This window comes from Oceanobacillus sp. J11TS1 (assembly GCF_018333215.1).
GTDB lineage: Bacteria > Bacillota > Bacilli > Bacillales > Amphibacillaceae > Oceanobacillus.
On sequence record NZ_BORO01000023.1, the window covers coordinates 1 to 57,671 of the forward strand.

General features: G+C 39.8%; 55 protein-coding genes (1 of these 55 running past the window's edge). 17 read left to right on the plus strand and 38 right to left on the minus strand.

Going from position 1 to position 57,671, the window contains the following annotated elements:
- Positions 1-204 precede the first annotated feature (204 nt).
- Positions 205-1,884 (minus strand): dihydroxy-acid dehydratase, encoded by a 1,680-nt coding sequence (gene ilvD, locus KI343_RS15140; RefSeq protein ID WP_212927262.1) that lies wholly within the window; start codon positions 1,882-1,884, stop codon positions 205-207.
- 349 nt (positions 1,885-2,233) lie between these two features.
- Here ilvD and KI343_RS15145 point away from each other — a divergent pair, with 349 nt between their 5' ends.
- Together KI343_RS15145 and serA are read left to right on the plus strand one after the other, a co-directional pair.
- Complete coding sequence (locus KI343_RS15145) at positions 2,234-3,391, plus strand: pyridoxal-phosphate-dependent aminotransferase family protein (protein WP_212927263.1); 1,158 nt, start codon at positions 2,234-2,236, stop codon at positions 3,389-3,391.
- Between the two features lie 3 nt (positions 3,392-3,394).
- Positions 3,395-4,981 (plus strand): phosphoglycerate dehydrogenase, encoded by a 1,587-nt coding sequence (gene serA, locus KI343_RS15150; RefSeq protein WP_212927264.1) that lies wholly within the window; start codon positions 3,395-3,397, stop codon positions 4,979-4,981.
- Between the two features lie 106 nt (positions 4,982-5,087).
- Here the strand turns inward: serA and KI343_RS15155 are convergent, their stop codons facing one another.
- Positions 5,088-5,870, minus strand: coding sequence for an HAD family hydrolase (locus KI343_RS15155; RefSeq protein ID WP_212927265.1), 783 nt, complete (start codon positions 5,868-5,870; stop codon positions 5,088-5,090).
- A 139-nt stretch (positions 5,871-6,009) separates the two neighbouring features.
- Here KI343_RS15155 and KI343_RS15160 point away from each other — a divergent pair, with 139 nt between their 5' ends.
- Complete coding sequence (locus tag KI343_RS15160) at positions 6,010-7,104, plus strand: branched-chain amino acid aminotransferase (protein WP_212927266.1); 1,095 nt, start codon at positions 6,010-6,012, stop codon at positions 7,102-7,104.
- A 126-nt stretch (positions 7,105-7,230) separates the two neighbouring features.
- On the opposite strand, the gene KI343_RS15165 is transcribed toward KI343_RS15160, so the two are convergent.
- Positions 7,231-8,148: an aldo/keto reductase gene (locus KI343_RS15165; protein WP_212927267.1), complete on the minus strand. Its 918-nt coding sequence runs from the start codon at positions 8,146-8,148 to the stop codon at positions 7,231-7,233.
- Positions 8,149-8,334: 186 nt separating this feature from the next.
- Between KI343_RS15165 and KI343_RS15170 the strand changes: the two genes are divergently transcribed.
- On the plus strand, positions 8,335-8,925 hold the full coding sequence (locus KI343_RS15170) for a Uma2 family endonuclease (protein WP_212927268.1): 591 nt from the start codon (positions 8,335-8,337) through the stop codon (positions 8,923-8,925).
- Between the two features lie 115 nt (positions 8,926-9,040).
- Here the strand turns inward: KI343_RS15170 and KI343_RS15175 are convergent, their stop codons facing one another.
- The gene (locus KI343_RS15175) at positions 9,041-9,241 is read right to left on the minus strand and encodes an alpha/beta-type small acid-soluble spore protein (RefSeq protein WP_212927269.1); all 201 of its coding nucleotides are present in this window, start codon (positions 9,239-9,241) and stop codon (positions 9,041-9,043) included.
- 57 nt (positions 9,242-9,298) lie between these two features.
- On the opposite strand from KI343_RS15175, the gene KI343_RS15180 reads away from it, so the two are divergent.
- From KI343_RS15180 to KI343_RS15195, 4 genes are all read left to right on the plus strand, one after another.
- On the plus strand, positions 9,299-9,565 hold the full coding sequence (locus tag KI343_RS15180) for a hypothetical protein (protein ID WP_212927270.1): 267 nt from the start codon (positions 9,299-9,301) through the stop codon (positions 9,563-9,565).
- A gap of 193 nt (positions 9,566-9,758) precedes the next feature.
- The gene (locus KI343_RS15185) at positions 9,759-10,220 is read left to right on the plus strand and encodes an SRPBCC family protein (RefSeq protein ID WP_212927271.1); all 462 of its coding nucleotides are present in this window, start codon (positions 9,759-9,761) and stop codon (positions 10,218-10,220) included.
- An 80-nt stretch (positions 10,221-10,300) separates the two neighbouring features.
- Positions 10,301-11,167 (plus strand): YitT family protein, encoded by an 867-nt coding sequence (locus tag KI343_RS15190; RefSeq protein WP_212927272.1) that lies wholly within the window; start codon positions 10,301-10,303, stop codon positions 11,165-11,167.
- Positions 11,168-11,201: 34 nt separating this feature from the next.
- A complete protein-coding gene (locus KI343_RS15195) occupies positions 11,202-11,591 on the plus strand; it encodes a membrane dipeptidase (protein ID WP_244856997.1) in 390 nt (129 codons plus the stop codon).
- Here KI343_RS15195 and KI343_RS15200 read toward each other — a convergent pair.
- Together KI343_RS15200 and mbcS are read right to left on the minus strand one after the other, a co-directional pair.
- A complete protein-coding gene (locus KI343_RS15200; protein ID WP_212927274.1) occupies positions 11,543-12,199 on the minus strand; it encodes a dipeptidase in 657 nt (218 codons plus the stop codon). The two genes, KI343_RS15195 and KI343_RS15200, sit on opposite strands and share 49 nt — an antisense overlap.
- Before the next feature lie 12 nt (positions 12,200-12,211).
- On the minus strand, positions 12,212-13,786 hold the full coding sequence (mbcS, locus tag KI343_RS15205; RefSeq protein WP_212927275.1) for an acyl-CoA synthetase MbcS: 1,575 nt from the start codon (positions 13,784-13,786) through the stop codon (positions 12,212-12,214).
- 188 nt (positions 13,787-13,974) lie between these two features.
- Between mbcS and KI343_RS15210 the strand changes: the two genes are divergently transcribed.
- Positions 13,975-14,988 (plus strand): YcjF family protein, encoded by a 1,014-nt coding sequence (locus KI343_RS15210; RefSeq protein ID WP_212927276.1) that lies wholly within the window; start codon positions 13,975-13,977, stop codon positions 14,986-14,988.
- Between the two features lie 73 nt (positions 14,989-15,061).
- Here the strand turns inward: KI343_RS15210 and KI343_RS15215 are convergent, their stop codons facing one another.
- From KI343_RS15215 to KI343_RS15235, 5 genes are all read right to left on the minus strand, one after another.
- Positions 15,062-15,619, minus strand: a complete 558-nt coding sequence (locus KI343_RS15215) for a GNAT family N-acetyltransferase (RefSeq protein ID WP_212927277.1) — start codon at positions 15,617-15,619, stop codon at positions 15,062-15,064.
- A gap of 405 nt (positions 15,620-16,024) precedes the next feature.
- Positions 16,025-17,437: a SpoVR family protein gene (locus KI343_RS15220; RefSeq protein WP_374705447.1), complete on the minus strand. Its 1,413-nt coding sequence runs from the start codon at positions 17,435-17,437 to the stop codon at positions 16,025-16,027.
- 330 nt (positions 17,438-17,767) lie between these two features.
- Positions 17,768-18,937: a sporulation protein YhbH gene (gene yhbH / locus KI343_RS15225; protein ID WP_212927278.1), complete on the minus strand. Its 1,170-nt coding sequence runs from the start codon at positions 18,935-18,937 to the stop codon at positions 17,768-17,770.
- 371 nt (positions 18,938-19,308) lie between these two features.
- Positions 19,309-21,204, minus strand: coding sequence for a PrkA family serine protein kinase (locus tag KI343_RS15230; protein ID WP_212927279.1), 1,896 nt, complete (start codon positions 21,202-21,204; stop codon positions 19,309-19,311).
- Positions 21,205-21,487: 283 nt separating this feature from the next.
- Positions 21,488-21,928 carry a hypothetical protein gene (locus KI343_RS15235; protein ID WP_212927280.1) on the minus strand — a complete coding sequence of 147 codons (441 nt, stop codon included), beginning with the start codon at positions 21,926-21,928 and terminating at the stop codon, positions 21,488-21,490.
- A 189-nt stretch (positions 21,929-22,117) separates the two neighbouring features.
- Between KI343_RS15235 and KI343_RS15240 the strand changes: the two genes are divergently transcribed.
- The gene (locus tag KI343_RS15240; RefSeq protein ID WP_212927281.1) at positions 22,118-22,915 is read left to right on the plus strand and encodes a Cof-type HAD-IIB family hydrolase; all 798 of its coding nucleotides are present in this window, start codon (positions 22,118-22,120) and stop codon (positions 22,913-22,915) included.
- A gap of 198 nt (positions 22,916-23,113) precedes the next feature.
- Here KI343_RS15240 and KI343_RS15245 read toward each other — a convergent pair whose 3' ends face one another.
- The 11 genes from KI343_RS15245 to KI343_RS15295 form a co-directional block, all read right to left on the minus strand.
- Complete coding sequence (locus KI343_RS15245; protein ID WP_212927282.1) at positions 23,114-23,944, minus strand: aldo/keto reductase; 831 nt, start codon at positions 23,942-23,944, stop codon at positions 23,114-23,116.
- 150 nt (positions 23,945-24,094) lie between these two features.
- Positions 24,095-25,036 (minus strand): MBL fold metallo-hydrolase, encoded by a 942-nt coding sequence (locus KI343_RS15250; RefSeq protein ID WP_212927283.1) that lies wholly within the window; start codon positions 25,034-25,036, stop codon positions 24,095-24,097.
- A gap of 28 nt (positions 25,037-25,064) precedes the next feature.
- Entirely contained in the window at positions 25,065-25,841 is a 777-nt protein-coding gene (locus KI343_RS15255; RefSeq protein ID WP_212927284.1) for an enoyl-CoA hydratase/isomerase family protein, read from the minus strand.
- A 51-nt stretch (positions 25,842-25,892) separates the two neighbouring features.
- Positions 25,893-26,849 carry an NAD(P)H-dependent flavin oxidoreductase gene (locus KI343_RS15260; RefSeq protein WP_212927285.1) on the minus strand — a complete coding sequence of 319 codons (957 nt, stop codon included), beginning with the start codon at positions 26,847-26,849 and terminating at the stop codon, positions 25,893-25,895.
- A 308-nt stretch (positions 26,850-27,157) separates the two neighbouring features.
- Complete coding sequence (locus tag KI343_RS15265; protein WP_212927286.1) at positions 27,158-28,777, minus strand: long-chain fatty acid--CoA ligase; 1,620 nt, start codon at positions 28,775-28,777, stop codon at positions 27,158-27,160.
- Positions 28,778-28,779: 2 nt separating this feature from the next.
- Positions 28,780-29,949, minus strand: a complete 1,170-nt coding sequence (locus KI343_RS15270; protein WP_212927287.1) for a thiolase family protein — start codon at positions 29,947-29,949, stop codon at positions 28,780-28,782.
- A gap of 401 nt (positions 29,950-30,350) precedes the next feature.
- Positions 30,351-31,310 carry a 5-oxoprolinase subunit C family protein gene (locus tag KI343_RS15275; protein WP_212927288.1) on the minus strand — a complete coding sequence of 320 codons (960 nt, stop codon included), beginning with the start codon at positions 31,308-31,310 and terminating at the stop codon, positions 30,351-30,353.
- Positions 31,307-32,077 (minus strand): LamB/YcsF family protein, encoded by a 771-nt coding sequence (locus KI343_RS15280; protein WP_212927289.1) that lies wholly within the window; start codon positions 32,075-32,077, stop codon positions 31,307-31,309. Before KI343_RS15280 ends, KI343_RS15275 begins: the two co-directional genes overlap by 4 nt.
- Positions 32,074-32,808, minus strand: coding sequence for a 5-oxoprolinase subunit PxpB (pxpB, locus tag KI343_RS15285; protein ID WP_212927290.1), 735 nt, complete (start codon positions 32,806-32,808; stop codon positions 32,074-32,076). Before pxpB ends, KI343_RS15280 begins: the two co-directional genes overlap by 4 nt.
- A 175-nt stretch (positions 32,809-32,983) precedes the next feature.
- On the minus strand, positions 32,984-34,210 hold the full coding sequence (locus KI343_RS15290) for a CynX/NimT family MFS transporter (RefSeq protein WP_212927291.1): 1,227 nt from the start codon (positions 34,208-34,210) through the stop codon (positions 32,984-32,986).
- Between the two features lie 263 nt (positions 34,211-34,473).
- Positions 34,474-35,292: a purine-nucleoside phosphorylase gene (locus KI343_RS15295; RefSeq protein ID WP_212927292.1), complete on the minus strand. Its 819-nt coding sequence runs from the start codon at positions 35,290-35,292 to the stop codon at positions 34,474-34,476.
- A 224-nt stretch (positions 35,293-35,516) separates the two neighbouring features.
- Here KI343_RS15295 and KI343_RS15300 point away from each other — a divergent pair, with 224 nt between their 5' ends.
- Positions 35,517-35,870 (plus strand): hypothetical protein, encoded by a 354-nt coding sequence (locus KI343_RS15300; protein ID WP_212927293.1) that lies wholly within the window; start codon positions 35,517-35,519, stop codon positions 35,868-35,870.
- Positions 35,871-36,122: 252 nt separating this feature from the next.
- Here KI343_RS15300 and KI343_RS15305 read toward each other — a convergent pair whose 3' ends face one another.
- Positions 36,123-37,286 (minus strand): toxic anion resistance protein, encoded by a 1,164-nt coding sequence (locus tag KI343_RS15305; protein ID WP_212927294.1) that lies wholly within the window; start codon positions 37,284-37,286, stop codon positions 36,123-36,125.
- 13 nt (positions 37,287-37,299) lie between these two features.
- A complete protein-coding gene (locus tag KI343_RS15310; RefSeq protein WP_212927295.1) occupies positions 37,300-37,923 on the minus strand; it encodes a 5-bromo-4-chloroindolyl phosphate hydrolysis family protein in 624 nt (207 codons plus the stop codon).
- Positions 37,924-38,169: 246 nt separating this feature from the next.
- Between KI343_RS15310 and coaW the strand changes: the two genes are divergently transcribed.
- From coaW to KI343_RS15325, 3 genes are read left to right on the plus strand one after another with little or no spacing between them, the layout of a single operon-like run.
- On the plus strand, positions 38,170-38,958 hold the full coding sequence (coaW, locus tag KI343_RS15315; RefSeq protein WP_212927296.1) for a type II pantothenate kinase: 789 nt from the start codon (positions 38,170-38,172) through the stop codon (positions 38,956-38,958).
- A 32-nt stretch (positions 38,959-38,990) separates the two neighbouring features.
- Positions 38,991-40,142: an MBL fold metallo-hydrolase gene (locus tag KI343_RS15320; protein ID WP_212927297.1), complete on the plus strand. Its 1,152-nt coding sequence runs from the start codon at positions 38,991-38,993 to the stop codon at positions 40,140-40,142.
- Positions 40,143-40,157: 15 nt separating this feature from the next.
- A complete protein-coding gene (locus KI343_RS15325; protein WP_212927298.1) occupies positions 40,158-40,424 on the plus strand; it encodes a DUF3006 domain-containing protein in 267 nt (88 codons plus the stop codon).
- Positions 40,425-40,513: 89 nt separating this feature from the next.
- Here KI343_RS15325 and pdxT read toward each other — a convergent pair whose 3' ends face one another.
- On the minus strand, positions 40,514-41,122 hold the full coding sequence (gene pdxT, locus KI343_RS15330; RefSeq protein WP_212927299.1) for a pyridoxal 5'-phosphate synthase glutaminase subunit PdxT: 609 nt from the start codon (positions 41,120-41,122) through the stop codon (positions 40,514-40,516).
- Positions 41,123-41,163: 41 nt separating this feature from the next.
- Positions 41,164-42,054: a pyridoxal 5'-phosphate synthase lyase subunit PdxS gene (gene pdxS, locus KI343_RS15335; RefSeq protein WP_212927300.1), complete on the minus strand. Its 891-nt coding sequence runs from the start codon at positions 42,052-42,054 to the stop codon at positions 41,164-41,166.
- Between the two features lie 117 nt (positions 42,055-42,171).
- Here pdxS and pdxR point away from each other — a divergent pair, with 117 nt between their 5' ends.
- Positions 42,172-43,569, plus strand: coding sequence for a MocR-like pyridoxine biosynthesis transcription factor PdxR (pdxR, locus tag KI343_RS15340; protein WP_212927301.1), 1,398 nt, complete (start codon positions 42,172-42,174; stop codon positions 43,567-43,569).
- Positions 43,570-43,812: 243 nt separating this feature from the next.
- On the plus strand, positions 43,813-45,228 hold the full coding sequence (locus KI343_RS15345; protein WP_212927302.1) for an alanine/glycine:cation symporter family protein: 1,416 nt from the start codon (positions 43,813-43,815) through the stop codon (positions 45,226-45,228).
- A gap of 58 nt (positions 45,229-45,286) precedes the next feature.
- On the opposite strand, the gene purU is transcribed toward KI343_RS15345, so the two are convergent.
- The 3 genes from purU to KI343_RS15360 form a co-directional block, all read right to left on the minus strand.
- Entirely contained in the window at positions 45,287-46,180 is an 894-nt protein-coding gene (gene purU, locus KI343_RS15350; protein WP_212927317.1) for a formyltetrahydrofolate deformylase, read from the minus strand.
- A 95-nt stretch (positions 46,181-46,275) separates the two neighbouring features.
- Positions 46,276-48,123, minus strand: coding sequence for a TcaA NTF2-like domain-containing protein (locus tag KI343_RS15355; protein WP_212927303.1), 1,848 nt, complete (start codon positions 48,121-48,123; stop codon positions 46,276-46,278).
- Positions 48,124-48,249: 126 nt separating this feature from the next.
- Positions 48,250-49,755, minus strand: coding sequence for a zinc ribbon domain-containing protein (locus KI343_RS15360; RefSeq protein WP_212927304.1), 1,506 nt, complete (start codon positions 49,753-49,755; stop codon positions 48,250-48,252).
- A gap of 183 nt (positions 49,756-49,938) precedes the next feature.
- Here KI343_RS15360 and KI343_RS15365 point away from each other — a divergent pair, with 183 nt between their 5' ends.
- A complete protein-coding gene (locus tag KI343_RS15365) occupies positions 49,939-50,409 on the plus strand; it encodes an Hsp20/alpha crystallin family protein (RefSeq protein ID WP_212927305.1) in 471 nt (156 codons plus the stop codon).
- A gap of 99 nt (positions 50,410-50,508) precedes the next feature.
- Here the strand turns inward: KI343_RS15365 and KI343_RS15370 are convergent, their stop codons facing one another.
- The 9 genes from KI343_RS15370 to hxlB all read right to left on the minus strand — a co-directional run.
- A complete protein-coding gene (locus KI343_RS15370) occupies positions 50,509-51,471 on the minus strand; it encodes a Gfo/Idh/MocA family protein (RefSeq protein ID WP_212927306.1) in 963 nt (320 codons plus the stop codon).
- 192 nt (positions 51,472-51,663) lie between these two features.
- Complete coding sequence (hxlA, locus tag KI343_RS15375; RefSeq protein ID WP_306432588.1) at positions 51,664-52,272, minus strand: 3-hexulose-6-phosphate synthase; 609 nt, start codon at positions 52,270-52,272, stop codon at positions 51,664-51,666.
- A gap of 20 nt (positions 52,273-52,292) precedes the next feature.
- A complete protein-coding gene (locus tag KI343_RS15380) occupies positions 52,293-53,243 on the minus strand; it encodes a sugar kinase (RefSeq protein ID WP_212927308.1) in 951 nt (316 codons plus the stop codon).
- Positions 53,244-53,265: 22 nt separating this feature from the next.
- Positions 53,266-53,940: a ribose-5-phosphate isomerase RpiA gene (rpiA, locus tag KI343_RS15385; protein WP_212927309.1), complete on the minus strand. Its 675-nt coding sequence runs from the start codon at positions 53,938-53,940 to the stop codon at positions 53,266-53,268.
- A gap of 30 nt (positions 53,941-53,970) precedes the next feature.
- On the minus strand, positions 53,971-55,260 hold the full coding sequence (locus KI343_RS15390) for a TRAP transporter large permease (protein WP_212927310.1): 1,290 nt from the start codon (positions 55,258-55,260) through the stop codon (positions 53,971-53,973).
- Entirely contained in the window at positions 55,260-55,745 is a 486-nt protein-coding gene (locus KI343_RS15395; protein WP_212927311.1) for a TRAP transporter small permease, read from the minus strand. The genes KI343_RS15390 and KI343_RS15395 overlap by 1 nt, the downstream gene beginning before the upstream one ends.
- A 12-nt stretch (positions 55,746-55,757) precedes the next feature.
- Positions 55,758-56,789, minus strand: a complete 1,032-nt coding sequence (locus tag KI343_RS15400) for a TRAP transporter substrate-binding protein (RefSeq protein ID WP_212927312.1) — start codon at positions 56,787-56,789, stop codon at positions 55,758-55,760.
- A gap of 142 nt (positions 56,790-56,931) precedes the next feature.
- Positions 56,932-57,558, minus strand: a complete 627-nt coding sequence (locus KI343_RS15405) for a bifunctional 4-hydroxy-2-oxoglutarate aldolase/2-dehydro-3-deoxy-phosphogluconate aldolase (protein ID WP_212927313.1) — start codon at positions 57,556-57,558, stop codon at positions 56,932-56,934.
- Positions 57,559-57,569: 11 nt separating this feature from the next.
- Positions 57,570-57,671, minus strand: partial view of a 6-phospho-3-hexuloisomerase gene (hxlB, locus tag KI343_RS15410; protein WP_212927314.1) — the end only. 456 nt of this gene lie beyond the right edge of the window; only the last 102 of its 558 coding nucleotides appear in the window; the start codon falls outside the window, past its right edge; it ends in the stop codon at positions 57,570-57,572.

Here is a 57,671-nt window from a genome sequence, read left to right on the forward strand (position 1 = left end):
TGGTTCATAGGCCAAGCCCCAACTATGAAAAAAAGTGTTGACCTTACCACGAAGGCTACCATGCCCACCACTCCATGTAAAACCGGCGCACTACCTGGGGATTTACACATACTTATTGACAGTACCCTCAACGGAGCGCCTTCGCTCAATTTTAGAGCGGATTCTATTTAAAAACCCTCAGCCGCACTGGCTGAGGGGGGGCTTTTATTTCAAGTAATCTGTAACAGCGCCTTTGGATGAGCATTTTACATTATGTGCATATTTTCCTAGAATGCCTTTTTTATATAATTCTGGGGCTTTCCAAGATTTACGGCGTTTTTCCAGTTCTTCCTCAGAGACATCCATAAATATTTCTTTGGTGGATGAATCAATGGTAACCCTATCTCCTTCTTGCAGAAAGGCTATTGGCCCGCCAGTTTGTGCTTCAGGTGAGATATGGCCTACTACTAAGCCATGCGTACCGCCAGAAAAACGTCCATCTGTTAATAAAGCAACAGACTCGCCCATTCCTTTACCTACGAGAATGCTAGAAATGGACAGCATTTCTGGCATGCCTGGTCCTCCTTTTGGACCTACATAACGGATAACGAGTACATCACCATCTTTGATTTCATTGTTCATCACGGCTTTTGTAGCTTCCGCTTCTGTATCAAATACACGTGCAGGGCCAGTATGCCTTGTTACTTTCACACCAGAAACCTTTGCTACAGCACCAGTTGGTGATAGATTTCCTTTTAGAACAATCAACGGTCCATCTTTCCGCTTAGGCTGATCCAGTGGCATGATTACTTTCTGGCCTTCTTTTAATGATGGTGCCTCTTCCAGATTCTCTTTGAGAGTTTTACCAGTTACAGTTAAACAATCTCCATGTAGATAGCCATTTTTATAGAGCAATTTCATAACAGCTTGGACACCGCCAGCACGATGAAGATCCTGCATAACAAACTGTCCGCTTGGCTTCAAATCAGCTAAATGAGGTACTTTTTCTTGCAGACGATTAAAATCATCAATGGTTAAATCTACCTCAGCTGCATGTGCGATAGCCAGCAGATGAAGAATGGCGTTCGTTGATCCGCCAAGTGCCATCACAACAGTAATGGCATTTTCAAATGCTTCTTTTGTCATAATATCTTTTGGGTAGATTCCTTTTTCTAATAAAATTTTCATTGCTTCCCCAGCAGCTTCTACATCGGCAAGCTTTTCTGGCGATTCAGCTGGATTGGAGGAACTTCCCGGCAGGCTCATTCCCATTGCTTCCACTGCCGAGGCCATCGTATTCGCAGTATACATACCGCCGCAAGCTCCCGCTCCTGGACACGCATGACACTCAATGCGATTTAATTGATTATCATCGATTTTACCTGCATTATGCTGTCCAACACCTTCAAATACAGAAACAATATCAATATCCTTCCCATCTAAATTACCTGGTGCAATCGTTCCTCCATAAACGAAAATAGCAGGAACATCTGAATTCGCGATCGCTATCATGCATCCTGGAATATTTTTATCACAGGAACCAATGGCAACCAGACCGTCTAAATTCTCCGCGCCTACTACAGTTTCAATGGAATCAGCAATAATGTCCCTGCTAGGTAAAGAGTAACGCATGCCTTGTGTACCCATGGAAATCCCATCAGATACCGTAATTGTATTGAAAATCAAAGGGACTCCATCCGCTTTCCGTACTCCTTTTTTTGCACGTAAAGCTAAATCATCGATATGTATATTACACGGCGTCACTTCAGCCCACGTGCTCGCAATCCCTACCATCGGCTTCGTAAAATCCTCATCACTTAATCCTACCGCACGAAGCATTGCTCTGTTTGGCGCGCGCATTGTACCATCAAATGCTTTACTATTTGTTCTTACATCTTTTCCCATAATCTACACCTTCCTTTTCGACTATTATAAGAGTAATATTTTTATAGTTCAATCAATTCTATCATTTTATTTTTTGCAGCATAAGAGAAAGCGGTTACTTTATTAGGTTATCAGTATTTTCTTTTATCTAGTTTTTAATGCCTTACTACCATACAACCGCTCGCATATATTGACAATATACGCGATGTTGCTATATTGAAAGAAATACTTTTTCAAATAAGCTTGTATTTTAGAAATATTACGTGTTAAAACATCCGTATTTTCATTCTACGTAGCTGCATTCGTGTTTCGGTATGTAACACAAATATTTCTTTTTCGATTTAATCTATTTTAAAAGGAGTTTATCATCATGCTAAAAGACCAGCACATTCTTAGAATACCCGGACCAAGCCCAATTCCGCCAAGTGTCGGGCGCGCAATGAATCAATCAATGATAGGGCATCGCGGTAAAGAAACGAAAGAATTATTAGAACGCATTCTCCCAAAATTAAAATCTGTCTTTGGCACGAAACAGGATGTTATTCCTGTTGCTGGAAGTGGCACCGCAGGATTAGAAATGGCTGTCAGCAACGCAGCACATCCAGGCGACGATGTTCTGGTTATCGTTAGCGGAGCATTTGGTGATCGTTTTGCAAAAATCTGTCAAGCGTTTCAATTAAAGATCCATCGAATTGATGTGGAATGGGGAGATTCCATTAACCCCCAGACGATTCAAAATTATTTACAGGAACATCCAGAAATCAAAGTCGTTTTTGCTACATATTGCGAGACATCTACTGGTGTATTAAACCCGATTAAATCTCTTGCTAAAACCGTCCATGACTATTCTGATGCACTTTTTGTTGTTGATGGTGTATCTTGTCTCGGCGGTGTGGAAGCAAACATGGATGAGTGGGGAGTTGATATCTATGTAACTGGATCGCAAAAAGCATTTATGCTTCCTGCTGGTTTAATGTTTATTGCAGCTAGCGAGCGCGCATGGAAGGTGATTGAAACAAATCCACAGCCTCGTTTTTATTTAGATATGCGTGTCTATCGGAAAAACTTAGCAAAAGCATCAACGCCTTATACTCCGGCTCTGTCTCTTTTATTTGGATTAGAGCAGGTGCTTCATCTTTTAGAAGAAGAAGGATTGGACAATGTATATCGCCGTCATATGTTAATGCGTGATATGACGCGCGCTGCTTTTAAAGCATTAAATATTCCTTTATTAACAGCAGATGAAGACGGCTCCCCGACAGTGACCGCTGTCCGCCCAGCTGATTTTGATGCAGAAGCTCTTCGCTCCGTTGTTAAAGAGCAATTCAACCTCACGCTAGCTGGCGGACAGCAGCATATGAAAGGTTCTATATTCCGAATCGGCCATATGGGGTATTGCTCTCCAGCCGATGTATTGCAAACGATTAGTTTAATTGAGATTGGCCTAGTGAAAATTGGAAAAGAAATCAAACTTGGACAAGGTGTTCAGGCTGCCCAAGAAATTTATTTGCAACAGGAGGAAAAGTAACTCATGGCATATCGTGTTTTAATTAGTGATCCGTTAAGTGAAGAAGGAATAAAGCCGTTAATAGAAAAAGAGAATATTGAAATTGTTAGAAATCCAGGCTGGGATGAAACAGCACTTTTAGAGAATATTGATCAATTCGATGCTTTATTAGTTCGCAGCCAGACACAAGTCACACGTCCTTTACTAGAAAAGGCTGCTCGCCTGAAAATTGTTGGTCGTGCAGGTGTTGGCGTAGATAATATTGACTTGGATGCCGCGACAGAAAACGGGATTATTGTGGTGAATGCACCAAACGGGAATACGAATTCTGCCGCTGAGCATACAGTAGCAATGATTATGGCACTATCTAGGAATATCCCTCAAGCTTACCATGCTTTAAAGCAAAAGCAGTGGGATCGCAAACGTTTTGTCGGTGTAGAATTAAAACAGAAAACCTTAGGCGTAGTTGGTCTAGGCCGGATTGGTGCGGAAGTAGCAAAACGCGCAAAAGGACAGCGAATGAGCGTGATTGCCTATGATCCATTCTTAACGGATGAAAAAGCAGATCAGCTGGGAATCAAGCGCGGTACGTTAGAAGAAGTGCTACGATCAGGAGATTTTATTACCGTTCACACACCGCTATTAAAAGAAACAAAGCACTTAATTAATGCACAAGCCTTTGAATTAATGAAAGATGGCGTACAAATCGTCAACTGTGCCCGCGGCGGAATTATTGATGAGGATGCATTGTATGATGCGATTGTTTCTGGAAAAGTCGCTGGGGCCGCACTTGATGTATTTGAACAAGAGCCTTTTACAGAGCATAAATTGCTTACTTTACCAGAGGTTGTTGCAACACCACATTTAGGTGCTAGCACGGTAGAAGCCCAAGAGATTGTCGCTATCGACGTCAGTCATGATGTAATCCGATTCTTAGAAGGAAAAGCTGTCCGTCATCCGGTTAATCTCCCTTCTATTCCAAGCGAATCCATGCATCAAATTGAACCATATTTTTATTTAGCAGAGAAGCTTGGTACATTTATCATTGACTTAGCGAATGAAGTGATTCAGGACATTCGAATTACTTATTCTGGAGAATTAAGTGAAATGGAGACTGGCCCTGTCACCCGCAGTGCAGTAAAAGGGATTCTGAAACGTTATCTCGGCAGCCGTGTAAATGATGTCAACGCACTATTCTTAGCTGATCGGAAAGGACTGACAGTTAGTGAAAGCAGAACATCTGCACAAAAAGGATTTACCAATCTGATTACCATTGAAGTAACCGGGCCTTCTGGAACAAGAAAAGTTGCCGGGACGCTGTTAAATGGCTTGGGAGCCCGCCTCGTTCGTGTAGATGAATATCGAGTTGACACTACACCTGAAGGACATATGGTTGTTATTCAGCATATTGACCAGCCTGGGGTTATCGGACGTATGGGAAGTGCCTTTGCCCAACATGATATTAATATTGCAACCATGCAAGTAGATCGTTCTGGTGTAGGCGGCAATGCAATTATGCTATTGACAATTGATCGTCATTTAGAAGACGAAGCACTTGCTGAAATTGCATTATTGGATGAGATTAAATCTGTCACGGCAATTGACTTGTAAAATGGATGATAAAAAACCGTTTGAAGGCAGAAAAATTCTGCACTCAAACGGTTTTTTAATAAATTATTAAAGCTCTTCCTTGTAGACCTTTTTATGGCATAAGAAATTACGATTGCAAGATATCCTTTAGTTCTCTTAGTGTTTTTATTTCATAACTCGGCTCGATACTGCTTTTATTTTCTGCATCAAATCGATTCAGCCACACCGAGTCCATCCCTACTTGATTTGCCCCGACAATATCTGTATTCAGGTTATCTCCTACCATTGCCGCATCTTCTGCTTTGATATGGAGCGTGCGTAATACATAATTAAATATTTCTGAATCTGGTTTTCCAATCCCCACCTCACCAGAGATAAATATATTCTCAAAATACGGTGCTAATTCAGGTGAAAGCTCTAATTTTGTATGTTGCAGGCTCGGTGATCCATTTGTGACTAGAGCAAGACGATAATCATTTTGCAACTGTGTCAGGACATGGAGAGCATCTTCAAATAAGCATGCTGTTTGCATCCGAAAATCTCGAAAAGCACGCGCCAGCTTTTTAGCCAAGATGGGATTATTGATTCCAGTATCTTTTAACCCCTGCAGCCAGGCTGTTTCTTGATATACTGGTGCAATTTCGCGAAGCTTGCGGAAATCCTCTCCTGAATCCTCAAATGTCGCCCACAGGCCTTCAAATGGATTGATTCCAATTTTTTGTGTATATGCATAGGATTGGTAAGAAGCATATAGCTCCCTGGCCCTATCGCGAACATTCCTCTCCAGGTCTTCTGGAGAAATTCCCTCTGCCTCTTCCGCCAGCTGACACGTTAAAACAAAAGCATCCTTCACACTTTTTTTATCCCATAACAGCGTGTCGTCCAAATCAAATAATACCATTTTTTTCATTGTTTTTATCCTCACTTTACCGTCAAATCGGGGATTGTAATCATAATTTAATAAATAAATTTAAAATTTAGTCTTGCTAAAATCTTTTATATGTCTTATGATATATAGAAATTTAATCAATGGCAAGGAGACTTTTGATATGGAAGAACAAACTATTCGCGTACATCGATGTGAAACAAAAAAAGAAAAGCCACAGGATGATCAATTAATTTTTGGTAAATCATTCACGGATCATATGTTTGTGATGGATTATTCAGAACCGTTAGGGTGGCATAATGCGAGCATTGTACCATATCAACCACTACAAATTGAACCTTCTGCAATGGTATTCCACTATGGTCAGTCTGTTTTTGAAGGTTTAAAAGCTTTCCGCACAGATAGAGGAAGCATCGAATTATTTCGTCCAGAGAAAAATATGGAACGTTTAAACCACTCCAATGATCGTTTATGTATTCCTCCGATTGATGAAGCGTTCGCTTTACAAGCAATTAAAAAGCTGGTTTCCGTGGATCAGGACTGGGTTCCGCATACGGAAGGTACATCGCTTTATATCCGTCCATTTATTATTTCTACAGAAACATACATTGGAGTATCAGCAGCTGCACATTATAAATTTATTGTAATTTTATCTCCTGTTGGTGCTTATTATAAAGAAGGTATTAATCCTGTTAAGATTGCTGTAGAAGATGAATATGTTCGCGCAGTTAAAGGCGGTACTGGAGAAGCAAAAACAGGCGGTAACTATGCATCCAGCTTAAAAGCACAAGAAATAGTTGCGAAAAGTGGTTACACACAAGTACTATGGTTAGACGGTCTGGAAAAGAAATATATTGAAGAAGTTGGCAGTATGAATGTTTTCTTCAAAATTAATGGAGAAATTGTTACGCCAAAATTAAACGGAAGCATTCTGGCAGGAATCACACGTTATAGCGTGATGGATTTGTTAAATCACTGGGGAATTCCTGTAGTTGAAAAACGCATCTCTATAGAAGAGGTGTATGAAGCTTATCAAAACGGGGAACTGGAAGAAGCATTTGGTTCCGGTACAGCTGCAGTTATCTCTCCAATCGGTGAGTTAAAATGGGGCGATAAACAAATGATCATCAATGAAGGAAAAACAGGGGATATTTCGAAAAAACTTTACGATACCATTACAGGTATCCAATATGGTCATATAGAAGATCCATTTAATTGGATGCAAAACATCGAAACACCAAGCCCTGTGAAGCATTAATAAAAAACCAAGCCAGGTATATTCCCGGCTTGGTTTTTTAATTAAGGTGTGATTATTGTTCAAACCGTCCGCTAGAAAGAACCAAGAGATTCAAAGCGTTATTTTATGGAGCTGTTTAAACAGCTTTTACAATAATTTATTACCTGCAGATTGCCATAATCGGTACCATTCTTTCCTTGTCAGCGTAACATCAGCTGCTTTGACCATTTCTGAAAGACGTTTTGGCGTCATCGTTCCTACAATGGTCTGAATATTAGCAGGATGGCGTAAAATCCATGCTATCGCAATCGTTTCCGGTGATACATCATATTTTTCTGCAAGTGTATCTAATTCTTGATTTAATACCGGGTATGCGTCGCGGTCCATTAAAAATCCGCCAAAGAATCCATAACGGAGCGGTGACCAAGCTTGGATAGTCATATCATTCATTCGGCTATATTCAAGCACCCCGCCATCTAAATCCATCGCTTGATCAAAGGATGTATTCGCATACAAACCTTGATTAATCATGCCGGCATTAGCAATACTTAACTGTAACTGATTAGCAATCAAGTCTTGATCAACATATTTTTTCAGTAATTCGATTTGACGCGGCCGGAAATTACTTACGCCAAAATGCCGGACTTTACCACTTTTTTCTAACTCTGAAAATGCTTCTGCCACCTCTTCCGGTTCAACAAGTGCATCTGGACGATGAATAAGAAATACATCTAAGTAGTCTGTTTTCAAACGCTTTAAGCTGTTTTCAACAGAGGAGATTAAATATTCTTTGGAAGAATCATAAAACCCATCGCGAATCCCTGCCTTTGATTGAATAATCAAATTTTCACGGATAGATGGATTCATATCGATTGCCTCAGCAAATATCGATTCCGACTTTCCTTTCCCATATATATCAGCATGATCAAAAAAATTGACTCCATGCTCTAATGCATTGTGAATCACCTTATTGGCTTGCTCCTTTGTACTTTGGTGCATTACCATACAACCTAAAGAAATGACTGGAACAGATAATTCGCTATTCCCTAACTGTATACGCTTCATTATAACCCCTCCTCCCTTTATTTTAGCATAATCTCTGGCATTTCCGATAATAATCTGAATTTTTCCGCACCATAATTATAGTGCTTGCCTTGTTATCAATGTATCATTTTAGATAAAAGACATCATGTTGCACTTTGCTGTATAATGGGAAATACTAAGATGATTTAAAAAAAGGGGGTGTAAAGAATGTCAACACCGGAAAAAAACCAAAAATTGATGACATTTAAGGAATATGCTACCTGGACAGAAGGAGATAAATGTGAAGTTTTAAATGGCGAAATTATCAGTATGGCACCATCACCTTTACCTGAACATCAATCCGTTTCGATGCAATTATCTATTGAATTTGGAAGTTATCTTCGAGATAAAGAATGCAATGTATTTGCAGCACCGATAGATGTTTTTTTATTTGAAGATTATCAAAAAAATTGGATAGATGAACACGTTCGAAATTGGGTTATTCCTGATTTAATTATCATTTGTGATGAAAACAAAATTAAAAAAAATAAAATCATAGGCTGTCCAGATTTAGTCGTTGAGATTATATCACCGTCAACAGCTAAAATAGATCGGATGGATAAATTGTTAGCTTATAGCAGGGCTGGAGTAAAAGAGTACTGGATTGTTGATCCCTCCAATCAATTAGTTGAAGTGTACCTTTTAGAAAAAGGAAAGTTACAGCTTCATAATGTTTATACACGTGACGATTCAATTTCTGTCCATATTTTCAAGGAATTAAGAATTGATCTAAAGAATATCTTCCGTGTAAGAAATTAGATAGGTAGTAATTCCAGTCTCTTTGGAATAAGAAAAACCTGTAGAGAAAAGATAATTCTCTCTACAGGCTTTTCTGTTCGTACGATAAATCGGGGTATTCTTCTAAAGCTGTGAGTTATTTTTTCTGATTCTTCATGCTGCCCTCAGCCATCTGAATCATTCGTTTTACCATCTCACCACCGACTGCACCGTTTTCACGAGCAGTGGTATCAGCTCCTAGATTCACATGCATTTCACCAGCGATTTCCTCTTTCATCTGATTTAATGCACGTTCTGCTTGCGGTACTAACAACGCGTTTCTTCGTTTGTCAGCCACTTCAAGCCCCTCCCCTTTTATTCGTAAGCAAGTTCAATACTTGCTTGACATTATCTTTTGCAGAAAGCCATAAATTATACAAAAAGATTCGGATTTTTTGATATTAAAATTGAATGGAGCGGGTTCCTATCAATCGAGGCGGCGCACGATTTTCCGTTTGGAGCGGATATCGGAATGAGTGGAGCGCTTTCCTCTTGGTTTGGAGCGGATATCGACGTGGATGGAGCGCTTTCCCCTTGGTTTGGAGCGAATATCGGTATGAGTGGAGCGCTCTCCCTTTGGTTTGGAGCGGATATCGGAGTGGATGGAGCGCTTTCCCCTTAGTTTGGAGCGAATATTGGAATGAGTGGAGCGGTTTTCCCATTTTCCGAGCGGGTTTCAGTAAATTGAGTTTTTGAACATTTACCTAAAACTTAAGATAAATAAAACGTTTTGGCATAAGTACAGCAAGTGGCACATAAGTATATCAAGGTGATTCAAACAAGATAAATGTACTTTTTTAGAGGAGGAACGTTTGATGTTAAAAGCAGTTTACAGCGTAAAAATTGACTTACCCCAATCGGCCGTTTGGAATTATTTAGAAGATTGGTCTAATTGGGCAAGGCAGGTTCCTGGTTATCAAACACATACCGAAGTTTCAACAGTGGAATCCATTTGGGAGCTTCATGGAAGAGTAGGTTCGATGGCAAAGGACGTAAAAATGCATGTCAGCATTATGGAAATCACAGCCCCTTCTATCGTGCAATTTCGGGTGCGTGATTCGGAAAACCGTTGTCTAGGGAGCGGCTGTTTCGATCTTTCCCAGCTCTCTGACCGTTCCTCCGAACTCACCTGTTTCATAGAGCTTGAATTAAAAGGATTAGCAGGTAAAATGAGTGCGCCATTGATTGCTTCTCTGCTTCCAGTTTTGTTAGAAAAATTGGTACAGCGCATGATAAAGCCTCTAACGGAAGCTGATTCTGTTGCTTTACCACTTTAAAGTCATGATGTTTACTCCTGCTCCCAACAGTGATACATTAATAGAGGTCTAATTATCACTGTTAGGAAAGGAACACGCACATGGAAAAAGCTATACCCTCTAATGCATTTAAAGAATATGCTTATATTATCATTGGAGCAACGATTGTTGGATTAACATATAATATCTTCTTCCTTCCGGCACGATTAGCTGCTGGAGGTTTATCTGGAATTAGTACCATTCTTTATGAACTGTATACAATTAATCCTGCCCTCAGTCAATTTGTCATTAATATCCCTATTTTTATCATTGGATGGATTACTTTAGGAAAGGACTTTAGCGTCAAAACATTAGTCGGGACTTTCTGGGTTCCACTCGCTATTTTTCTATCTTCTGATATTCCCATTACAGTTACCAATCCATTCTTGAGCGCTCTTTATGGCGGACTTATCCTTGGTGCAGGTCTAGGAATCGTTTATAAAGGAAATGGATCCACTGGTGGCACAGCAGCTATAGCCCAAATTGTGAAAAAATTCACGGGTATTTCTAGCGGTTATTCACAATTTATAGTAGATGGGCTAGTTGTTATCACTTCTATATTCGTTTTCAGTCTCGAGCTGACACTGTTTGCATTAATGGCTATTTATATTAGTGGTAAAGCCATTGACGTTGTCCAATTACGAACTTCAGCAACGAAACTTGTGATGATTATTACAAATGAAGAAGAAAAAGTCCAACAGCTTATTCAGGATGGAATTGATCGAGGTTTAACAAAAATCCGATCTGTCGGCGGCTATACAAAACTGGATAAAACCATGATACTATGTGTTGCCGAACAACCTGAAGCGGTGAAGCTGAAAAAATTGCTGCAGGAGGAAACGCCTGAAGCATTCACTATTTTCATCAACGCTTCCGAAATTCTGGGGAGAGGCTTCTCACTCGATAAATATTATGGACAGAAATTTTAAGTTACGGATAACAGGAAGAAAGAGCCAGAATACAATGGATATATTTCCAAGGTATTCTGGCTCTTTTGCTGAAGATTTATCAAACGTATTTCATTCTGCCAACGAAGTTTCTGTTTTTTCTTCCATTCGTCTAGCCTGTTTTGCGCTCTATCCTGCTTTTCTAAAAAAAGATGCAAAAACAGCAACCATTGCCGATCTTTGTAAGCACATTGATCATGTTTGTGCACTTGGCGGAGAAAAAAATATTGGCTTCGGGTCTGATTTTGATGGGATTGAATATTTTATAGATAAAGTCACCGACGCATCCTGTTATGGTTATTTAATAAATGAATTACTAAAACACTATACAGAGGAGCAGGTTAGAGGGTTTGCCTATCAAAACTTCATGAATCTGCTCCCGGATTTATCTAAATTTCTCGGATGATCACAGATGGCTCGTACATTAGAATGGGTTGCGATGGGATGGTCAGCTTGTTCGATCACATTCCAAAAAGCTTGGACAGAAAGATGCGATACATCCGTCAAAATATCATGCGTATTGTTTAATTGGACAACTTCTCTTCCCAGTCTAGTCAGTCCTGCTCCGCGGGGCTCTTTAGCGCCATCTGCACATAGATTGGCGTGGTTCCACGTTAAGCCAAAGGATTTCACACCCATTTGGTAAAGTGTCTGAAGCTTTTGCATATCATTCCCGATTGGTTCAGCACCTTCTAAAGTTAATACTGCACCAATTTCATCAGGAGCAAGCGTATCAATATCCTTCCACTGCCGAATAAGTTTTACCTGCTCGTGTTTTCCAATAATTTCTTCGTGAAAAATCGTTGCTTGTTCAACCGCACATTCCCATTGATCCATGCTAGATGTTTCTGGAGGAACAAAAATCGCAAAAAATTGAACACCAACATTCCCAGCCTCTAATCGCTGCAGGTTCGTTGCCAGTTCTGGCGCATCCCGAAAATCAAGTACTTTATGTTCTCGTCGTGCTGATTGCAGTTTAAATAATGCGTCGCAATGGGTATCGATTACCTTCATTTGTCCCATTCCTTATAAATTTTTATGCTCTCTTTGCCTTAACTCAACCCGGCGGATTTTTCCTGAATTTGTTTTTGGCAACTCGGAAATAAACTCTATTTTTCGCGGATACTTATACGGTGCAATCTGCTGTTTCACATAATTTTGGAGCTTCTTAACAACTTCATCGTCCCCGATAATATTGGCTTGCAAGATGATAAATGCTTTAACCACATGCCCTCTTATCGGATCCGGACTAGCAACGACGGCACATTCTTTAACATCTGGATGTTTTACAAGTGTATCCTCGATTTCAAACGGCCCAATCGTATAGCCAGAGCTAATAATAATATCGTCACTTCTTCCTTCAAACCAAAAATAGCCGTCTTCATCCATTTTTGCCTGATCTCCAGTAACGTAGTAATCTCCACGATGTGTTTTCATCGTACGTTCTTCGTCTTTATAATACCCTCTAAACAATGCAGGGGTATCTAACGGAATTGCAATGTCTCCAACCTCACCTGGTTTTAACTGCTGACCATCTTCATCGATAATCACTACTTCATTTCCAGGGGTTGGTTTTCCCATTGCTCCAGGGCGGACTTCCGTACCTTTTAAGAAACCAAGCAATAAGGTACTTTCCGTCTGCCCGTATCCATCTCTTACTGTAATATTAAAATGATGCTTAAATTTATCAATGACTTCACGATTCAAAGGCTCTCCCGCAGAAACAGCACTGTGCAATGCATCCAAATGATAGTCATCTAAATTGGAAAGCTTGGCCATTAAACGATACTCTGTCGGTGTACAGCAGAGCACATTTACTTGATACTTCTCCAACAGCTCTAAATATTTTGCAGCGTCAAATTTCCCTTCATATACAAATGCAGTTGCTCCTGTTCCCATTACAGAAAGGAAAGGACTCCACACCCATTTTTGCCAGCCTGGTGCAGCTGTCGCCCACACTGTATCTCCATCTTGAATACCGAGCCAATAACGAGGTGCGCTAGACATATGAGCGAATCCCCATCCATGTGTATGAATAACAGCTTTTGGATTCCCAGTAGTTCCAGATGTATAAGATAAAAATGCAACATCATCTCTTTTTGTTTTGACAGTCTCTAATTGGTCAGAGGCTTGTTCCTTCTCCTTGTCAATGGACGTCCAATCTGCTAACTCGCTGCCGACAATAAATTTTGTTAACTGTTCATACTCTACAACGCCTTTAAATTCATCGATAACAGCTGGAGTCGCAACAACACCCTTGATTTCACCATGCGTGATACGATATTGTAAGTCTTTTGTCCGCAGCATTTCTGAGCTTGGAATAATAATAATGCCTGTTTTTAATGCTGCGATATATAATTCATATGCTTCAATACATCGTGGTAACATAATCAATAATTTGTCACCATATTTCAAACCCTGTTTTAATAAAATATTACCAACCTTATTCGCATTTTTTATTAAATTCCTGTACGTAATTTCTTTCGTATCTCCATTTTCCTCTTCTAAAATAATCGCTTTTCTTTCTTCATCAGCTGCATATTTTTCAAACTCGGAAGTGATGTTATACCATTCTGGGGCAATTAAATCCGACTTTTTCATAATGTTCCTCCTCCGATTAGTACCTAATCCTATTTGTAAGTAATTATATCAGAAACTAGGATAACTTCAAAAGTATATGAATTTTCAAACGCCACTGCATGTAATTATTACAATTAAAAATTCTATCCTTTAAAATAAAGGTGTATGATTAATTCAAAAGGGAATAGTAACATAAGGGAGTGTTGACGATGCCATCATTTAATGAAAAAGATTTTGATAAAGCATATGATAAAGAAACAACAAAAATTAATAAACAATTAGATAAAGATATTATTTTTGCGATGATTGGGGATATCAATACCGGAAAATCATCGACCATTAATCAGCTCATTGGCGATGACGTTGCAAAAGTTGGCGCCCGTCCTGGAGAAACAGTTGGTATTGATAAATATATTTATCGCGACAAGATTATCTTTGCGGATACGCCTGGGCTTGATGATATTAATCATGTGAATTCAGAAGAAACATTTCGCTTTTACCGAGAAGCAGATGTCATCTTATTTTTCCTGAATGCTGCAGGAACGGTTTTTTCAGAAGGAGAAAGAAAATCCTTTGAAACCATAAAAAAAGAAAATAAACATATTGTTTTTGTTTTAAATAAAATTGACGCAGCGGATGATATTCCCGCACTTGTTCAATATGTGAAGCAGCATACATCCGATCGCTATCCAGTTATTCCAATTTCTTCCCGAACTGGAGAAAATATCGACAAATTACGAAATCAGATTTTAGAAATTCTGAAAAAAAAAGAAAAGGAAATTCAATTCGCTCGGCTTATTAAGGAAAAATCACAGACAGCGAACAAATGGATTTTAGCAGCTTCCGGTTCAGCTACTGCTATTGGAGCAGTGCCTCTTCCGGGATCGGACTTCATTCCACTAACCGGTATCCAGGTTGGATTAATGGTAAGACTAGCAACATTATATGAAAAACCTTTATCTAAGAAAAAAGCAAAAGAACTAACGATTGCAACGATTACCGGCAACATTGGCAAAACGATTTTTCGTCAAGTATCCAAATTTGTTCCCGGTGCAGGATCGGTTATCGGCGGCAGTGTTGCCGGGGCGATGACACTATCGATGGGATACGCTGTAAAATATGCCTACGAAAATAATATTGAATTAAATGCAGAAACATTGAAGTCTCTATATAGCTATTTTCATAAAAAAGGCAAAGAAGACCAGAAAGAAGAAAACCAGTAAACCAGAAAAGTACATGCAGCCAAACGTATTGCATGTACTTTTTATTAATCATTCGGTTATACGAAATCCGATTCTAAACCTCAAACTCATCTTTTAAGATAGAATAGATTTTAAGATCCTCTTGCTTTCCTTTTCGGCACATGGATTTTCTTAACGTTCCTTCATAGGTCATTCCTAGTTTCTCCATCAACTTATATGAAGCAATATTGTCTGGATGGCATCTTGCATAAACGCGTTCCAGTTTCATTTTTTCAAATCCAAAACGAAGAACTGCCCTTCCTGCTTCTGCCCCGATTCCTTTCCGCCAATAATCCCGTGAGATAGCATAGGCAAGTTCTGCAGAATAGTGCTTCTGATTCCACTGTAAATCAATGGTTCCAATAACACGGTTCTTCTTCTTCCAAACGATTGCCCAGGCTCCCTTTGTGCCTTTTTTATATAGATCCAGCAAAAACGCGATAAACTCTTCCGTATCCCCACGTGTTGTATGTGTTTCCCACGTTAAAAACGTTGTCAATTCTGGATCGGAAGCATAGTCATAAACATCCTGCAAATCTTCTTTTTTCATTTCTCTTAAAAGCAGTCGTTCTGTTTCTAATACTGGAAACGGAATAAACGGAAATTCTTGCATTGCTTCACCTCACCTTTACATGAAAATTAGGACTATTATACACAAAATCATCCGCATTTTGAAGTATTTCTCATCACGACAAGAAAAACAAATCCAATAACGAAACGTTTTTTATCCTGCACTATATAAAAACCTTGATAATGTAAGAACAAAAGCGCAGAGCGCCTGTTTAAAAACGTAGAGATTGGAGTGGCACAACTGAGATAAAGGAAACACGGTGAGGTAACGAACCGATGTTGACTTATCGTAGGGCGTGACGGGAAATCTCCTAGTTTTTGGCGCTCGGAGCTGGACACGGCTATTTTCTATAATTAGTTATCCACAAGGAAATAATTCTATAATTTCCTATGCAACAAGAAAGAAGCCGAAAAGACCTTCTGAAGTCTTCCCAGCTTCTTTCTCCGATTAAATCCGCTGTTTATGCATATCTTTCCCATCATACGTATAAAGTGTTTCCCTCTTTTCAACGACTGTTTCTAAATGAACTGCTCTGCCCCATAATTGATAAATATATGGTAAAACATGCTCCAAGTATTTAATATCTAATTCAATATCTTCATAGCCATGACGTAAATAAAGCTCTCCATTGCGGAGATAGTCGCCATTTTCTACCGTAATATATGGGAAGCCGCCGTTGACACGCTGGGAGACAAGCTGGTCCCGAATCTGTATATAATCTTTTTGTGTAATTCGATAATCTCTTCCTTTTTTCTCAAAAAGATACAGATCCTCTCTTTCAACTAATTCTTTGGTTAAATAATTTCGGATAAAAGATATATCTGATTCCATTTCACGTACTTCAAACATTTTTTCTCTGCCTTGATTGGGTTTACAGCCGTTCCGTTTCATTTCTTCTGTTGGATTATTATAGCGTTCTTCAATATCTTCAAAAATCTTTATCCCCAAATAATAAGGATTAATCGAAGTTCGTGAAGGCTGGACAACACCAGCATTTAATTTAGCATATTCTAAGGTTTCCGATGTCGTTAAATCTAATGCACGTAAGATTCGTTGATGCCAATAGGATGCCCATCCCTCATTCATCACTTTGGTTTCTAATTGCGGCCAAAAATACAGCATTTCTTCGCGCATCATCGTCAGCACATCACGTTGCCAATCCTCCAGCTCTCTGCTGTATTCTTCAATAAATAATAATATATCTTTTTCAGGAGAGGGCGGGATTTTCTTTTGTCTTTTTGTTTTTTTCCTCTGTGTCCGTTTTTCACTCTCATCTAAATCCCAGAGATCATCATATTCTCCTCTTTTTTTCTGGGTATCCTCATCCGTGCCGTCATCCTCTGTTTTTGGATGCAGCTTATAGCGGACAATGGAAGGATCTATATGCTCCTGAATCGATAAAATAGCATCCAAAAAGCTCTCTACTTCTTCTTTTCCATGTACCATTTCGTAATGAGCAATCCGCTCTGCCGTTGCTGTCATGCTCTCTACCATATCTCTTCTTGTATTTGAAAAACGAATATTATTTTTAAAGAAATCACAATGGGCAAGGACATGTGCAATAATCAATTTATTTTGGATAAGGCTATTCGTATTCAATAAAAAGGCATAACAAGGATCCGAATTAATCACCAGCTCATAAATTTGACTCAAGCCTAAGTCATATTGCAGCTTCATTTTATGAAATTGTTTCCCAAAGCTCCAATGCGTAAACCGTGTCGGCATTCCATATGCACCAAATGTATAGATAATATCTGCTGGACAAATCTCATAGCGCATCGGATAAAAATCCAGTCCAAATCCTTTCGCTACCTCCGTAATTTCTTCGATAGCTTTTGTTAATTCCTTTGTTTCGTTCAAGTGGATTCCCCCTTTATTCTGCTACTACTAGTCTATGTTGTTCGGATAAAATCTTGCCCCGCCGAATCTTCTTTATCCAGATAGACCAAGAAAGTTCATTAGGTATTGGATGCCTAGGGTCGAACCTAAACAGAGCATCCGCCAAGCTTTTCGGGGCGGATGCCTCAGAATCATTTCAACTTGTTACGTTAAATTATTTACTAAATTGACATGCTTTCCTGCGACTGTGATTATCTGCACTACCCGAAATAATTATAAAAGTTATATTTTCTCAATATAAATAATAAGTTCAATATTCAGTATATAATAGCTTCATTAAGCGATTATTTTTTATACACGCTCTGGCGTCTTCTTAAAAAAGCTTTTCATCGCATGATATACATCTGCCTTCTCTTTTAAAATATAGTGTTTAAATTTAGGGTTATCAATGTTTTTATAAGCGTTCATTAACGTAGAATAACGATTATAGCCATTTACCTCTCCATAGCCAAACATATTCGATTTCTCCATCAACTGATTGACTAACTCAATGCATGTCTTGTTATCTGAACTAATATTTTCTCCATCCGAAAAATGAAATGGATAAATATTATAACGGGTCGGATTATATTTTTCTTCAATAACTTCTAACGCTTTATAATAAGCAGATGAACAAATGGTCCCCCCGCTTTCCCCTTTGGAAAAAAATGCCTCCTCCGTCACAACTTTTGCTTCCGTATGGTGGGCAATAAATTCAAATTCAACGCTTTCATATTTTGTTTTTAAAAAACGATTCATCCAAAAGAAAAAGCTGCGGGCAATATACTTTTCAAAAGCTCCCATAGAAGCACTCGTATCCATCATCGCAAGGACAACCGCTTTGGAATCACGGCGAATTACTTCATTCCATGTCTTAAAACGTAAATCATCATTGTAAATCGGGGTGATCTGTGCTTTTCCATCTCGGGAATTCCGCTTTAAAGCAGTTAATATTGTTCTTTTCTTATCCACATTTCCCATTAATCCTTTTTTGCGCACGTCATTAAATTCTACTTTTTCGGTGATAATCTCGGATTTTTCTTTTTCTTGCAGATTGGGAAGCTCTAACTCTCGAAATAACGCCTCTTCTATCTCTGCAATAGATACTTCTGACTCATAATAATCCTGGCCAGGCTTATCCCCAGCTTTCTTGCCATTACCGGCTCCAGCCTGCCCATCTCCGCCAGCTGGTGCGCGTGCAACAATATCTCCAATTTCCGAATCGCCATTTCCTTGCCCTACATGTTTTGATTTTTCATAGTTATACCTGATTTTATACTCATCTAAAGAACGAATTGGGATTTTTACCACGTCTTTGCCATTAGACATAATAATATTTTCCTCACTGACCAGATCGGGTAGGTTCTTCTTGATCGCATCCTTAATTTTCTCATTATGCCGCTGTTGATCTTGATAGCCTTTTCTGTGGAGAGACCAGTTTTCTTGGGAGACTACGAAATTATGCTCTTGCTCATTAGACATTCGAATCCTCTCCTTATATTTTTAATCATTTTTCACTCATCAGTCCTTTTAATAAACATATTTAGAAACATGCTTTATCTATTCTATGCAAGAGGGAACAGGTTATTGCAACTGGATTAGAAGAATTTGCAGCCTGATTGCTAGAATAAGACAAAGAGACTGAATCAGTTACCTAAAAAACATGAAAGTAACGCTGATAGAGTTCCATATGGTTGGACGAAGCTCCCTTATACAGAGGGGGCATCCATGATGATTAAATAATACACAAGGGTACCCCTACCCGATTACGGTACATTTTTATTTCTCCTTAGGTGTAAAAAGAAGAAGCAGTATCCATCTAATTTGATAGATACTGCCCCTCACATATCCTTTTATCGATTCAACAAACTACCAACATAACGCAAGAGTTCATTGGCAGACACAGAATTATAGCCATGTTCATCAATAAGACGTGCAATGACCTCGTTAATTTTCTTCAACTGTGATTCATTTGGTGTTTTCGAAGACGTTGTAATTTTGACGACATCTTTTAAATCAGCAAACAATTTCTTTTGAATGGCTTCACGCAGGCGTTCATGCGATTGGTAATCAAATCGTTTTCCTTTTCTTGCGTAAGCAGATAAGCGAATTAAAATCTCTTCACGGAAACCTCTTTTCGCATTTTCCGAGATGCCAATTTGTTCCTCAATCGAACGCATCAGCTTCTCATCCGGACTCATTTCCTCTCCAGTGAGCGGATCACGTAATTTATTTTTATTACAATATGCCTCCACATTGTCCAGATAGTTATCCATCAATGTTTTTGCAGATTCCTCATAGGAATAGACAAATGCTTTCTGAACTTCTTTTTTCGCAATTTCATCATATTCTTTTCGAGCAATAGAAATATAATTTAAATAGGTTTCCAAGTCATCCTTCGAGATAGAAGGATGCTGATTCAGCCCTTCTTTTAAAGATCGCAGGACGTCTAATGCGTTAATCGATGGAACCTCTTTTCGTATAATCGTAGAAGAAATACGATTGATAACATACCTCGGGTCAATACCTGACATACCTTCATCCGAATACTCATTTAATAGGTCTTCCACATCGATTTGATTGTAACCCTCTACACTTTCTCCATCATAAAGGCGCATCTTTTTCACAACGTCCACATCTTGTTTCTTGGATTCTTTTAAGCGGGTCAAAATAGAGAATATTGCCGCTACCCTTAATGCATGCGGAGCAACATGTACGTCTGCAATATCACTTTCTTGAATCATTTTTTGATAGATTCGTTCCTCTTCACTTACTTTCAAATTATATGGAATCGGCATGACAATCATTCTAGAGTGAAGTGCTTCATTCTTTTTATTAGAAATAAAGGACCTGTATTCTGATTCGTTTGTATGAGCTATAATAAGTTCGTCAGCGGAAATTAAAGCGAATCTTCCTGCTTTAAAATTCCCCTCCTGTGTCAATGAAAGCAAGTGCCATAAGAATTTCTCATCACTTTTTAAAATCTCCTGAAATTCCATCATTCCCCGATTTGCTTTATTTAACTCCCCATCAAACCGATAAGCGCGCGGATCGGATTCGGATCCAAATTCTGCAATCGTCGAAAAATCAATGCTTCCAGTTAAATCGGCGATATCTTGTGATTTAGGATCAGATGGACTAAATGTACCGATTCCTACTCGTTTGTCCTCTGAGAAAAAGATTCGTTCTACCTTCACATCTTCAATCCTGCCGCCATACTCTTTTTCTAAACGCATCGTATTAAGCGGTGATAAGCTGCCTTCAATCCGAACCCCATATTCTTCAAAGAAGTCCTCACGCAAATGCTGTGGAATGAGGTGTAAGGGATCTTCATGCATCGGGCAATTTTTTATGGCATATACTGCGCCTTCATCTGTACGTGAATACTGTTCTAATCCTCGTTTTAGCAAACTAACAATCGTTGACTTCCCGCCGCTGACTGGGCCCATCAATAGTAGAATTCGTTTCCTTACATCTAATCTTCTTGCTGCTGGATGAAAATACTCTTCTACTAATCTCTCAATAGCTGATTCTAAACCAAAAATGGATGATCCAAAAAACTGATACATTTTGTGATTGTCTTTTTCTTTGACCCCCGCACTCTTGATCATATTATAGACGCGAGAATGAGCAGTCTGTGCGATTGTCGGGTTTTCCTTCACTAAATCTAAGTATTCCGCAAATGTCCCTTCCCATCCTAATTGCTTCTCTGCTTCTCTATCGTGTTTTACTTTGTTTAAAATATCCATCGCAGGCTCCCTCCATCTTGCAACGATTTCTATATCCTATGCAAGAAAATCTTAAAACATGCTCTAAGGAGATATTTTGAAACCAAAAGTATGTAGCACTCTTTTAAAAAGCGTAAAGATTTCATCCCCGTACTTTAGGGAGCTCCGGCTTTAGACGACTTTTCTTTGTTTTTGATGGTGAGGGAAAACGATTTTGCTCAAGTGGGATGCCAGACATTTATTCATAATAAAGAAAAAACATTCTTGGAAAAAAGAGGATGAAACTTTTTTGGCTCAACCACATTTATTGAAGGACTTTTTCATTATATGTATCAAAATCATACCTCTCTCCATGAACAATTGTGTACTGCGCATCTCCGCGTTCTATCATCCAAACCATTACTTCTCTTTCATCTGTTTGTGCTGTCACAGCGAATAAATCTTTTTCATCTGATAATCCAAGCGATTCTATATAGTCATCTTGAAGTTCTCGGTCACGAATTAATGTTATATTCATCATATTTACCCCATACATCCCCCGAACGTCCTCCGCTAACTCTTTGGTTAATTCATCTATAGGATGTGTATCTAAATACGCTTCCGAAAAATACGAAGCTACTTTATCCTCCTCTTCCATGATGGCAGCTTTATACATATCACTCACGATTCGAGCGCTGGACGAACTTAAGCATCCTGACAAAAAAAGCGGAATGCATACAACGATTAATAGTACTAGGCGTTTCATGTGATTAACTCCTTACTTCTATGCTACCTTGATTGTAAGTGATTTGAACATGTTTGTGAAGATGATTTACGGGAGAATCATCTTCATTTGAACCTCCCCTAGAAGGATAACCTTATGATTGCAGTTGAATGTAGCCAAAACTTCCATCATAATAGAAGAGGTATGATGATGGAGAAATGAGGGATCAAGATGAAAACAGATAAAGGAATTATTTTTTTCGATATTGATGGAACATTACTTACGGAAGAAGAAAGAACACTCCCAGAATCCACAAAAAAAGCGATTTTCAAGTTAAAAGAACTGGGTCATGAGGTCGCTATTTCCACTGGACGCGCCAAATTTTTATTTGAAGATTTACGACAAGAATTAGATATTGACACTTACATATGCTACAACGGGCAATATGTTGTGTTTCGCGGAGAGACTATCTATGCAAATACATTAGATACGCAAGTCTTGGATGAATTAACAGCATTTGCTTTAAATAAAAACCATCCTGTTGTTTATATGAGTGAGGAAAAAATGACAACCAATGTACCGAATGATCATCCATATATTAAAGAAAGTATTTCCACACTAAAAGTAGATGCTTATCCAACACAAGAGAAGGATTTCAATAAGCACAACGATATCTATCAAGGTCTTCTCTTCAACACTGTAGGGGAAGAGACGATTTATCAAGAAATATTTAAGGATTTGGATTTTGTTCGTTGGCACCCTAAATCTTTAGATGTGCTTCCCAAAGGCGGGTCAAAAGCAATTGGAATACAAAAACTGTTGGAATATCTTGATTTCCCGGCGGAAAGACAGTATGCATTCGGGGACGGTTTAAATGATATGGAAATGCTTAAAATGGTTCCAAACAGTGTCGCCATGGGAAATGCCTTGCCTGAAGTGAAAGAAATAGCAGCATATGTTACAAAGGATGTTAGTGAAGATGGCATTTTACATGGGTTGCAAATGGTTGGATTGCTGCCGGAAGATTAACCACACAGAAAAAGACATTCCATGCCGATCGATTATATAACATGGAAATAGTTATTTTTTAAGAGAAGACCTCTTTCTTACATGTACTTATACATCTGAAAGAGCGTCTTCTCGTTTTTGGTTGCTAAAAGCACGGCTAAACGTTTTCTAATTTGTATAACCTGCACTTCACTTTCCTTTTGCAAAGAACATATCCTTTTATTTATCATAATCATCCGGATTAGAACCGGAGCGGCTATTTTCATTTAAAGCATCAATTTGCTTCATTTCTTCTTCTGTTAATTCAAAATCAAAAATATCCGCATTTTGGATAATTCTTTCTGGCGTAATGGATTTAGGGATTGTAACTACATTATGCTGAATGTCCCAACGCAAGATAACCTGTGCCACAGATTTCCCGTATTTTTCTCCGATAGAAACAAGAGTAGGATGATCTAAGAGCTGACCTCGTTTTAACGGAGACCAGGCTTCTAGCTGGATTCCTTGTTTTTCACAAAACATACGTAATCCTTCTTGCGTTAGATGCGGATGGAATTCCACTTGATTAATTGCTGGAACAACCTCAGCTTCTGGCAGGAGCCGTTCTAAATGCTGAATATGAAAATTACTGACCCCTATTGCACGGACGCGTCCATCGTGGTAAAGCTTTTCTAGTGCTTTCCATGTATCAATAAATGTTTCTTTGACAGGCCAATGAATGAGATATAAATCCAAATAGTCTGTATCTAATTTTTGGAGGCTTCTTTCAAAAGCTTCTAATGTAGATTCATAGCCTTGTTCATCATTCCAGACTTTTGATGTTAGAAAAATAGATTCTCTCGCTACACCAGACTCCTTTATTCCTTGTCCCACGCTGACTTCATTCTCATAAAAAGAAGCGGTATCAATACTGCGATAGCCATTTTCTAACGCAGCTTTTACGGCTTCCACAGCGGTTTTTCCTTCATCTACCTTATACACACCTAAACCAAATTTGGGCATGTCCACGCCATTATTCAATGTAACTGTTTCCTGCAAATGCTGACTCATTTCTGAACCCCTTCCCTTTCATCCTTTTTTATCATCATATACCAATTGACGCTTAAAATGAAACAGAAAGGAACCTGTAAATAGAAGCTCTGTAGAATGAAAGATGTCATCCTTCCCGTAAAGAGCACCTCTCTATGAATGAATTGCAGATTAATAAGATTGATAGATATAAACACCATCTACTAATTCACGTTTACATTCACCCGCCAAACGTAAATATTCTAAATGAGCAACTGTTTCTCCCACTGCAAATCGAGTATCGTGGACAGCTAACTTTTTCGGGAAGAGTTTTTCCATCGTTTCGTAAACATTCAAGCCCGTTTTCAGCATTTCTTTCAGACTGCTTAATCTCTCGTCATGATGCGCTTCAATCTCAGCGATCCGCTTGGATGCATTCGGAAACGGGTCCCCATGAGATGGAATAACCCACTCCACATCCAGTTTCTTTATCTTCTCCAAGGAATTTAAATAGTTAGCCAGCGGATTCGGATCCCCGTGGAACCAGTACGAAATATTCGGTGTGATTTTCGGCAAAATATGATCTGTCGCCAACAAAACGCTCTTCTCCTGATTATAAAAAGTGACTAAACCATCCGAGTGACCTGGTGTATGTATAATTTCATATGCATACTTTCCAAAAGAAAGGCTGTCACCTTCTTTGAGGAAGTGTTCCACCTTTGGGTATGGCGTTACTAGTGGCGCAAATGCTGCCGTATTCTCTGTCAGAGCTCTGCTTATATCATCTGGAATACCTGCCCGATGATAATTTTCCCACAGATTTTCTAAAAAAGGCTGTTCCCACGCTTGAAGGGCATCCTCTAAATCTATTTCTGACATCCACACTTTCGCATTTGTTTTTTCTTGCAGCTTCCCAGCATAACCAAAATGGTCTGGATGATAATGCGAAACAATAATATCCGTAATCTGTTTCCCCTCTATTTCTTGATCCCAGATTTTCTTTGTTTCCTCATTATGCAAACCAGTATCTAAAATCTTATAACCGTCATCCTCTTCTGCCAAAAAACAATTTACATGATTGAGCCGAAAAGGCAACGCTAACGTAATTCGTTTAATTCCTAACTCTTCTAACATGGACGTCACTTCCTCTTTTAGAAATCCTTTACTTCCCTCTAAAGTTCGGCTTTCTTTTTTCAAAAAATGCCTGAATACCTTCCTTATTATCCTCTGATTGCAGCAATAGCGTTTGAATAGCTGTCTCTTGCAAATCATTTGTGCCGTTACTCCACTCATCAGCGTGATTAACCATATGCTTCACAAATTTATTCGCAAGTGGCGGTCCATTTACAATGAATCTAGCATAATCTGCCGCTGCTTCCAATACATCTCCTTCTGTTACTTTATTTACAATCCCGCGCTGATACGCCTCCTCTGCAGATACAGGCCTTCCAGAAGAAATCCATTCCTTAGCAATCGCACCTGGTAGATTATCGGTTAATTTCTTTAATAAGCCTAAGTCAGGAATAATACCCACATTTGTAAAACTGCACACGAAGCTAGCATCTTCCTTTGCTACCACAAAATCTCCAGCAACGGCAATACTAAAGCCCGCTCCTGCCGCAAAACCATGGACGGCACTAATAACATATTTATCAAGCTCTCGGATTGTTTGAATAATTTCTAACGCTTGTTTCATATATTCCATAATTTTAGCACTGTTGTCTAATGTATGAAGTACTTCTAAATCACCGCCAGCTGAAAATACCTTTCCTTCTCCACTAATAATAACAGCCTTCACAGCAGCATCCCTTTCTGCATCCTTCAACGCTTCCACAAAACCGTTTGCCATCTCAATCGACAAGGCATTTCGTTTCTCAGGACGGTTCATCGATATATAGGCTATCGAATCTTTCTTTTCATATAGAATTGCATCTGTCATTGTTCTTCTCTCTCCCTCATCTATGATCATCCGATGTCAACATAAATTATGCTAGGTAAGCTGATGGATATTTTTTGCACGATTGTATGCCGTTTTTAATTCATTCACAGCGTCCTGTACGGATTGAGACTTCATGGTTCCGCCGACACCTTGACCAGCCCCCCAAATATCCTTCCATGCCTTGGCTGAGGAATCAGATAGCTTTTTAAAATCAAGGCCCGCTTTTTTTGGTAAATTCTCTGGATCAAGGCCCGCTTTAACAATACTCGGAATCAAGTAATTGGCTGGTATACCACTAAAAGCAGGGGTATATATAATATCTGCAGCAGCTGATCGAATAATCGTATCTTGATATGCTTCACTTGCTCCGCTTTCCTTCGTTGCAATAAAATGCGTTCCGATATAGGAAAAATCAGCCCCCAATAATTCTGCAGCCGCTATCTGTTCTCCTTTTGTAATTGTCCCCGCTAAAGCTAACGGACCATCAAAAAAGCTGCGTACTTCATCCACAAATGCAAATGGATTTAACGTACCTGCATGGCCGCCGGCTCCACTTGCTACCAAAATTAATCCATCACTGCCCTTTTCCAATGCTTTCTTAGCAAACTTCACATCGATCACATCCGATAAAACAAGGCCGCCATAAGCATGGACTACTTTTACAACTGGAGAGGGATCTCCCAAAGACGTGATAACAATTGGCGGCTGATGCTTCTCTATTAATTCTAAGTCCTCCAAAAATCGTTTATTTGAGGAATGACTAATAAAATTAACTCCCCAAGGGGCAACTTTGGCATTTGGATCTGACTCTGTTTTTTCTGCTAATCTCTCATTAATTTCTGCCATCCAGCTGTCTAAAATCTCTGTCGTACGTGCATTTAAAGCTGGAAAGGTTCCAATGATCCCTGCTTCACAAGCACTGACAACCATGGTTGGATTTGAAATCAAAAACATCGGAGCCATAATAACTGGCAGCTCCATTCTTTTCTTTATCTCGGTTACTTGCATTTTGAACAGCTCCTTTTGCTTCTGAATAATAATGATCAGTTAAAGAAACGATACTTTCTTGCACTGAGAACTTCTAAGATTAACTACATCTTTTCCAACTTAAAAATTTAAAATTTAAATTATCCAATCAGCGGAAGAAATACATGGACAAATCCCACAAGATTGCAAGTTGCAATGTAAAGTACAGGAGCGCCCATAAGGCCCCTATTTCAAATGAGGGATGATGGACGCTGCCGAACTAAAATAATATACTCAACGATTATTCTATTTCGTGCCACAATATGAAATTACTATTTTTACCTTTCCCCTTACGATGGGTCTGATAAGGAAAGCTGCTCCTTCACTTGATCTCGCAGTGCACGCTTTAAAAATTTTCCGACAGATGTTTTTGGAATTTCGTCCATAATTAAAACTCTATCTGGAATCCAGAATTTTGCGAACTGCGGCTCTAAAAATTGCTTCATATCTTCTTCTGTTAATTTTTCATTTTCTTTTAATACCACACATGCCACGGGACGCTCTTGCCATTTTGGATCAGGTACGGCAATGACCGCCGCTTCAAAAACTGCCTCGTGGGCCATTAAAGCATTTTCTAAGTCCGCAGAAGAAATCCATTCCCCGCCGCTTTTAATCATATCTTTCGTACGGTCAACTATTTTAACAGAGCCTTCTTCATCAATATTAACGACATCCCCTGTATGGAGCCAGCCATCACGGAAGGAATCCTCACTGCGGTCATTTTTATAGTAAGAATCAGCAATCCAAGGTCCTCTAACAAGCAGTTCACCTACAGCCTCCCCATCATGAGGAATTTCACGATTCTCATTTACGCCTTTAATTTCAATCCCAGGTACTACCATACCTTGGCGTGCGCGTAATTCCAGGCGTTCTTCTTCGTCCAGATCCCGCTGATAGCTCTTTAAACGGGCTAATGTCACAATTGGAGAAGTTTCTGTCATACCATATGCATGAACAAAAGGAATCTTATATTTGGATTCAAATGCCCGAATCATCCCTTTCGGAGCAGCTGACCCGCCACAAAGAATACAACGTAAGCTGCTTGTATCATAATTTCCTTTTTCCAATGCTTGCAGTAAACCAAGCCAGATTGTCGGTACTCCAGCTGCTATCGTAACCTGATGTTCCTCAATTAATTCCGCTAAAATTTGCGGTGTTGGCATTGGTCCTGGCAACACTTGCGTCGTCCCAAACCACAGAGCGGCAAAAGGTATTCCCCAAGCATTCACATGAAACATTGGAACCACTGGCATTGCCGTATCTTCCTCCGACAGCTCTGCGGTGTCTTTTAGACCGAGAGCTAGGCTATGTAAATAAATCCCGCGATGTGAGTAGACGACACCTTTGGGTCTGCCTGTCGTTCCAGAGGTATAACATAAACCCGCCATATCATTTTCATTAATATCTTCGCTTAGTGCTGTGTCGGGATCACTTTCTTGAAGCAGTGATTCATAGGATGCCACATTCTTTAGGCTTGTTTCTGGTAAATCATCTTTATCCGTCATCATAATAATTTTTTCCACATTACTGATTTGATCCTTAATTCGTTCAAGTAATGGAAATAAGTCCTCATCCACCAGCAATACTTTATCCTCTGCGTGGTTAATAATATATGCTAGGTCGTCCGGTGAAACGCGAAGATTAATCGTATGCAGTACTGCCCCAATTGATGGGATAGCAAAATAAGCCTCTAAATGCCGGTGATGGTTCCACGCTATCGTACCAACCTTATCCCCTTTTTTCACACCTAAGTTCTTCAGGACACCCGCTAACCGATGAATACGTTCTGTAATCTTCCTGTACGGAATGGTTTGAACGCCGCCTAATGTACGTGAAATAACCGTTTTATTTGGAAAGTACTTCTCTGCATGCCTGACCATTGTTGTTAGAGTTAACTGCGTTTGCATCATTTTTAATTTCCTCCCCACTCATCTGTTAATCGTTCAATGATGGTGCCATTAGCCATACCTAATCCTTCACACATGGTTTGCAGTCCGAAACGAGATTCCAATCGCTCCATGGTATGCATCAACGTTACCATTAGCCTCGCACCGCTTGCGCCTAAAGGATGCCCTAAGGCTATAGCTCCCCCATGCATATTGACTTTTTCTTCATCTACCCCGAATTCTTTCATCCACATCAAAGGAATCGATGCAAATGCCTCATTGACTTCGAAAACATCGATATCTTCTAAGACCAACCCGGCTTTTTTCAAGACCTGTTTTGTCGCTGCAATGGGACCTGTTAACATCGCTGCAGGATCAGAGCCAACCACACTGCGAGCCAGAATCCGAAAGCGCGGAACAAAGCCAAGCTCCTTTGCTTTATCACTAGACATTATGAGAAGTGCTGCTGCCCCGTCACTCATTTGACTAGCATTTCCTGCTGTAATGCCGCTATTCTCTATAAATAAATCAGGCAGCGCAGCTAATTTTTCCACGGAGGTGTCCTTCCTGGGTCCTTCATCCTCATGAAAACAAGCTGTCGTTCCATCAGCTCGTTTAACGACAACAGGCATGATTTGTTTATGAAAAAAACCTTTCTCTTGCGCTTTTATCGCCCGCATATGGCTTTTGAATGAATAATCATTCATTTTTTCGCGCGAAATTCCCCATCTTTGCGCAATGTTAGCTGCTGCAATTCCTTGATGCACCAAATCATATTTTTCCCGTAAAACCGTATTCCACTTCACACCTTGATGGTTTGCTCCCATCGGGACGCGAGACATACTCTCTACGCCTGCAGCAACAACGATTTCCATATCACCGCTAATAATCGCCTGAGCAGCAAAATGAATCGCCTGCTGACTAGAGCCGCATTGACGGTCAATCGTCGTTCCAGGTACACTGGCTGGATAACCTGCAATAAGTGCTGCCTGTCTCGCAATATCAACAGCCTGTTCTCCTATTTGTGTCACACATCCCATAATGACATCATCAATTTGTGCGGCATCTAAACTGGTGCGACGTATTATTTCTTTCAGAGGTGCTGCGGCTAATTCTTCTGCCCTTATTTCGCTAAGAAAACCATTTCTCTTGCCGATCGGTGTTCGCACTGCTTCTATAATGACGGCATCTCGCATTTATTGTCCTCCTTATTTCCGTTTTGAAAGGATATAAAACAGTTATCGCCTTAAACTTGCAAGCTCCCATGGCCTTTATCTTATGCATTATATGGACAATCAAGCAGAAGTTCTTTATTCAGAGGTGGCATGTTATGCGGCCTTTTTAAATACCGGCTTATGGTAAACGCTTTCAAACTTAATTTTATGGTGTAGGTATTGGAATGTCAAGTAAGAATAATGTATTTCAATTCGTATGACGTACGATTTTTCATCCTTTAACAACTAAAAGTCCAACCATATTACACATTTGCACTAATCCTTCTCGTATACCCGCCATAAAAGAAATATCAACTGAGAGAAAGATAATGATGCCATTTAAAAATCGTCCTAATGGCATCTTTAAGGCAGGCAAACTCTTCTTAAATGGACTGTTGCATAGCTGTTCGCAGCATTTGTAAATAACGTTCCTGCTGCAGATAATCTGCCTGCGCTCTTTCTAAAGATACAGATGAAAATTGAACTTTTGAACCTATTCTTTTTTGCACAAGCAGCGGAATATCTGTTGTAATGACAGTAGCAATTCGAGCGTATCCTCCAGTTGTCTGCCGATCAGATAAGAGTACAATTGGCTGCCCATTCGCCGGAACTTGGATGGTCCCCGGGAGAACACCGTCGGAAATAATATCTGCTTGACGCACATGGGGCAGTGCTTTCCCGGCTAAACGGTAGCCCATTCGATTGGATTGTCCCGTAATCAGATAGCTTTCTTGATAAAATTGCTGGTACGTTTTGTTGGCAAAAGCAAACATGTCAGGACCGGGGATAACACGAATCGGACGATGCTGTTCATAATTCGGCATATCTGTCTTTTTTAGATATCTTCCTGCCCGAACATACGCTATATCTGCCTGTTCCGTTAATAAGCAGTCTCCCTTTTGCAAAATCCGTCCATCTAAACCGCCGATATGCGCTGACGTATAAGTGGACTTACTTCCCATTACTTCCTCGGCAAAAAATCCGCCTGCAACTGCTAGATAAGCATATGTCCCATTTACGGCTTTACCAAATGATACGATCTGTCCCTGGTAAATACGATAGCTTTTCCATGGACGTATGGGATTTCCATCGATTGTTGCTGATAAATCGGCACCGCCAATGGCTATAACCGTATCTTGTAATATTTTTAACCGGGGACCCATTAACATAATTTCCAGCGTTGCCTTCTCCTCTTCATTTCCAACGAGCAGGTTAGCAATACGATGAGCAAAGAAGTCCATAGCACCTGATGGGGGCAGACCATATTTTTGAAAGCCGTTTCTCCCTAAATCCTGAAGACTTGTAGCTAACCCCGGTTTGACCACTTCCATAACTTCCCTCATTTGCTTTCACCTGCTGCGCGTATCTGGATATGCTGTCCAGATAATGCCTCTGCCAACTTTTTTACAAAAATAGCCGCTTGGGCACCATCACCGTGCACACAGATCGTATCTGCCTGAATAGCTATATCCGTTCCATCGACTGCCTCTACTTTATTCTCCTTCACCATTCGAATAACACGGCTTACACTTACATCGACATCCTGAATGATTGCATTCGATGCTGATCTGGGTGTTAACGTTCCATCTGGCTGGTAAGTCCGATCGGCAAAGACTTCTTCTGCCACTTGAAGCCCCCGCTTTCTACCTTCCTTTATAAGCTGTGAATTGGCTAACCCAAATAAAATCATACGTTTATCTACGTGATAGATGGCTTCCGCAATAGCAGCAGCTAATTCCCTGTCTACTGCTGCCATGGAATATAGTGCACCATGGGGTTTCACATGTGCAATTCTTGTTCCAAAAAGCGTTGCAAATCCGCTCAGCGCACCAATTTGATAGACGATTAGATTAAAAACCTCTTCTGGAGTAACCTGCATGCGGCGCCGGCCAAAACCTTGTAAATCCTGAAATCCCGGATGTGCCCCGATTGCCACTTGATTTCTTACTGCTTTTTCTACCGTTGCTCGCATAACATTATGGTCGCCCGCATGATATCCACAGGCGATATTCGCTGAGGTAATCCATTCCATGACGCTATCATCCTGGCCAATTTGATATGCACCAAAGCTCTCTCCTAAATCACAATTCAAATCGACATATAAACTCATAAAGGATTATCCCCTTTCTCTCGACAGATTTTTGGCTGATAACTTCCGTTTTGGACTGCTTCTTCTATTTTAAAGTAGGTTTCTAGATTAATTGGTTCAAACTGCAGGATATCCCCCGCCCGTAAAAGGACTGCCTCCTCCTTCCGAACGTCATAGAGACGCACTGGGGTTTTTCCAATAATCCGCCATCCTCCTGGTGATTGTAGAGGGTAAATCCCTGTCTGCTGATCAGCAATACCTACCGCTCCTTGTTCCACAACACTTCTCGGATTCTTTAGCCTCGGCATAACAAGTTTTTCAGATAAACCGCCCAAATAAGGAAAACCAGGCATAAACCCCATCATATAAACATAATAATGCGGTTCTGTATGCAAACGGATTATCTCTTGAAAAGAAAGCTGATGATACGCAGCAACATCCTCTATATCTAAAGCAAATTCTTTTTCATAGCATACTGGGATGGTGATTTTCCTAGATACAGGGGCATCTATTTCGCCCATTATTTTTTGGAGCTGGTTAAGTTCTTTTTCAAGCGCTGTATATGTGATTTCCATTGGATTATAATAGATAGTCAGGCTGGTATACGCAGGAATCCACTCCTCGACTCCCTTCACTGGATATTTTTCTAGCAGACTTGCAAAGCGATGAACGTTTCCGTTTACTTGCCTGTCAATTGTATTACCAAATTGGATACGTACACCGCGGTCTCCATACAGTTGAATGGGATACATCATGCATCACCTTTTCTCTTTAGTTCTGAACTTTCTGTATTTATATTGTACACCTATTTTTTTGCAGAAACGAATGATTTGTGCCAAGATTTTAGAACATTTGCTAAGATGGTTGACAGCATATGTGCAAAAAGCCCCGCTAAGATATAACTCTTAACAGGGCTTCTTACGGATATTAGTTATTATTATCAAGCACATAACGATCTTTTCCAACATGATAACCGAAAAAGATGATGAAAACACCTACCGTCATTAATACGAGAAGAGGCACTGTCCATGTCGACGTCAAATCATAAATAGAGCCGATTGCAAACGGGCCAACAGCCGCTAAAAGATAGCCAACAGATTGAGCCATTCCAGAAAGCTCTGTTGCTTGTTCAGCATCTCTAGAGCGCAAGCCAATAAACGTTAAGGCAAGGGCAAACCCTCCGCCTAAGGTGATTCCAATTAAAAGGAGACTGAACAAAAGAACAAGCCAAGAGTTCCCAAGCAGTAATGAGCCATAGCCGACTAGCGCACAGAGCCCCATAGAGCATGCAATAAGGTATTGTCTCTTCATTCTTCCCGCCAATATAGGCAAGAAGAAACTAGCAGGCAAACCGACAAGTTGTGTTAACGATACTAACCATCCTGCTGTTTCCATACTCAATCCATAATCATGCAAAATCTCTGGCAACCACGAAATAGTTACATAAAACATTGTTGATTGCAATCCCATATAAATAGCAACAATCCATGCTAATGGTGATTTCCACATACGATTACCGGATAGTACCCCGCCTGATTTCATTTGAACCTTTTCTTCACGTTCTTTATATTTATTTAGAATAATAACCCAGACAACAATAGCGAGAACGGCTGGCGTTGTCCAAACCAGCAAAGATAGCTGCCAGCCTAAACCAAGATTTCCTGCTAAAGGATGACTCAATCCAGAGGCAGATGCTGCAAAAATATTCATTGCTGTTGTATAAACACTTGTTAAAAGTGCAACCTTTAAAGGAAAACGATCCTTAATCACACTCGGCAAAAGAACATTACAAATAGCAATTCCTGCCCCAACAATAAAAGTACCTAACAGTAATAAAATAAATATTGCAATAGAACGTACAAGAATACCAATAATAATCAAAATGAGTCCAATGATTAATGCTTTCTCTTTTGTAAATGTACGAGCAAGGTTGGGAACTAAAGGAGAGATAACCGCAAAGGCAATCAGCGGCAAGCTCGTAAGTAATCCTGCTGTACCATTCGAAATAGCAATGTCATCTCTTATTAAACCAATAATGGGTCCAACTGAGGTAATTGCTGGACGTAAGTTAAAAGCTACAACAATGATCCCGACAAGAAGGAGAACAACTTGTAGCTGATTTGAATCTTTCTTCCCTTTTTCCATACCTTCCATGATAAGCCTTCTTTCTAATCAGTCAAAACTATTAAGCTTTATATCTCTTAAATTAGAAGTTACAAATCGATGCTTTACGGATACATTGGAATAATAGTTCTGTTTCATATTTCACTAACGTGTCCCTAAAACCCGCTCATCTCTCCATCATAGAGATTACCCTCGTCAATAGTTTGTTCGTATATAACGAAGGGTAATCTATGCTTAGCTGGTTCCTTTTAGATGCGTGTTTCTGCTATTCACGTTATGCCTGACACTGCCATTTACATTTGGTGAATAACCTCTTTTACAAGTTGTACAAATTTGCTGCGTGACTGTGCAGCAACTTCAATTACTTCATCATGGTTTAGCGGTTGATCTAAAATTCCACTTGCCATATTGGTTAAACAAGAAATGCCGAGTACTTTTAACCCGCCATGCACAGCAACAAGCGCTTCCGGCACGGTAGACATGCCAACTGCATCGCCGCCAAGCACTCGAATCATACGGATTTCTGCTGGTGTTTCATAAACAGGGCCGCTCCACCAGCCATATACGCCTTCTTGTAAGGTAATATTATTTTCTTCAGCAATCCTTTTTGCCAAATCGCGAAGTTCACGATTATATATTTCAGAGGAATCTGGAAAACGAGTGCCTAAATCATTGTTATTTGGACCAATTAATGGATTGGTTCCAACTAAATTAATATGGTCGGTAATCAACATTAAATCACCAGGGTTAAATTCCGTATTTACCGCGCCACAAGCATTGGTAATAATCAATTTCTCCGCACCGAGCGCTTGAATAACACGTACAGGGAAAGTAACTTCATCTAGCGTGTAACCTTCATAATAATGGTAACGGCCTTTCATTGCTACAATGCGTTTTCCTTGTAAGGTTCCGATAACAAGCTGGTTTGCATGTCCAATAGCTGCTGATTTAGAAAAATAAGGAATTTCTTCATATGGAATGACTACAGCATCTTCCAATTCATCTGCTAGTCCTCCCAATCCAGACCCTAAAATAATTCCGATTTCAGGTGTTACATCTGTTTTCCCTTGAATAAACTCTTTTGCTTCTTTGATTTGATTTGTCTGATGCATAAATATTGCCTCCTTCAATGTATTTTTAACAAAACAACGCTTAAATTACGATGCCTGTTAAATGGGAATATGTAAAATAATTTCCCTTATCGTGCGTAATGTATACGTATCTTTACTTGAGCAAGATACAGCAAATACATCTTGAATCATCACCATAATAGTATGCAATCATTGCTGTATTGTCAATGTCATTCTTGCTTAGGGAGGGAGTTAAGAATAAGGTTTTGGAGTGTGATTGGCTTGGGTTGGAGCGGTTTTCGGATTGGATGGAGCGCTTTCCTCTGATCCTGGAGCGAATTCTGGCTTGGGTGGAGCGCTTTTTCCCTGTTTTGGAGCGGTTTCCAGATTGGATGGAGCGCTTTCCTCTGATCTTGGAGCGGATCCTGGCTTGGTTGGAGCGCTTTCCTCTGATCTTGGAGCGAATCCTGGCTTGGGTGGAGCGCTTCCCCCCTGATTCGGAGCAGATTTCAGATTGGGTGGAGCGCTTTCCTCTGATCTTGGAGCGGATCCTGGCTTGGGTGGAGCGCTTCCCCCCTGATTCGGAGCGGTTTCCAGATTGGATGGAGCGCTTCCCCTAGTTTGGAGCGGTTTCCAGCTTGATTGGAGCGCTTCCCCCTAGGGTTGGAGCGGATTTCAGATTGGATGGAGCGCTCTCCTCTGATTCGGAGCGGATTCAGCTTGGGTTGGAGCGCATTTCTCTTTTTTGGAGCGCTTTCTGCTTTTTCGGAGCGCATCCAGCCTATTTCCGAGCGAGCTCCAGTTTTTTCTAATGTAATGAAAAAAGGATTTCTGTATCTTATTCTGATACAAAAATCCTTATTCAGTAGAAATTATTCTTTAAACTCCAACATTTTCTGCTTCAGTTCTTCTTCCATGGTAATTAATTCTTTTTCTGCTTCATTACGTTTCTTGCGTCCGTCCGATTGAATTTGGAGTGTTTCTTCAATGGTAGACATTAATTTTTCTTGTGTTTGTTTTAATGTGTCAATATCAACCAGACCGCGTTCATTTTCCTTTGCTGTTTCAACCGTGTTTTCTTTTAACATGTCAGCATTTTTTAATAATAAATCATTCGTAGTCTTAGAAACTTGCTTTTGTGCTTCCATAGCATGGCGTTGTCGAAGCAAAGTCAGTGCAATGGCGACTTGGTTTTTCCAAAGAGGAATAGCTGTTAAAACAGATGATTGGATCTTTTCGACAAGTGCTTGATTCGTATTTTGAATAAGACGAATTTGCGGGGCACTTTGCATGGTAATTTGTCTGCTTAGCTTAAGATCATGCGTCCGTTTTTCCAGGCGATCCACAAATTGCAGCATATCATTAACCTCTTGAACATCCATCTGACTTTGGCTGATTTCTGCTTTTTTACGGAGTTCTGGAATGATTTTATTGTTAATTTCTTCTACCTTTAACTCCCCAGCTGCAATGTAAATATTTAACGCATCATAGTAATCACGATTAGTAGCAAATAATTTATCCAGCATCTCATTATCAGACAAGAGTAAGTCCTTATTTCGATCCAAACGGACACTGATGCGGTCAATTTGCGCGCTTGTTTTTTGATAACGGGATAGAACTTCATTTACAGACTTGGATAATTTCCCAAATAAACGTGAAAAGAATCCAGTCTTCTCTTGCTGTAGTTCAGAAGGGTCAATACCCTCCAGCTTTTTCATCAGTTCGTTCAGAATAGAACCAATTTGGCTGACATCCTGTTTTTGTACGTGCTCTAACATTTCATGAGAGAATTGATGCAGTTTTGCCTGTGCTTCTACACCATATTTCACTAGCGACTGTTGATTGGTTGTATCGATTTGCTGCGCTAATTGTTCTGCTTTCTTACGGTGGTCGCTCGAGAGCTTATCAACAAGTCGTGGTGCATCTGCATTTTCTATACGCTGCTCTGATTTTTCTGCAGGCACTTCGGTTCTCTCACCGAATGGATTATTTATTAAATCATCAATGGAATCATTGGACTGTTCGTTTGTCGGCATATAAATATCCCCCTTATTTTTTGGAACGGCGTAATGTTTGTTTGGCAACATCCAGTTCAAAATCTAATGTTTCTAAATCATCTCTGAGCATCACTTGTAAATCTTTCTTTATTGTTATACTGAATGCGCTAAGTGTTTGCCTCGTTTCCTTTAACGACTTTTGCATCTCGATGGACGGTGAAGGTTGACTGGAAAGATAAGCATAGCGCTCCGACAATTCAACAAGTGAATCTAAATGGTTGTAGAAGAAATTCTCCGCTTGATAGAAACGTAATGGTTCTTTTCTTGCATTGTTATATATTTTTTGTGCAGTTCTTACGATGGCCAAATTCTCCTTGGCATGCTGTAGCGATCTGACTCTAAATAACGCTTTTTGCATTCGTGTTATCTTACCTCTTGCTTCTTTTAAATTTGTATCGATAAATTTATACTCTTTTTTGGTTAATCCCTGACTTTTAACAAATCGATAATCTAATATTTGTTTTGTTGCGGCATATGTCAAAACGCCGCCAATCGCAGCAAAGAGACTTGTTAATAGTACGGTTTGTCCATATATAAAAAAGCTTACCAGCCATATAACTGTCAGGCTGACAGTACCAACAAAGCTTTGCATTAAAAATTGCAATATCGCCCTCATAACCTCACTCCTACGTGATTAATCATTTTAGCCTAAGTGTATTTTTTCTTATACCTTTCTTCTTATTATACTATTACGAATGAGTGTTTTAAAAGTTTCATTTCTTTTAATTTAGACCTTCCTTTATCTAAACGTTTGAAAACTATGATAACATAGGAACGAGCGTTCTTTCTTGTGGATGGTACAATAATTTAAATATTCTATTGATCCAAAACAACAACTTCAATTTCAAGGAGGGTGTTTTTCGTGAAAAGAATTGGTATTGATGCAGGTGGCTCATTAATAAAAATAGCTTATGAAGAAAACGGTAAGCTTCGGTTGAAAACATTTCCTGCCAAGCAAATCAATGAGGTCATTTCATGGTTGAGGATGATTGCCCCTGAAGCAGTTCTTCACGTGACCGGCGGCAGAGCCGAAAGCATAAAAGGTAACAAACCGGTTTCTATTTTCAAGGAATTTAAATGTGTGATTGAAGGAACAAAGTACTTGCTTATGGAGGAAAAAAAGCTGCTCAAAACAGATTACCTATTAGTGAATATTGGGACAGGCACCTCTTTTTTTTATAAGAATAAACGTTTATCCGGAACAGGGGTTGGAGGCGGACTGTTTACAGGCCTTGGAGCAATTATCGCAAATACGTCCGATTATCATACGCTGGTAGATATGGCTGCAAAAGGAGATCGAACCAACAGCGATTTGATGGTTTCGGATATTTATCAATTTAGTCATTCTCCTATCGAAGCTTCTTTAACGGCTGCGAATTTTGGAAAAGATCAGCTGGATCCATCTGTGTCCCCAGAAGACCAACTGGCAGCATTAACACAGCTCATTGGAGAAAGCCTTGTCTTGCTTTCCAGTTTAACCGCAAAATCAATGGAAACAAAAGAAATTGTCATGATTGGTGGAGCTTTAACCGGTAATCCGCTCCTAAAACAGGTCATTGCTTCTTTTGAAAGCATGTTTGATTATAATTTGACCTTTTTAGAAAAAGGAAGCCACGCAGGTGCTATTGGCGCCTTGTACTACGCTGAATAGCGCCAAGAATGAAAGGATAAGGAGAATAAAGTTTGAAAAGGATTGTTTATTTTAGTTTTATCATTATTTTTGTATTGGCAGGCTGTCATGCAGGGTCAGATACTGCACAATCAGCTATCGTCGACGGAGCTTTTAAAGCGCATTTTATTGATGTAGGTCAAGGAGATTCCACTTTATTCACATTGGAGGATGAAGAGGAAGAGGCGGTCATCCTTTTTGACACAGGAGACTGGCAAGGAAATGAGGTCGTTCCCTATTTAGAAAGCCAAGGCGTTACATCCATTGATTTAGTTATTATCAGTCACCCGGATGCCGACCATATCGGCCAGCTTTCTAACGTAATGGAGCATTTCCGTGTGAATGAAGTATGGATGTCCGGAAATGAAAGTACATCGAATACGTACCAAAAGGCGATGGAGGATATCTTATCTCAGGATATCGCTTATCATGAACCGCGTACAGGGGAAGAATATGAATTAGGGCCAATTGAATTGGAAGTGTTATACCCTGGGGACATTTCTGGTAAAGTGAATGAAGAATCCATTGGCATTCGCCTAGCTTATAACCAAATTTCTTTTATTCTGACTGGAGACGCGGGTGTAAAAGAAGAAAAAGAAATAATAGAAACTTCCTCTCTGGGCAGCACTTTCTTACATTTAGGGCACCATGGTTCTAAGACATCAACGGACCCTGCCTTTTTAGATGCTGTTCATCCAGAAATTGCCGTGTATAGTGCAGGAGAGGATAATTCCTATGGGCATCCCAGTCCAGAGGTCATTGAGTTATTAGATGAAAAAAATATTGACTGGTTTGGAACTGACATAGACGGGACCATTGTTGTTACCACAGATGGGGAGAAATACGCCATTGAAACAGAGATGAGTGAGGAGCTTACTGCTTCTGATAAAAAATCCTCCGACGAAGTGAAACAGCGTTCAGCAGAAGCGAAAGATCAAGAGCGTTCTGCTGCTACAAATGAAGAAAAGAAAGACGCTCACTGCATTGATATTAACAACGCTTCGAAAGAACAATTAACAAAGATTATCCATATCGGCGATGACCGAGCAAATCAAATAATAGATAAACGCCCATTTGACAGTTTGGATGAACTGGGAGTAATAGACGGTTTAGGTCCAAGCCGGATTGCAGATATAAAGTCCGAAGATCTGATTTGTGATTTTTAAAGGAGTTGGCAAGCGATGAAAGGAATTATCGATCGTTTTGAAGGAGATTTAGCTGTTATTTTAATCGAATCTGAAAATCGGGAAATTCATGTTCCAATCCGTGAACTTCCAGATGAATGTAAGGTGAAATCTGCCGTAAATATTGATGAATCAACAGAAAACGTAAATCCAGTGATCACACATGATGCCAAGACAAGTGTGAAGAAAACACAAAGATCCACTAATCTTCGAGAAACATTATTGAATCAGAAAAAGAATAGTAGGTTGAAAAGACGAAAATAGTTATGACAGATGACTTTCAATTTTAATGTATTAAAATAAAAGAAAAGGCAGCGTGCCCAACGAAGTGTATGGGCTCCCTGCCTTTTTTATCAAATCGGTAATGCAGTTTTCTCTTCCACCATCGAAAGAAATAAATCTAAAAATCGATTATCGTCCGTTAATTCTGGATGAAAAGCCGCTACGAGTAGATTATCCTCTCTTGCAGCCACAATTTTATCATCATATGTAGCTAAAATTTCTACATTTTCCCCTACGGATTCAATATAAGGAGCACGAATAAAAACCGCTGGATAAGGTTCTTCCATACCTTTTACATCTAAATCTGCTTCAAAGCTATCCTTTTGTCTGCCAAATCCGTTTCTCTGCACCTGTATATTCATCAGCTGTAATTTTGTCGTATCCTTCGTTTCTGCTTCTGCCTGGTCTTTCCCAAGGAGAACAAGACCTGCACACGTTCCAAAAATCGGCTTTTTTCGTTGTGCAAATTGCTGAATCGCTTCAATAAGGTCATTTTTCTTCATCAAACGCCAAATTGCAGTACTTTCCCCGCCCGGAATAATCAATGCATCTACATTGTCCAATGTTTCTTTATTTTTAATAAGAATTGGCTCATGTCCTACATCATGCAGATGACGAGCATGTTCTTCCGTTGCACCTTGCATGCTAAGAATTCCGACTCTATAGTTGTTCTCACTCATGCTTTTCCCTCTCTCCTTCATCTTTCAACAAGACTTAAAACTTAAAAACTGCGCTCTTGCATTCTTTCTTCGGCTCTTAATGTTTTTATATCGATCCCTTTCATCGCTTCCCCTAAGCCCTTAGAAAGCTCACCAATTTTTTGGTAGTCTTGATAATAGGTTGTTGCTTCCACAATGGAACGAGCAAATTTAGCAGGGTTATTCGATTTAAAAATACCAGATCCGACAAAAACACCATCTGCACCAAGCTCCATCATAAGGGCTGCATCTGCTGGCGTTGCAACTCCACCTGCCGCAAAGTTTACAACTGGTAATCTGCCTTCTTCTTTAATTTGTAATAAAATTTCAAAAGGAGCACCAAGATTTTTAGCTTCTGTCATTAACTCATCTTCGTTCATATGCACGATTCTTCTTACCTGCGACTGTACTTCACGTAAATGACGAACCGCTTCGACAATATTTCCTGTACCCGGTTCTCCTTTTGTACGCAGCATCGATGCACCCTCTCCAATTCGGCGGGCCGCCTCTCCTAAATCACGGCAACCACATACAAACGGCACAGTGAATGGTTTTTTGTCCAAATGATATAAGTCATCAGCTGGTGTAAGAACTTCACTTTCGTCGATATAGTCTACCCCTAATGATTCCAGTACACGCGCTTCAACAATATGGCCAATACGAACTTTTGCCATTACGGGTATCGATACAGCTTCCATCACTTCTTCCACAATGCTTACATCTGCCATTCTTGCAACACCGCCAGCTGCACGAATATCAGATGGAACTTTTTCTAATGCCATTACTGCAACCGCACCGGCTTCTTCTGCAATTTTTGCTTGTTCCTTATTCACAACGTCCATAATGACGCCGCCTTTTTGCATTTGCGCCATTCCTCTTTTTACACGGTCTGTACCTGTTAATCGATCTGTCATGTTATTTTCCCCCTAGATTATTCTTTCTTTTTTTATTATTATAAAAATGATATGACATGAATAAAAGTGCCAATTTTATATATTTTAATGAGGTCAGTTATTAAATGGAGGAAAACAATGGATTTATTATCAGTTCACTTAGATAAGACAATAGATACACCTTTGTATGAACAGCTTTATGAATTTATTAAACAGGAAATTGTGCAGGAGCGGCTTCCTTATGGGCAAAAATTGCCTTCAAAACGAAAGCTCGCTAACCACTTAGAAGTAAGTCAAAATACAGTAGAAACAGCTTTTGAACAGCTTGTTGCAGAAGGCTACATTGCATCTCAGCCAAGAAAAGGATTTTATGTACTGGCACATGGTGATTTAGAATTTGTTGAGCATCCTAGAAAAAAGGAAATTTCTAGACCTGAGGAAGCTTCGTCCGTTTTATTTGATTTTTCTCCAAGTAAAATTGATACCGAGGCATTTCCTTTTCCGCTGTGGAGGCGGTTAAACAGACAAGTCATTGATGAATCAAATCACGATTTACTGCTTCTTGGCGATGCGCAAGGAGATAGAGAACTGCGGCAGGCTATCGCGCACTATGTGTATCATGCACGGGGAATTGACTGTGACCCAGATACGATTGTCGTAGGGGCAGGGATTGAAGTCTTAATGCAGCAGCTTCTATCCTTACTTCCCAGCTCTACCATATTTGGAATTGAAGATCCTGGTTATCAATTAATGGTTAAATTAATTCGGCATTTCGGTTTTTCAGGCCACCCATTAGATATGAATGAAGAAGGAATTTCCATTGAAGCAGTCCGACACTTAAGCCCTGATTATATTTACGTAACGCCGTCCAATCATTTCCCTTACGGAACGGTGACTTCCATCAACCGGCGTAATCAGCTTTTACAATGGGCAAATGAAACAGAGAATCGCTATATTATTGAGGATGACTATGATAGTGAATTTCGCTATGTGGGAAAAACCATCCCTCCGTTGAAAAAAATGGATTTCAATGATCGGGTTATCTATCTGGGCTCCTTTTCCAAATCATTAATTCCTTCTTTACGAATCAGCTATATGATTTTACCGAAGAAATTACTAGCACAGTACAGGGAGAGACTTACTTTTCATCATTCCACGGTGTCACGGATTGATCAGCATGTGCTGGCACGCTTTATTCAGGAAGGACACTTTGAAAAGCATTTAAATCGAATGCGAAAAATATACAGAAAGAAATTTGAGTTTGTATATCAGCTATTTGAAGCTTATAAACCCTCCATTCAACTTTTAGGAGAACAATCTGGATTGCATGTTGTTTGCGAGGTGCGAAACGGGGGTACAGAAGAAGAAATACTCCAACGAGCCAAGCAGCAAAGAATCAAGCTTTATCCAATTTCCTATTATGCCTCTAAAAATGCGGTTGTCACGCATCCTCAATTTGTTATTGGCTTTGCGGGAATTGAAGAAAAAAAGCTGGAAGAAGCAGTCCAATATATCATTCATATCTGTCAGAAGTGATTTTATGCTATAATAAATTATTCTCTATAAAAATAGAGTACTATTTTAGGTTCATATTCTTTCCTGCTTGCTCTAATGGTATTTAGTCTGTTTCTATCAGAATCAGTATATTTATTATATTATCTAACACGTATGGTAATGACATACATTAGCGGAGACGGTCGCTAATAGCATAACGACCTCCGCTTCAACTGCCATAGATTTTGGTGAAGAGCCTTTATTTTAATGAAAAGGATGGATTTTATGGGTATTTTTGAATCAATTTTAGGCCATGTGAATGATTTTCTCTGGTCGTATATTTTAATTATTGTTCTAATTGGTTTAGGACTTTATTTTACAATTAGAACTGGGTTTGTGCAGTTTCGTCTGCTTCCAGAAATGTTCCGTGCTGTAACGGATAAACAATCCTACGATGCATCTGGCAAAAAAGGGACCAGTTCCTTCCAGGCATTTGCCATTAGCGCTGCTTCCCGTGTCGGTACCGGGAACATGGCAGGCGTTGCATCAGCGGTTGCACTTGGCGGACCAGGCGCATTATTCTGGATGTGGCTAATCGCTTTACTCGGAGCTGCTTCTGGATTTGTAGAAAGTACATTAGCACAGCTTTACAAAGAAAAAGATAAAAACCAATATCGCGGCGGACCCGCTTATTACATTGAAAAAGGAATGAAAAAGCGCTGGCTTGGAATTGTGTTTGCAGTTATGATTACTTTTACGTACGGACTGGTATTTAACTCGGTCCAATCAAATACTGTCAGCATTGCATTTAGTTCGCAGTTTAATATAAATCCTATTTGGATAGCTGTGGCGCTGACGGTTCTGGTAGCTATTGTTATCTTCGGGGGATTGAAAAGCATCGCAAATGTTTCTCAGATTATTGTCCCTTTTATGGCGATTATTTATATCGGCTTAGCGCTTATCGTCTTAGCTCTCAACATTACTGCCATACCAGATATGCTTGTGCTTATTTTTGAGAATGCTTTTGGAATTCGTGAAGTAGCTGGCGGAGGATTTGGTGCAGCAATCATGCTGGGAATTAAACGTGGATTGTTCTCCAATGAAGCCGGAATGGGGGCTGCACCAAATGCAGCTGCAACAGCAGAAGTCAGTCATCCAGTCAAACAGGGACTAGTTCAGGCTTTAGGCGTATTTTTTGATACTATTTTAGTCTGCTCAGCAACCGGCTTTATTATTTTATCAGCAGGCGGATTTGCCGGAAGTGAAGAAGATGGAATCGCCTTGACACAATCAGCATTCACACAGATGCTCGGGGAGTGGGCAGGTGTTTTCATAGCAATTGCTATTTTCCTATTCGCATTCAGTTCGATTCTTGGAAACTATTACTATGGAGAAAGTAACCTTGCTTATATTAAAGAATCGAAGACTATTCTATTTATTTATCGTATTGCTGCACTTGCGATGGTTGTATTCGGGACATTAGCTTCCTTTGGCTTAGTCTGGTCTTTAGCTGATGTGACAATGGCATTGTTAGCATTGATTAACCTCTATGCTATTTCTATCTTATTTAAAAAAGCAAATATCTTATTAAAAGACTACATGAGGCAACGAAAAGAAGGCAAAGACCCTGTCTTCTATAAGGATACGCTTGAGGATCAAACCGGTATTGAATGCTGGGAACGGGAAACTGAAAAAGAATAAAACAATTCCTGACAAAACAAAGAGGTGGAACGCATACGTCCCGCCTCTTTGTTTTTGTTTATTCAAATACAATTGTTTTATTGCCGTATACAATAATACGATCTTCTAAGTGCCACTTGACAGCTTGTGCTAATACACGGCGTTCAATGGATTGACCGATTTTTTTCAAATCATCGACATTATGCTCATGGCTGACAGGCTCTGTTCCTTGTTCAATAATTGGGCCTTCGTCTAAATCATTTGTAACATAGTGTGAGGTGGCCCCAATCATCTTCACACCTCTGTCATAGGCACGCTCATACGGTCTTGCACCGATAAATGCCGGCAAGAAAGAGTGATGGATATTAATAATTCGGTTCTTAAACACTTCCACAAACGTTGGTGAAAGGATTTGCATGTATCTTGCAAGAACAATTAAATCAATATCATAGTCCTCTAAAATTTCTTTTTGTTTTGCTTCGACCTCTTGTTTTGTTTCCTTTGTAATTGGCAAATGGTAAAAATCAATTCCTAGTGCCTCCACCATTTTTCGTGAATTTTCATGGTTGCTGATCACTACAGGGATATTTGCCATTAAATCACCGCTTTGCCACTCCCATAACAGCTCTAATAAGCAATGCGGCTCCTTAGAAACAAAGATAGCAATATTTTTTAATTCATGAACGAGGTTTAAACGCCATTCCATTTGAAAACGATCTGCAACCTCTTGAAACTCTACCTTCACCTTTTCCATATCTGCTTCCGGTTGATACTCAAAGTCGAGGCGCATAAAGAATTCGCCGCCTTTGGGATCTACAGTATATTGATTAGACGAGACAATGTTTGCGTCATGATTCCATAAAAAGGTAGAAATTGCAGAAACAATTCCAGGCTGATCAGGACATTTAATAATTAATCTTGCTCTATTTTCATAACGATCTTTAAAAAAGTCTGCGCTTTTATCTGTATGCATATTCACTGTCTTATTTCCTCACTTCTTTTTATTCGTAGAGTATAGGTTAGCGGATAAATGGATACTAGGTCAAGTATTTTATATTATTTCAAAAGTTATTCTAAATTCGTTATTTTATAGCCATCCTCTGTTAATTCGATGGTATAAACCCATTGATAATCTTCTGTTTCCGTTTCGCCGCTGGAATAGTTTAATACAATCGTTTCATTTGTCGTGACTTCCCATTCCCCAGAATCTATTTCTGTCATATCCACCACTGCCGCAGACAATACTTCTTGGGTCAACCCAGCATCATATAAGCGTGCAACTAAATCCTTCTGCATCGTATCAAAATCGCTGCCAGGAGCGATATTTCCTTCTACCAAGCTGTAGTCGCCAGCATTAATGGCATCGACTAAATCATATACATAGTTCTCTACAAGCACTTCGATTTCAGCAAGCTCCTCCTCTTCTGAATCAGCTTCTTCATCCGAGTCATCAGCGGTTACACCTTGATGTTCCTCTCCAGATACTTCATAAAATTCGAGATTAGATCCAGTTGTATAATAACTTTCATTAAAATAAAACACATTCCATTCTCCATTGTTTTTATTATATTGAAGCTGAAAGACAGCATCTTTTTTGATTTCTTCCGGATCCCCATCTTTATCGTAAGTTCCTGTCATCTTTATTTGAACAGGGATTTCATAGACATTATCTTCCACTTCTATCATATCTGTAAAGCTAATCCCTACTTCATCCAGGCTTCCGCTAAATCCATTACCATCTGTATAGCTGAACAAATCATAGTCTAACGTTTCCTGAAGCGCACCGGAAATATTTTCAATAGCGGATGCATCTTGCTGAGCCAAAGCTTCCACATAGTCTTCACTAAAAGAAAGAATAAGTTGAGACATAGCTTCTTTCAGTTGGTCATTGAGTAGATCCATTTCCACATCCTGATAAGACTCTGTAAGAGCTATGGGACCGATATTCACCTCTCCCCAGCCGGTTTTAGCAACACCGGTTAATTCCATGGAACCATCGAGCGGAAGAGGACCAACTGTAACATCATCATCTTCCATATCTATGTCTACCTTTTCCTCATTAATCATAAATTGAATTGAATCATAGGGCAGTTCATAGAGTTTTGATACACTTAGCGTTACCTCACTCACCTCTACCTCAGACTCATATTCATTTTCCGAGCTTAATAATACAACGGTCTTACGATTATCTACCTTTCCAAAGTCCGTTTGATAGGCACTTTTTGCTTCATAAACACCGGGAGCCAATGGACCATATTCCGTGTAGGATCTCGCTTCTTCTAACATCGGAAATTCTTTTTCATTAAAAGTTGTCTCGACACCTTGAACATCAGAATAGATAGAAACATATTGAGGCTCAGCTTCAATCTCATATTGGTCAAAGAACAGAAGCGCCTTTTTATTAGATGCTGCCACTTTAAAAACAGGCAATTCTTCAAATAGCTTTTCAGGATTCTTATCCTTTATAAATTCAAAATCATAGTCATCGTCCTCTGTTAAAAGATGCGTGATTGCTTCTGCTTCTTCTTTGGAAATCGTATTCCCTTGCACGGTGACCATTTTTTGGAGCGTGCCTGCCTCCCCTTCAACGAATGCATCTCGAAATCGTTTAACCGTATTTGCCTCGGAATAATAATAGTTTCCCCAAATTACAAAACCAAGTCCTCCTAATAAAAGCAGTCCAAAGAGTCCGGTCATTATTTTTTGTTTTTTCGACAGTACTTTCTTTCCCTTATTCGTTTTTCTCGTCTGAATCTGGTTTTGTGTGTTATTTTTATTATTCTCTGCATGCGTTTCTGTTTTCTGCAACGGAGCTTCATTCTTTGGTACATTTCTAGTTATCTCTGTTCCACAATGTTTGCAAAACCGCATCGTTTCAGAAACGGCTTTCCCGCATTCTTTACAAAAATTACGCAATGGTGCCTCTCCTTTACAATTAACTTTCTCTTTATCTTGATAAGTTGCCTATTTCTACTTTGCCAAAGTGCAAAAAAGCTAGAGAATATTGTCTAGATATTCTCTAGCTCTATTACCTTTTCATACCTATTCACCATTTGTACTGACAGCTTCATGTACTTCCCCGGATCCCTCGTATATTTCAAACTCCGTCGTTGTAACATAGCTGGAATCATATAAATATTCGGCAATCCATTTTTCATCTTGATATCTGATTTCGAGTAAGAAAGGTAAAGTACCTTCCTCAGGGTCCTCCCCTTCTTCTAATGCCGCCGTCACGTACAGTTCAACTGGCACTTCAAAAATTGCACCCTCATCCGTGTATAGATATTCTTCTATATCAGCAAAACCGATACCAATTTCATCTAGACTCCCTTCAAAATAAAGTTCATCTGATAAGTATTCAAAATCAATTTCCATATCCTCTTTTATATTATCGGAAGCATGCTCCATGTTTGAAGTATCTTTGTTCGCAATAGCTGCCACATACTCTTCAGCAAACTGGACAATGGAATCGGCCATATCTTCTTTTACAGTCTCATTAAAGAAATCAATATTCACATCAACAAAGCGGTCATCAATGGTAACAGGTTCCATCTCCATCGTTCCCCATGGCGTTTCAGCGGTAGCCTCCAACGTTAATGATCCATCTGTCATGATCGGTCCAATATCAACGGAAAATTCTTCAACATCAATTTCCACTGGCTTCCCATCTAGGGTAAAGCTTATTTCTTCATATGGGAGATTCGTTTCTAAATTGGGGTAAATGGTAACCTCTGAGACATCAAATTCAAATTGAGCTATATTATAAGAATCAGCCAAAACCAGCGTTTGTTCCTTTTCTAAATCCCCAAAATCTGTCGTTATTTTACTAACTGCTTCATATGCTCCAGGTGCCATCGGACCATACTCCTTAGTAAACTCCGATTGCTCACTAATATCAAATTTCTTCCCATTAAAAGTTGTTTGAAGCTCCTCTACGTTCGAAAGATCTGAATTAATGGCTACATATTGCGGCTCTACTTCTATAATATACGTAGGAAAAAGTAGCATCTCTTTTTCTTCTGCTTCTTCGATAGAAAAAAGAGTACTGTTAGATACGAATCGTTCAGGACGCTTTTCATTAATATTGACGTTTCTATGATTTTGTTCTACGAGTTTTGCTAGCGCTTTTGTCTCTTCTTTGGAGATTTCATTTCCGTTCATACGCACCAGACGATGAATCTCATCCTCGTCTTGGTTCATTAACGCTTCTGCAAATCTTTCCGCAACTTTATCTTCGGAATAATAAGCGTTGCCCCAAACATAAAATCCGATTCCAGCTACGACGAATAAACCGACAATACTAAAAATCAATTTTTGTTTCTTTGTTAAGGGTTTTCTTTCTTTTGGTGGCTCTTTCTGTTTTTGATCTGAATTTTCCGACTCATCCGCTGATGTTAATGCTTGCGGTTCTGTAGGATTATTTTTCGTCTCCTGTTCTTTTGGTGGCTCGCCTTCAGAGAGAGGATTATTTACCTTCGCTCCACAATTTTTACAAAACACCGCCCCCTCAGAAACCGGGTTCCCACATTCCTTACAAAAATCGCTCAATGTCTTCTCTCCCTTACGTTAAAATTCTCCTTAACTATCACCTTTTCCTCTAGCATAAAAAATAGGACGATAACCTTAATATAATATCTAAAAATTGCTTTCTTCTACACACAGCTTTCATAGCTGCTGCATAGAATAGTTTTATAGCTAAAGTAAAAAAGGAACGAGTAAGGAGGTTTTTTCATGCGTTCTGACAAGGATGATTCACGTTCAAATAAAAGAAAAGTATTCCCGGAAAATTGGGAAATCGATTTTACCCCCCTTCAACAATTTGTTGATCGAATGGATAACTTATTTACACGTTCATTTAAGTCCTTTCAGGGTCAAATACTTAATGATTTTCCTGTGGAGACAATTGAAAAAGAGGACAGCATCGAAGTAAAAGCAGAAGTCCCCGGTTATCGTCGCCAGGACATTCAGATTGAAATAATAGGTAATCGTATCAAAATAACCCTTGATAAGGAAGAATCCATTTCCTTAGACACAGATACGGAGAGCATTAGTAAAAAATCTATCCATCGAAAAGAACGAATGATCACACTCCCTTTTAATATACCAAATAACAGCACCACGGCAACCCTTGAAAATGGAATTTTAATCATAAATATCCCTAAGCAAGACATAATAAACCACTTTATAGATATTGATGCTTAATATATTTACCTAGTATATTCGGAATGCCCGTCAAAAATGCTACAATAAATTCTATAAAAAATCGCCGTATGCATGCTATCATACGGCGATTTTGACGCTTTATAATCCTATTTGCTTTCGTGCATCCTCTACTACCTCAGCGACTGCAATCGTGTGGTCTATTAAATCCTCAAAAGCTTCCTTATTCTTTTCTGTAATAATTTGATTGAAATGAATAAATTCATAGGTAAGTCGGGCACGATCCTGTTTTACTGAAATATCTTTTGTTTTCCCATCAATGGTTATTTTCACATTATTGGTGCCATTTGCACCAGGTTTAATATACATATAACCTTTTTCTCCTTGGATGGAGACAAAGTTCTCGCCAGCGGTGTCTTTGGCTCCAACACAGCTTGCTTGATAATCAGGATAAGATAGCAAAGCGATTCCTGAAGTATCCACACCATTTTCAAATAAATTAGCTTTATAGGTCACCTCTGTAGGTTTACCAAATAAGCGTAATACGAAATGGAGATTATAAACATTAATATCTGCTAAAGCGCCGCCAGCTAATTCCGGGTTAAAAATATTCGTTACTTCCCCAGCCTTTAATTGATCGTAACGGCTCGAATATTGACTATAATTACACTGGATTAGCCGGATTGGCCCTAATTGGTGAACATGGTTAGCGAGTTCTAAGAAATTAGGTAAAAACAGCGTTGGAATCGCTTCAAAAATAAAAACATTATTCTGCTTTGCTATTTCTTTTAATTTCCTCGCATCACTTGCTGTTGGTGTGAAAGGCTTTTCACAAATAACATGCTTTTTATTCTCCATAGCCTGAATTGCCTGCGCTGTATGCAGTTTATTTGGCGAGGCAATATATACCGTATCCATTTCTTCATCTGCAAAAAAGTCCTCTAACTTGGTATAGGTAGCCGGTATTTGGAACGCGTCCGCCAGCTCATCTGCTGTTTCCTGCTTTCGTGAATATGCGGCCACACAAGTTACTTCTTCGATCGGTTCAATAGCCCGCAGCATCTCATGAACAATCTTCCCTGATCCGATGGTGCCTAGTTTCATGGTAATCAATCCTTTCTATGATTTAATGACTTTCTATTCTTTACTGGGTCCGCTTTCAATTTGCTTAGCATCCTACCAACAGTCAATATATTTAAAATAGCTGACCGGAGTTTTCGTAAAGATAGAATCGTCATAGCTTCTAATAGAATAACATAGGTTCCAGTTAACCTGTATTATTCTTTAGAAAATATTTCACAGATAAGACCTCAACTTGCCCGCAGCTTCTCGTGGATTTTCTTGTCCCGTTATCGCGCTCCCTACAATAATGATATCCGGTTGTTTAGCCGCGATGCCTGGCAGGGAACCCTCATTAATCCCTCCGGCAACTGCTACCGTTAAATCTGTTCCCTCTGTTAATGCGAATAATTCTGTATGAAAAGCCCCTTTGCTTTGCTGATCCTTTCCAACATGGAGACTTACCAGCTTCACTCCCAAAGAAGCTAGCTCCTCTACACGCTGCTTAGATTGAACTCCCAGTAAGTCAATCATGATTTCCCCGCCTGATTCCTGCGCTGCCTGCAATGCATCCTTAATGGAAGCGTCTGCCGAAAAAGCCATCACTGTCGTTATATCTGCCCCTGCTTCCAGTGCCTGCTTCACCTCATGCTTCGCTGCATCACAGGTTTTCATATCTGCCAGAATCGTTTTTTCCGGAAAGCGTTTCCGCATCTCCCGAATAATGGACATACCATATTCCTTGATAACACCTGTACCAATTTCAATAATATCGACATATTCCTTTGTATCTTCTGCTACACGAATGCACGTGGCTTTCGATAATCGATCCAGTGCTAACTGCATCCTCACTTTTCTTCCCCCCCTTACCGCTCTACTCGTTCCACTTCTCCCAGTCTTTCTTGCACATCTTCATAGTATGGCAGCCCCTCGTTATCCCCGGCAATACCAACAACCATGGAACCGATCGTGTTAGCAAAATGCAGACTGCGCTCTAAATCCCAGTCATTTAAATAGCCATACAAGAATCCGGCATTAAATCCATCACCTGCACCGACTGTATCCACAACCTTGGGGGCCTTCACTGGATCTGCTTGGATGGTTCTGCCTTGATGATAGCCGACAGAGCCGAGTTCACCGCGTTTAATAATTACAGTTGGAATACCAATTTCCCTTGTTTTCGCAATAATTGCTTCTGGTTCGCTCTCTCCGATAATGATATCCATTTCCTCATCTCCGGCCAGTAAAATATCCACATGTGGAAGGATATCTAGCAGCACTTTCCTCGCTTCTGCTTTTGTCCACATTTTCAAGCGGATATTCGGATCGAAGGAAATCTTCACACCATGTTTTTTCGCAAGCAGGATCGATTCCATCATGACTTCCAGGTTGTCCCCTCCAATTGCCGGAAAGATGCCGGTTAAATGTAAGACACGCGCATTTTTAATATATGACTCATTTAATTCTTCCGGCTTCATAGTTAATGTTGGTGACTTATCGCGATAGTAAAAAGTCTTTACACTGCCATCCTCCATCATTTCTTTAAAATTTAATGAAGTAGAATAGCCATCGACCAGCTTCACTTCGGAAGTATCAATGCCCTCTCCCCGTGCAAAAGTGCGAATCGCTTTTCCAAATTCATCATTGCCCAGCCGGCTGATATAACCTGTTGTCAGACCAAGCCGGGAACAGCCGATAGCAAGGTTCAACTCCGCCCCGCCGATATGCTTTTTAAATCCATTTACAAATTTCATCGGTCCAGTTGCATCCGGATTAAAGACAATCATGGCTTCTCCGATTGTAATAACATCTTTCATTTTATTCCCTCCAAATAAATACCTATCGTTTCATAGATTGTAAGTTTCCGTTTTCTGAAATAATGACTTCATCCGCCATATTCGCAAATATCCCTGTTTCTACTACACCAAGCAGCGATTTTATTTCTTGATGAAGCTTCGCCGGCTGATCAATCGTTTTGAATTGACAATCCACAATATAATTTCCATTATCGGAAACAAACGGTTTTCCTTCCTGGCATCTCAATGTTGTCTGGCAACCGAGTGCTTGAAGCCGTTTTTCGGTAACTTGCCAGCCAAACGGCACGACCTCTACGGGTAAAGGAAACGCACCTAATTTTTTTACAAGCTTGTCCGCACTGGCAATCACAATATAATAATCAGCAATGATATCTACCATTTTTTCTCGGACAAGCGAACCGCCGCCTCCTTTGGAGAGTTGAAGCTGCTCATCAATTTCATCTGCACCATCAATAGCAAGGTCCACACGGCTATATTCCGCAAAAGTCGTCAGCGGGATTCCCAGTTCGTTTGCTAACTTCTCCGATTTTTTCGATGCGGGAATTCCTTTCACCCGAATCCCCTCTTCTTGCATCCTTTGTGCAAGCTTTCTCAACATAAAGTTAACGGTAGAACCAGATCCGATTCCAAGAACCATTCCATCTTTGATATAATCTGCTGCTTTTTCCGCAGCGCGCTGTTTATCTGATATTTCCATTGTTTAGAATTCCTTTCCCTTTCAATTTCTCTATGAAAACAGACCTGGATTAATTAACTTAGGTATATAAAAGGCAATATTCGGGAAGAAAGCAACGAACAAGAGAACGATTATTATAATGGCAATGTACGGTATAACGGCAACAAAAGACCGTTCGATCGACATATTTCCGATCTTTGCAGCCAGCAGGAGACAAAGCCCATACGGCGGCGTAATCAGTCCAACTGCAAGTGTCATAACAACAATTAATCCCAAATGTACCGGATCCATTCCAAATTCTATCGCTGTCGGTAAAATAATAGGTACAAACAAAATCATTGCCGGGATGGCATCCATAAATGTACCGACAAATAAGAAGAAGACAATCATAATAAGAATAAATAACCAGCTTGAACCGATGTTATTATCAAAAAATTCCTGTGCTGCTGTTCCAAGCTGATAATAGCTCATTAACTCACCGAGTGCACTAGCTGCTGCAAGTGCAAATAAAGATAAAGAGCTGAGTGCCAGCGTATCAAACAAAATCTTTGGAAAATCTTTTAATTTCAACGTTTTATAATAAAACATACACACAATCGCTGTATAAATAGACGCCACAGCCGCTGCTTCTGTTGCTGTGAAAAATCCAGTTATAATCCCGCCAATAATGATGACAGGTGTTAATAAAGCCGGGAACGCCTCTATAAATAATCGGAACAATTTCTTCATTCCGACACGCTTGTCTTTCGGATAATTTCGTTTCACCGCTATCACATAAATCAAAGCCATCATGCCCAGGCCGATTAATATTCCTGGAATAATTCCTCCAAGAAATAGTGCTCCAATCGAAGCATTCGTCAGACCAGCAAAAATAATCATCGGAATACTTGGCGGGATAACAACACCGACTGTAGAAGATGCTGCCGTAACACCGACAGATGTTTCTTTATCGTAGCCTTTCCTTTCCATACTTGGTATAAGTATTTTCCCCACGCCAGCGGTATCTGCCTGTGAAGCTCCAGACACCCCTGCAAACATCATCGACACAAGGACATTTGCATGTGCCAGTCCGCCACGAATTGGTCCGACAATCGCTAGCGCAAAATCAATCAGCTTCTCAGAGATTTTTCCTGAATTCATTAAATTGGCTGCTAAAATAAATAGTGGAACCGCTAACAAAACAAATGAATCAAGACCATTTACCATTTTCATCGCTACGGTTGCTTCCGGTGTATAAGGAATGCCAAAGATACCGATTAAAGCGATAATCCCGATAACAAAAGCAATTGGTACCCCGATTAACATCAATACTAAAAATAAACCTACGAGCAGGAATCCCATTATTTATGCGCCTCCTTTGCTTTGAGCTTGTGCACATGCTGCGCCATATGTGACAACGTATATATCAACATGGTTCCAGCCATAATCGGTATCGCAATCCAGACGTATCCCATTTTCATGTCCGGCAGTGTCGACCATGTATAATTCCAAAATTCACTGACAATCTGCAATCCTAGTAAAAAGATACATACATTAAAAATAATTAAAACGGTGTCATTAAAGAGGCTTAAATAGAGTCGCTTTTTCCCTTGCAGCTTTTGCTGTAAAAAATCAAAATTAAAATGTTCACGGCGATTGACCATAATGGCCGCTCCCATAAATACTGCCCAAATAAAAGAATAGTTTGCTGCTTCCTCGGTCCAAATAATCGATACACCTAAGTGTCTTGTCACGATTTGTAACACAACCACACAAAAGAAGACACATAGGAAGAGAACGCCAATAACAATTTGCACTTTCTCCAATGCCTGTATAAATTTTTTCATGTAACTCCCCCCTTACTCTTCTGCTAAAGCACGGATTTTCTCTAGAAGACCTTCCACTTCAATTTCCTCTGCAAGATTATCTAATATCGGCTGCGCAACTTCGATAAATGGCTCCCGGTCGACTTCATTGATTTCAGCTCCATCCTCGATGGCTTTTTGCTTATATTCTTCATCTTGCTCTAAAGTCACTTCACGTTCTGTGACAACAGAAGCCTCTGCTGCATCCAAAATAATCTGTTGATATGATTCACTTAATTGATCAAATTTCTCCCCGTTCATTAAAAGAAAGCGTGTCGTATAATCATGCGCTGTTTCACTGATATACTTTCCATTCGGCGTTGTATGATGTGCCTGCTGAACAAAGAATGGGTATGCGTTTTCAGAAGAATCTACAACATCCTGCTGCAATCCCTGATACAACTCTCCCCATGAAATTCCGGACGGGATAGCACCGACCTCGGTCCAAAAGTCAGAAACAACGCCGGATGTTTGTGTTCGAAAAGACAAGCCACGCATATCTGCTAATGTTTCAACTGGTTTCTTGCCATAATAATGTCTTGTCCCTGCTGACCAATATCCGAGCAGTTTAAAAGAGTTATCTGATTTTTCATTGATGATTTGTGCCATTTCCTCCCCTACTTCGCCATCCACCGTACGAAGCCAATGCTCATAATCTGTGAATAAATATGGAGCAGAAAACAAATCAACCTCGCGAATTCCTGTTTGGGTCATAAAACCAGGCGAAACAACAACGATATCTGCAGCTCCCAGCTGAAGCTTTTCTACCAATTCCGATTCCTCTGTTCCAATCGTTCCGGCATGAACCTCTACTTCTATCTTTCCATCAGACGCTTCTTCAACAACTTCTTTAAATTTTAAAAGCCCTGCCTGATAAGAATTATCTGGTGATGTCTGGTTATGCGCCGCAATAATTTTCAGCGTACCGTCAGCCTCTGCTTCCAGTTTGTCATTTCCGCAAGCTGTTAAGAAGAGACATAATAAAGCAAGGAAGCTGAAAATGAAAGCGTATTTATTAAATTTCATGGTAAGGTCCTCCTGTTTGTATTTTTATCGTAAGGTTTAAAAATTCGATAAATCGATCTTATGAACATCTTCTAAAAACAACAGGCACCGAAGAAGTCCTACTTAAGCCGTAACCTCAACCTAATCTGTCTATCTGCTATTCTTATTTTGCCAGTTCCATAAATTCTTTGGCACGTGCTGTTAACGCTTTAAAATCTTCTTCTGTTTTCAACTTCGTAGCGTCCACCAGATTACTGCCCAGTCCAACTGCCGCACTGCCATTATCAAGGTAATCTCTCAAATTTTCTTTGGTGATTCCGCCGGTTACCATTGCGGTTACGTGCGGCAAAGGACCGCGGATATTTTTAATGTATTTTGGACCAACGGCATCTGCAGGGAATACCTTCACCATGCGCGCTCCATGCTCATAAGCCGTTGTAATTTCTGTCGGTGTTAAAACACCAGGAATATGCTCAATACCATACCGCTGACAAAGCTGTAATGTTTCCAAATTCCATGTCGGGGCAACAACAAATGCAGCCCCTGCTAAGATAACGGAGCGTGCGGTTTCCGGATCTAATACCGTACCCGCCCCTACTTGAATGGAGTCATCTACATTGGTCACTGCTTTTTCAATAATGGCATTAACATTTGGCGTTTCTGCTGTGATTTCCACGTGGTGAATGCCGCCTTCTGCTAACGCTTCCAAAATTCCTACAATATTCTCCTCTGTGGACTTACGAATGACCGCAACTACTTTCTCTTTTTTGATTCCTTCTATAATTGTCATGTTAAACTCTCCTATTCCAAATTCGTATGTTTCTGGTTAAGACTTGCTTCACTCCGATTTCCTGGATATGTCTGCAATAAGTAAACAATGATACTATCTAAAATAAGGTGGGC

Coding starts and splice junctions, on each gene's coding strand:
- ilvD (WP_212927262.1), bottom strand. CDS start 1,884: ATGGGAAAAGATGTAAGAACAAATAGTAAAGCATTTGATGGTACAATG.
- KI343_RS15145 (WP_212927263.1), top strand. CDS start 2,234: ATGCTAAAAGACCAGCACATTCTTAGAATACCCGGACCAAGCCCAATT.
- serA (WP_212927264.1), top strand. CDS start 3,395: ATGGCATATCGTGTTTTAATTAGTGATCCGTTAAGTGAAGAAGGAATA.
- KI343_RS15155 (WP_212927265.1), bottom strand. CDS start 5,870: ATGAAAAAAATGGTATTATTTGATTTGGACGACACGCTGTTATGGGAT.
- KI343_RS15160 (WP_212927266.1), top strand. CDS start 6,010: ATGGAAGAACAAACTATTCGCGTACATCGATGTGAAACAAAAAAAGAA.
- KI343_RS15165 (WP_212927267.1), bottom strand. CDS start 8,148: ATGAAGCGTATACAGTTAGGGAATAGCGAATTATCTGTTCCAGTCATT.
- KI343_RS15170 (WP_212927268.1), top strand. CDS start 8,335: ATGTCAACACCGGAAAAAAACCAAAAATTGATGACATTTAAGGAATAT.
- KI343_RS15185 (WP_212927271.1), top strand. CDS start 9,759: ATGTTAAAAGCAGTTTACAGCGTAAAAATTGACTTACCCCAATCGGCC.
- KI343_RS15190 (WP_212927272.1), top strand. CDS start 10,301: ATGGAAAAAGCTATACCCTCTAATGCATTTAAAGAATATGCTTATATT.
- KI343_RS15195 (WP_244856997.1), top strand. CDS start 11,202: ATGGATATATTTCCAAGGTATTCTGGCTCTTTTGCTGAAGATTTATCA.
- KI343_RS15200 (WP_212927274.1), bottom strand. CDS start 12,199: ATGAAGGTAATCGATACCCATTGCGACGCATTATTTAAACTGCAATCA.
- mbcS (WP_212927275.1), bottom strand. CDS start 13,786: ATGAAAAAGTCGGATTTAATTGCCCCAGAATGGTATAACATCACTTCC.
- KI343_RS15210 (WP_212927276.1), top strand. CDS start 13,975: ATGCCATCATTTAATGAAAAAGATTTTGATAAAGCATATGATAAAGAA.
- KI343_RS15215 (WP_212927277.1), bottom strand. CDS start 15,619: ATGCAAGAATTTCCGTTTATTCCGTTTCCAGTATTAGAAACAGAACGA.
- yhbH (WP_212927278.1), bottom strand. CDS start 18,937: ATGTCTAATGAGCAAGAGCATAATTTCGTAGTCTCCCAAGAAAACTGG.
- KI343_RS15230 (WP_212927279.1), bottom strand. CDS start 21,204: ATGGATATTTTAAACAAAGTAAAACACGATAGAGAAGCAGAGAAGCAA.
- KI343_RS15235 (WP_212927280.1), bottom strand. CDS start 21,928: ATGAAACGCCTAGTACTATTAATCGTTGTATGCATTCCGCTTTTTTTG.
- KI343_RS15240 (WP_212927281.1), top strand. CDS start 22,118: ATGAAAACAGATAAAGGAATTATTTTTTTCGATATTGATGGAACATTA.
- KI343_RS15245 (WP_212927282.1), bottom strand. CDS start 23,944: ATGAGTCAGCATTTGCAGGAAACAGTTACATTGAATAATGGCGTGGAC.
- KI343_RS15250 (WP_212927283.1), bottom strand. CDS start 25,036: ATGTTAGAAGAGTTAGGAATTAAACGAATTACGTTAGCGTTGCCTTTT.
- KI343_RS15255 (WP_212927284.1), bottom strand. CDS start 25,841: ATGACAGATGCAATTCTATATGAAAAGAAAGATTCGATAGCCTATATA.
- KI343_RS15260 (WP_212927285.1), bottom strand. CDS start 26,849: ATGCAAGTAACCGAGATAAAGAAAAGAATGGAGCTGCCAGTTATTATG.
- KI343_RS15265 (WP_212927286.1), bottom strand. CDS start 28,777: ATGATGCAAACGCAGTTAACTCTAACAACAATGGTCAGGCATGCAGAG.
- KI343_RS15270 (WP_212927287.1), bottom strand. CDS start 29,949: ATGCGAGATGCCGTCATTATAGAAGCAGTGCGAACACCGATCGGCAAG.
- KI343_RS15275 (WP_212927288.1), bottom strand. CDS start 31,310: ATGAGGGAAGTTATGGAAGTGGTCAAACCGGGGTTAGCTACAAGTCTT.
- KI343_RS15280 (WP_212927289.1), bottom strand. CDS start 32,077: ATGAGTTTATATGTCGATTTGAATTGTGATTTAGGAGAGAGCTTTGGT.
- pxpB (WP_212927290.1), bottom strand. CDS start 32,808: ATGTATCCCATTCAACTGTATGGAGACCGCGGTGTACGTATCCAATTT.
- KI343_RS15290 (WP_212927291.1), bottom strand. CDS start 34,210: ATGGAAGGTATGGAAAAAGGGAAGAAAGATTCAAATCAGCTACAAGTT.
- KI343_RS15295 (WP_212927292.1), bottom strand. CDS start 35,292: ATGCATCAGACAAATCAAATCAAAGAAGCAAAAGAGTTTATTCAAGGG.
- KI343_RS15305 (WP_212927294.1), bottom strand. CDS start 37,286: ATGCCGACAAACGAACAGTCCAATGATTCCATTGATGATTTAATAAAT.
- KI343_RS15310 (WP_212927295.1), bottom strand. CDS start 37,923: ATGAGGGCGATATTGCAATTTTTAATGCAAAGCTTTGTTGGTACTGTC.
- KI343_RS15325 (WP_212927298.1), top strand. CDS start 40,158: ATGAAAGGAATTATCGATCGTTTTGAAGGAGATTTAGCTGTTATTTTA.
- pdxT (WP_212927299.1), bottom strand. CDS start 41,122: ATGAGTGAGAACAACTATAGAGTCGGAATTCTTAGCATGCAAGGTGCA.
- pdxS (WP_212927300.1), bottom strand. CDS start 42,054: ATGACAGATCGATTAACAGGTACAGACCGTGTAAAAAGAGGAATGGCG.
- pdxR (WP_212927301.1), top strand. CDS start 42,172: ATGGATTTATTATCAGTTCACTTAGATAAGACAATAGATACACCTTTG.
- KI343_RS15345 (WP_212927302.1), top strand. CDS start 43,813: ATGGGTATTTTTGAATCAATTTTAGGCCATGTGAATGATTTTCTCTGG.
- purU (WP_212927317.1), bottom strand. CDS start 46,180: ATGCATACAGATAAAAGCGCAGACTTTTTTAAAGATCGTTATGAAAAT.
- KI343_RS15365 (WP_212927305.1), top strand. CDS start 49,939: ATGCGTTCTGACAAGGATGATTCACGTTCAAATAAAAGAAAAGTATTC.
- KI343_RS15370 (WP_212927306.1), bottom strand. CDS start 51,471: ATGAAACTAGGCACCATCGGATCAGGGAAGATTGTTCATGAGATGCTG.
- hxlA (WP_306432588.1), bottom strand. CDS start 52,272: ATGCAGTTAGCACTGGATCGATTATCGAAAGCCACGTGCATTCGTGTA.
- KI343_RS15380 (WP_212927308.1), bottom strand. CDS start 53,243: ATGAAAGATGTTATTACAATCGGAGAAGCCATGATTGTCTTTAATCCG.
- rpiA (WP_212927309.1), bottom strand. CDS start 53,940: ATGGAAATATCAGATAAACAGCGCGCTGCGGAAAAAGCAGCAGATTAT.
- KI343_RS15390 (WP_212927310.1), bottom strand. CDS start 55,260: ATGGGATTCCTGCTCGTAGGTTTATTTTTAGTATTGATGTTAATCGGG.
- KI343_RS15395 (WP_212927311.1), bottom strand. CDS start 55,745: ATGAAAAAATTTATACAGGCATTGGAGAAAGTGCAAATTGTTATTGGC.
- KI343_RS15400 (WP_212927312.1), bottom strand. CDS start 56,789: ATGAAATTTAATAAATACGCTTTCATTTTCAGCTTCCTTGCTTTATTA.
- KI343_RS15405 (WP_212927313.1), bottom strand. CDS start 57,558: ATGACAATTATAGAAGGAATCAAAAAAGAGAAAGTAGTTGCGGTCATT.